Origin of the sequence: Dryocola clanedunensis (genome assembly GCF_038405435.1) — a bacterium.
GTDB classification, from domain to species: Bacteria; Pseudomonadota; Gammaproteobacteria; order Enterobacterales; family Enterobacteriaceae; genus Dryocola; species Dryocola clanedunensis_A.
Window position 1 is genome coordinate 268,758 of record NZ_JBBYHZ010000003.1, and the last position, 57,671, is coordinate 326,428.

General features: G+C 56.6%; 48 protein-coding genes (2 of these 48 cut by a window edge). 23 read left to right on the plus strand and 25 right to left on the minus strand.

Going from position 1 to position 57,671, the window contains the following annotated elements; genetic code table 11:
- The 6 genes from potF to rlmC form a co-directional block, all read left to right on the plus strand.
- Nucleotides 1-202, plus strand: the 3' portion of a protein-coding gene (gene potF, locus AAE045_RS08890) for a type 2 periplasmic-binding domain-containing protein (RefSeq protein ID WP_455427554.1). The gene continues 908 nt to the left of window position 1, outside the view; only the last 202 of its 1,110 coding nucleotides appear in the window; its start codon lies beyond the left edge, outside the window; its stop codon occupies nt 200-202.
- 154 nt (nt 203-356) lie between these two features.
- Nucleotides 357-1,490: a putrescine ABC transporter ATP-binding subunit PotG gene (potG, locus tag AAE045_RS08895; RefSeq protein WP_455547399.1), complete on the plus strand. Its 1,134-nt coding sequence runs from the start codon at nt 357-359 to the stop codon at nt 1,488-1,490.
- Between the two features lie 8 nt (nt 1,491-1,498).
- Nucleotides 1,499-2,452, plus strand: a complete 954-nt coding sequence (gene potH / locus AAE045_RS08900) for a putrescine ABC transporter permease PotH (RefSeq protein WP_455547400.1) — start codon at nt 1,499-1,501, stop codon at nt 2,450-2,452.
- A complete protein-coding gene (potI, locus tag AAE045_RS08905; protein ID WP_455547401.1) occupies nt 2,449-3,294 on the plus strand; it encodes a putrescine ABC transporter permease PotI in 846 nt (281 codons plus the stop codon). The genes potH and potI overlap by 4 nt, the downstream gene beginning before the upstream one ends.
- 61 nt (nt 3,295-3,355) lie before the next feature.
- Nucleotides 3,356-3,844, plus strand: coding sequence for a YbjO family protein (locus AAE045_RS08910; protein WP_455547402.1), 489 nt, complete (start codon nt 3,356-3,358; stop codon nt 3,842-3,844).
- Nucleotides 3,845-3,889: 45 nt separating this feature from the next.
- Nucleotides 3,890-5,020, plus strand: a complete 1,131-nt coding sequence (gene rlmC, locus AAE045_RS08915) for a 23S rRNA (uracil(747)-C(5))-methyltransferase RlmC (RefSeq protein ID WP_455547403.1) — start codon at nt 3,890-3,892, stop codon at nt 5,018-5,020.
- 89 nt (nt 5,021-5,109) lie between these two features.
- Here the strand turns inward: rlmC and artJ are convergent, their stop codons facing one another.
- The 6 genes from artJ to AAE045_RS08945 all read right to left on the minus strand — a co-directional run bounded on the left by artJ (nt 5,110) and on the right by AAE045_RS08945 (nt 9,621).
- Nucleotides 5,110-5,841: an arginine ABC transporter substrate-binding protein ArtJ gene (gene artJ / locus AAE045_RS08920; RefSeq protein WP_455547404.1), complete on the minus strand. Its 732-nt coding sequence runs from the start codon at nt 5,839-5,841 to the stop codon at nt 5,110-5,112.
- A 153-nt stretch (nt 5,842-5,994) separates the two neighbouring features.
- Nucleotides 5,995-6,663 (minus strand): arginine ABC transporter permease ArtM, encoded by a 669-nt coding sequence (gene artM, locus AAE045_RS08925; protein ID WP_455427561.1) that lies wholly within the window; start codon nt 6,661-6,663, stop codon nt 5,995-5,997.
- Nucleotides 6,663-7,379 carry an arginine ABC transporter permease ArtQ gene (artQ, locus tag AAE045_RS08930; RefSeq protein WP_455547405.1) on the minus strand — a complete coding sequence of 239 codons (717 nt, stop codon included), beginning with the start codon at nt 7,377-7,379 and terminating at the stop codon, nt 6,663-6,665. The genes artM and artQ overlap by 1 nt, the downstream gene beginning before the upstream one ends.
- A gap of 9 nt (nt 7,380-7,388) precedes the next feature.
- Nucleotides 7,389-8,120: an arginine ABC transporter substrate-binding protein ArtI gene (artI, locus tag AAE045_RS08935; protein WP_202302778.1), complete on the minus strand. Its 732-nt coding sequence runs from the start codon at nt 8,118-8,120 to the stop codon at nt 7,389-7,391.
- A 20-nt stretch (nt 8,121-8,140) separates the two neighbouring features.
- Entirely contained in the window at nt 8,141-8,869 is a 729-nt protein-coding gene (gene artP, locus AAE045_RS08940) for an arginine ABC transporter ATP-binding protein ArtP (RefSeq protein WP_455427564.1), read from the minus strand.
- 227 nt (nt 8,870-9,096) lie between these two features.
- Nucleotides 9,097-9,621: a lipoprotein gene (locus AAE045_RS08945; RefSeq protein ID WP_455547406.1), complete on the minus strand. Its 525-nt coding sequence runs from the start codon at nt 9,619-9,621 to the stop codon at nt 9,097-9,099.
- A gap of 108 nt (nt 9,622-9,729) precedes the next feature.
- Between AAE045_RS08945 and AAE045_RS08950 the strand changes: the two genes are divergently transcribed.
- Entirely contained in the window at nt 9,730-10,050 is a 321-nt protein-coding gene (locus tag AAE045_RS08950) for a heavy metal-binding domain-containing protein (RefSeq protein ID WP_455547407.1), read from the plus strand.
- Entirely contained in the window at nt 10,050-10,895 is an 846-nt protein-coding gene (locus AAE045_RS08955) for an N-acetylmuramoyl-L-alanine amidase (RefSeq protein ID WP_455547408.1), read from the plus strand. The genes AAE045_RS08950 and AAE045_RS08955 overlap by 1 nt, the downstream gene beginning before the upstream one ends.
- A gap of 2 nt (nt 10,896-10,897) precedes the next feature.
- Here the strand turns inward: AAE045_RS08955 and AAE045_RS08960 are convergent, their stop codons facing one another.
- The 8 genes from AAE045_RS08960 to aqpZ all read right to left on the minus strand — a co-directional run bounded on the left by AAE045_RS08960 (nt 10,898) and on the right by aqpZ (nt 20,974).
- On the minus strand, nt 10,898-11,914 hold the full coding sequence (locus tag AAE045_RS08960) for an NAD-dependent epimerase/dehydratase family protein (protein ID WP_455547409.1): 1,017 nt from the start codon (nt 11,912-11,914) through the stop codon (nt 10,898-10,900).
- 99 nt (nt 11,915-12,013) lie between these two features.
- A complete protein-coding gene (locus tag AAE045_RS08965; RefSeq protein ID WP_455547410.1) occupies nt 12,014-13,465 on the minus strand; it encodes a DUF2867 domain-containing protein in 1,452 nt (483 codons plus the stop codon).
- Nucleotides 13,466-13,482: 17 nt separating this feature from the next.
- The gene (gene ltaE / locus AAE045_RS08970; RefSeq protein WP_455547411.1) at nt 13,483-14,484 is read right to left on the minus strand and encodes a low-specificity L-threonine aldolase; all 1,002 of its coding nucleotides are present in this window, start codon (nt 14,482-14,484) and stop codon (nt 13,483-13,485) included.
- Between the two features lie 139 nt (nt 14,485-14,623).
- Nucleotides 14,624-16,345 carry a ubiquinone-dependent pyruvate dehydrogenase gene (gene poxB, locus AAE045_RS08975; RefSeq protein WP_455547412.1) on the minus strand — a complete coding sequence of 574 codons (1,722 nt, stop codon included), beginning with the start codon at nt 16,343-16,345 and terminating at the stop codon, nt 14,624-14,626.
- 102 nt (nt 16,346-16,447) lie between these two features.
- Nucleotides 16,448-17,416, minus strand: coding sequence for an NADH oxidoreductase (gene hcr, locus AAE045_RS08980; RefSeq protein ID WP_455547413.1), 969 nt, complete (start codon nt 17,414-17,416; stop codon nt 16,448-16,450).
- 9 nt (nt 17,417-17,425) lie between these two features.
- On the minus strand, nt 17,426-19,078 hold the full coding sequence (hcp, locus tag AAE045_RS08985; protein ID WP_455547414.1) for a hydroxylamine reductase: 1,653 nt from the start codon (nt 19,076-19,078) through the stop codon (nt 17,426-17,428).
- 143 nt (nt 19,079-19,221) lie between these two features.
- The gene (locus AAE045_RS08990; protein ID WP_455427573.1) at nt 19,222-20,121 is read right to left on the minus strand and encodes a lysine exporter LysO family protein; all 900 of its coding nucleotides are present in this window, start codon (nt 20,119-20,121) and stop codon (nt 19,222-19,224) included.
- 157 nt (nt 20,122-20,278) lie between these two features.
- On the minus strand, nt 20,279-20,974 hold the full coding sequence (gene aqpZ, locus AAE045_RS08995; protein ID WP_455547415.1) for an aquaporin Z: 696 nt from the start codon (nt 20,972-20,974) through the stop codon (nt 20,279-20,281).
- A gap of 425 nt (nt 20,975-21,399) precedes the next feature.
- On the opposite strand from aqpZ, the gene AAE045_RS09000 reads away from it, so the two are divergent.
- Nucleotides 21,400-23,055, plus strand: coding sequence for an ATP-dependent endonuclease (locus AAE045_RS09000; RefSeq protein WP_455547416.1), 1,656 nt, complete (start codon nt 21,400-21,402; stop codon nt 23,053-23,055).
- Here the strand turns inward: AAE045_RS09000 and AAE045_RS09005 are convergent.
- Nucleotides 23,052-23,999: a VirK/YbjX family protein gene (locus tag AAE045_RS09005; RefSeq protein WP_455547417.1), complete on the minus strand. Its 948-nt coding sequence runs from the start codon at nt 23,997-23,999 to the stop codon at nt 23,052-23,054. The genes AAE045_RS09000 and AAE045_RS09005 overlap by 4 nt on opposite strands.
- Nucleotides 24,000-24,138: 139 nt before the next feature.
- Here AAE045_RS09005 and macA point away from each other — a divergent pair, with 139 nt between their 5' ends.
- The gene (gene macA / locus AAE045_RS09010) at nt 24,139-25,254 is read left to right on the plus strand and encodes a macrolide transporter subunit MacA (protein WP_455547418.1); all 1,116 of its coding nucleotides are present in this window, start codon (nt 24,139-24,141) and stop codon (nt 25,252-25,254) included.
- Entirely contained in the window at nt 25,251-27,197 is a 1,947-nt protein-coding gene (gene macB / locus AAE045_RS09015; RefSeq protein ID WP_455547419.1) for a macrolide ABC transporter ATP-binding protein/permease MacB, read from the plus strand. The genes macA and macB overlap by 4 nt, the downstream gene beginning before the upstream one ends.
- An 82-nt stretch (nt 27,198-27,279) precedes the next feature.
- Here macB and cspD read toward each other — a convergent pair whose 3' ends face one another.
- Nucleotides 27,280-27,504, minus strand: a complete 225-nt coding sequence (gene cspD / locus AAE045_RS09020) for a cold shock-like protein CspD (protein ID WP_202302708.1) — start codon at nt 27,502-27,504, stop codon at nt 27,280-27,282.
- Between the two features lie 324 nt (nt 27,505-27,828).
- Between cspD and clpS the strand changes: the two genes are divergently transcribed.
- Together clpS and clpA are read left to right on the plus strand one after the other, a co-directional pair.
- The gene (clpS, locus tag AAE045_RS09025; protein WP_121267264.1) at nt 27,829-28,149 is read left to right on the plus strand and encodes an ATP-dependent Clp protease adapter ClpS; all 321 of its coding nucleotides are present in this window, start codon (nt 27,829-27,831) and stop codon (nt 28,147-28,149) included.
- A gap of 28 nt (nt 28,150-28,177) precedes the next feature.
- Nucleotides 28,178-30,445, plus strand: coding sequence for an ATP-dependent Clp protease ATP-binding subunit ClpA (clpA, locus tag AAE045_RS09030; protein ID WP_455547420.1), 2,268 nt, complete (start codon nt 28,178-28,180; stop codon nt 30,443-30,445).
- A 93-nt stretch (nt 30,446-30,538) separates the two neighbouring features.
- Here clpA and infA read toward each other — a convergent pair whose 3' ends face one another.
- The 5 genes from infA to trxB all read right to left on the minus strand — a co-directional run bounded on the left by infA (nt 30,539) and on the right by trxB (nt 36,435).
- Complete coding sequence (gene infA / locus AAE045_RS09035) at nt 30,539-30,757, minus strand: translation initiation factor IF-1 (RefSeq protein ID WP_002211347.1); 219 nt, start codon at nt 30,755-30,757, stop codon at nt 30,539-30,541.
- Nucleotides 30,758-31,044: 287 nt separating this feature from the next.
- Entirely contained in the window at nt 31,045-31,740 is a 696-nt protein-coding gene (gene aat, locus AAE045_RS09040) for a leucyl/phenylalanyl-tRNA--protein transferase (RefSeq protein ID WP_455547421.1), read from the minus strand.
- Nucleotides 31,741-31,797: 57 nt separating this feature from the next.
- Nucleotides 31,798-33,519 carry a heme ABC transporter ATP-binding protein/permease CydC gene (gene cydC, locus AAE045_RS09045; RefSeq protein WP_455547422.1) on the minus strand — a complete coding sequence of 574 codons (1,722 nt, stop codon included), beginning with the start codon at nt 33,517-33,519 and terminating at the stop codon, nt 31,798-31,800.
- Entirely contained in the window at nt 33,519-35,285 is a 1,767-nt protein-coding gene (gene cydD / locus AAE045_RS09050; protein WP_455547423.1) for a heme ABC transporter permease/ATP-binding protein CydD, read from the minus strand. Before cydD ends, cydC begins: the two co-directional genes overlap by 1 nt.
- A 184-nt stretch (nt 35,286-35,469) precedes the next feature.
- Complete coding sequence (trxB, locus tag AAE045_RS09055; protein ID WP_455547424.1) at nt 35,470-36,435, minus strand: thioredoxin-disulfide reductase; 966 nt, start codon at nt 36,433-36,435, stop codon at nt 35,470-35,472.
- A gap of 499 nt (nt 36,436-36,934) precedes the next feature.
- Between trxB and lrp the strand changes: the two genes are divergently transcribed.
- The 9 genes from lrp (at nt 36,935) to AAE045_RS09100 (ending at nt 50,529) form a co-directional block, all read left to right on the plus strand.
- Entirely contained in the window at nt 36,935-37,429 is a 495-nt protein-coding gene (lrp, locus tag AAE045_RS09060) for a leucine-responsive transcriptional regulator Lrp (RefSeq protein WP_002439523.1), read from the plus strand.
- Between the two features lie 122 nt (nt 37,430-37,551).
- Nucleotides 37,552-41,265, plus strand: coding sequence for a DNA translocase FtsK 4TM domain-containing protein (locus tag AAE045_RS09065; protein WP_455547425.1), 3,714 nt, complete (start codon nt 37,552-37,554; stop codon nt 41,263-41,265).
- 163 nt (nt 41,266-41,428) lie between these two features.
- Nucleotides 41,429-42,040: an outer membrane lipoprotein chaperone LolA gene (lolA, locus tag AAE045_RS09070; protein WP_455547426.1), complete on the plus strand. Its 612-nt coding sequence runs from the start codon at nt 41,429-41,431 to the stop codon at nt 42,038-42,040.
- Nucleotides 42,041-42,048: 8 nt separating this feature from the next.
- A complete protein-coding gene (locus AAE045_RS09075) occupies nt 42,049-43,395 on the plus strand; it encodes a replication-associated recombination protein A (RefSeq protein WP_455547427.1) in 1,347 nt (448 codons plus the stop codon).
- A 93-nt stretch (nt 43,396-43,488) separates the two neighbouring features.
- Complete coding sequence (serS, locus tag AAE045_RS09080; RefSeq protein ID WP_455427586.1) at nt 43,489-44,781, plus strand: serine--tRNA ligase; 1,293 nt, start codon at nt 43,489-43,491, stop codon at nt 44,779-44,781.
- Between the two features lie 355 nt (nt 44,782-45,136).
- Nucleotides 45,137-47,581: a dimethylsulfoxide reductase subunit A gene (gene dmsA / locus AAE045_RS09085; RefSeq protein ID WP_455547428.1), complete on the plus strand. Its 2,445-nt coding sequence runs from the start codon at nt 45,137-45,139 to the stop codon at nt 47,579-47,581.
- Nucleotides 47,582-47,591: 10 nt separating this feature from the next.
- Nucleotides 47,592-48,209, plus strand: coding sequence for a DMSO/selenate family reductase complex B subunit (locus AAE045_RS09090; protein WP_455547429.1), 618 nt, complete (start codon nt 47,592-47,594; stop codon nt 48,207-48,209).
- Between the two features lies 1 nt (nt 48,210).
- Nucleotides 48,211-49,071, plus strand: a complete 861-nt coding sequence (locus AAE045_RS09095; RefSeq protein ID WP_455547430.1) for a dimethyl sulfoxide reductase anchor subunit family protein — start codon at nt 48,211-48,213, stop codon at nt 49,069-49,071.
- A 309-nt stretch (nt 49,072-49,380) separates the two neighbouring features.
- Entirely contained in the window at nt 49,381-50,529 is a 1,149-nt protein-coding gene (locus tag AAE045_RS09100; RefSeq protein WP_455547431.1) for an MFS transporter, read from the plus strand.
- A 52-nt stretch (nt 50,530-50,581) separates the two neighbouring features.
- Here the strand turns inward: AAE045_RS09100 and pflA are convergent, their stop codons facing one another.
- From pflA to ycaO, 4 genes are all read right to left on the minus strand, one after another.
- On the minus strand, nt 50,582-51,322 hold the full coding sequence (pflA, locus tag AAE045_RS09105) for a pyruvate formate lyase 1-activating protein (protein ID WP_455547432.1): 741 nt from the start codon (nt 51,320-51,322) through the stop codon (nt 50,582-50,584).
- A gap of 326 nt (nt 51,323-51,648) precedes the next feature.
- Entirely contained in the window at nt 51,649-53,931 is a 2,283-nt protein-coding gene (gene pflB / locus AAE045_RS09110) for a formate C-acetyltransferase (protein WP_455547433.1), read from the minus strand.
- Between the two features lie 52 nt (nt 53,932-53,983).
- Nucleotides 53,984-54,841 (minus strand): formate transporter FocA, encoded by an 858-nt coding sequence (gene focA / locus AAE045_RS09115; protein ID WP_455547434.1) that lies wholly within the window; start codon nt 54,839-54,841, stop codon nt 53,984-53,986.
- Between the two features lie 398 nt (nt 54,842-55,239).
- The gene (gene ycaO, locus AAE045_RS09120) at nt 55,240-57,003 is read right to left on the minus strand and encodes a 30S ribosomal protein S12 methylthiotransferase accessory factor YcaO (protein ID WP_455547435.1); all 1,764 of its coding nucleotides are present in this window, start codon (nt 57,001-57,003) and stop codon (nt 55,240-55,242) included.
- Between the two features lie 139 nt (nt 57,004-57,142).
- On the opposite strand from ycaO, the gene AAE045_RS09125 reads away from it, so the two are divergent.
- Nucleotides 57,143-57,671, plus strand: partial view of a DUF421 domain-containing protein gene (locus tag AAE045_RS09125; RefSeq protein ID WP_455547436.1) — the 5' portion only. It continues 164 nt past the right edge of the window; 529 of the gene's 693 nt are visible here — the first part of the coding sequence; its start codon is at nt 57,143-57,145; its stop codon lies beyond the right edge, outside the window.

Below are 57,671 nucleotides of genomic sequence, written 5' to 3' on the forward strand. Positions count from 1 at the left end.
GGTGGCCAATATCAGCAACCACGTCTATTACGCGAACGCGAACAAAGAGGCCACGCCTTTGCTGAACGCGGAAGTGCGGGACAACCCGGGCATTTATCCTCCTGCGGACGTCCGTGCGAAGCTCTTCACACAATCCGTTCTTTCGCCGAAAGTCGACCGCGTGATCACCCGTTCGTGGACTAAAGTTAAGACCGGGAAATAAGTAAATCTGCTAACCACTTAGCGCGGTTTGCAACGGGGGGCTGCACCCTGATGGTGCGGCTGCCCCAATACGGGCGCGGGCTTCGGCTCGCGTCGCGTCATTAGTACGGCAACCGGGCCGTACCCTTATCTGCTTTTGCCGGAGAGCAACATAATTGAACGACGCAATTCCCCGCCCGCAGGCGAAGACGCGCAGGGCGCTCAAGCCGCTGCTGGAAATCCGCAACCTGACCAGGTCTTTCGACGGGCAGCACGCCGTGGACGACGTCAGCCTGACCATTTATAAAGGCGAAATTTTTGCGCTGCTCGGGCCATCCGGCTGCGGCAAGTCGACGCTGCTGCGCATGCTGGCGGGTTTCGAGCCGCCCAGCGCCGGGCAAATTATGCTGGACGGCGTGGATCTCTCCCACGTGCCGCCTTACCAGCGGCCAATCAATATGATGTTTCAGTCCTACGCGCTGTTCCCGCACATGACCGTTGAGCAGAACATTGCCTTTGGCCTGAAGCAGGACAAGCTGCCGAAGGCGGAAATCACCCAGCGCGTGCAGGAGATGCTTGCCCTGGTGCATATGCAGGAGTTTGCCAGACGTAAGCCCCACCAGCTTTCCGGCGGCCAGCGGCAGCGCGTGGCCCTGGCGCGAAGCCTGGCGAAGCGCCCGAAGCTTCTGCTGCTTGATGAGCCTATGGGCGCGCTGGATAAAAAATTGCGTGACCGCATGCAGCTGGAGGTGGTGGATATCCTCGAGCGCGTCGGGGCGACCTGCGTTATGGTGACGCACGATCAGGAAGAAGCGATGACCATGGCCGGCCGTATCGCCATTATGAACCGCGGCAAGTTCGTGCAAATCGGCGAGCCGGAAGAGATTTACGAGCACCCGTCGACCCGTTACAGCGCCGAGTTTATCGGCTCGGTAAACGTCTTTGAGGGGCTGCTGAAATCCCGTGAAGCAGACGGTCTGGTGATAGACAGCCCGGGGTTAATCCACCCGCTGAAAGTAGATCCGGATACGTCCGTGGTCGACAACGTGCCGGTGTACGTCGCGCTGCGCCCTGAGAAGGTCATGCTCTGCGACGAGCCGCCCGCGGACGGCTTCAACTTTGCGGTGGGCGAAGTGGTGCACATTGCCTACCTGGGCGATCTCTCGATTTATCACGTGCGCCTGAAAAGCGGGCAGATGATCAGCTCACAGATGCAGAACGATCGCCGCTTCCGCAAAGGCGCGCCGACCTGGGGCGATGAAGTCCGCCTGTGCTGGGACGCGGACAGCTGCGTGGTTCTGACGGTTTAGGGGGCACCATGAGTCTGATTACCGAACGTCCGGCCATGCCGCCCGCCAGCGGGTTTAAAGCCTGGCTTGCGCGCATGCAGATGAAGCATGGCCGCAAGCTGGTGATAGCCCTGCCGTACCTGTGGCTGATCCTGCTGTTTATGCTGCCGTTTCTCATCGTTTTTAAAATCAGCTTTGCCGAGATGGCGCGCGCCATACCGCCGTACACGGATTTGGCGACCTGGGCGGACGATCGGCTCGAGATAGCCCTGAACTTTGCCAACTACTTCCAGCTGACGGACGATCCGCTCTACGCGGAGGCGTATTTGCAGTCGCTTCAGGTTGCCGGTATCTCAACGCTTTGCTGCCTGGCGATGGGCTATCCGCTCGCCTGGGCGATAGCGCACAGCAAGCCCTCTACGCGGAATATCCTGCTGCTGCTGGTGATCCTGCCTTCGTGGACGTCGTTTCTGATCCGCGTTTACGCCTGGATGGGCATTCTGAAAAACAACGGTGTGCTGAACAACGTGCTGATATGGCTGGGGGTTATCGATCAGCCGCTGACCATTCTGCATACCAATCTCGCGGTGTATATCGGCATCGTCTATGCCTATCTGCCGTTTATGGTGCTGCCGATTTACACCGCGCTGACGCGCATCGACTATTCGCTGGTGGAGGCTTCTATGGATTTAGGGGCCCGCCCGCTTAAGACATTTTTCAGCGTCATCGTGCCGCTGACCAAAGGCGGAATTATCGCCGGGTCGATGCTGGTGTTTATTCCTGCGGTAGGGGAATTTGTCATCCCGGAGCTGCTCGGCGGGCCGGACAGCATTATGATTGGCCGCGTCCTGTGGCAGGAGTTCTTTAATAACCGCGACTGGCCGGTGGCTTCGGGCGTCGCCATTGTCATGCTGCTGCTGCTGATCGTGCCGATCATGTGGTTCCACAAGTACCAGAATAAAATGACGGGGGATCACGCATGAATAACCTGCCGGTTGTGCGCTCTCCGTGGCGCATTCTGATCCTGATTATCGGCTTTACCTTCCTGTATGCGCCGATGCTGATGCTGGTTGTCTATTCGTTCAACAGCTCAAAGCTGGTGACGGTCTGGGCAGGCTGGTCCACCCGCTGGTACGTGGCGCTGTTCCAGGACTCCGCAATGATGAACGCCGTGGGGCTAAGCCTGACGATAGCGGCGGCGGCGGCCACTATGGCCGTGGTGCTGGGGACCATAGCCGCCGTGGTGATGGTTCGCTTTGGTACTTTCCGGGGATCGACGGGCTTTGCTTTTATGCTTACCGCGCCGCTGGTTATGCCGGACGTCATCACCGGCCTGTCTTTGCTGCTGCTTTTTGTGGCGCTGGGGCACGCTATCGGCTGGCCGAGCGACCGCGGCATGCTGACTATCTGGCTTGCGCACGTGACGTTCTGTACCGCCTATGTTGCCGTGGTTATCAGCTCGCGCCTGAGAGAGCTCGATCGCTCAATCGAAGAGGCGGCCATGGATCTGGGGGCGACGCCGCTAAAAGTCTTCTTTGTCATCACCGTACCGATGATCGCCCCGGCGATTATCTCCGGCTGGCTGCTGGCCTTTACGCTCTCGCTGGACGATTTAGTGATTGCGAGTTTCGTCTCGGGGCCCGGCGCGACAACGCTGCCGATGCTGGTATTTTCCAGCGTGCGCATGGGCGTTAATCCAGAAATAAATGCTCTGGCCTCAATTATTCTTGGCGTTGTCGGTATAATAGGGCTAATAGCATGGTGGTTTATGGCGCGAGCAGAAAAGCAGCGGCTGCGCGATATCCAGCGTGCAAGGCGTAGCTGAAACGCTTAAAATCTGTAATCATTATTGCCTCCAGTGCCGCCGTTTTGCGGCACTGTGTCGTATGGAACGCGAGGTTAAGCAAATTTTCAGGAACCGACGTAATAACCAGGCCAAATTAAACGTCCCTACGCTTGTCGCAGTGGCGGCTATCGCTATTCTTTCGACCCGGCTGCTGGACCTGCTGATGCTGCTAAACCTGCTCGGCGTGCGGGGCATACTGGATTTTGTTCACCGCAGCGTGCAGACCTGGCCGCTGACGCTGATTTTCTTCGGCAGCCTGGTGATGCTGTGCGTCGAGGTGCGCTGCGCGTTCGTGATTCTGAAAGGCCGCAGCTGGGGACGCTGGCTGTTTCTGGCTACGCAGGTGATTTCGGTCGGCTACCTGTGGACCGCTTCCCTGGGCTGGGGCTATCCCGAACTGTTCAGTATTCCCGGTGAGTCAAAGCGCGAGATTTTTCGCTCCCTGATGACCCAGAAGCTGCCGGACCTGCTGGTGCTTTTCCTGCTTTTTGTTCCCTCTCGCAGCAGGCTTTTTTTCAAACTTCAGTAAGCGCGTGGTGGTACACTCTGCGCTCCTCCGTTTCAGGATTTCATTATGCATTGCGCGCTTTATCAGGCCGGTCGCTGCCGTTCCTGCCAGTGGATTGAACAGCCGGTCACCGATCAGCTCACCGCGAAGATGAACGATCTTCAGCTATTGCTGAAGGATACGGCGGTTAAAGGGTGGTGTGATCCGGTCAGCGGTCCTGAGCAAGCGTTTCGTAATAAAGCCAAAATGGTCGTCAGCGGCAGCGTGGAAAAACCGCTGCTGGGCATGCTGCATCGCGACGGCACGCCTGAAGACTTAACCGACTGTCCGCTTTATCCCGCCTCTTTCCAGGCCGTATTTACCGCGCTTAAACCTTTTATTGCCCGCGCCGGGCTGACGCCTTACAACGTCTCGCGCAAGCGCGGCGAGCTGAAGTATCTGCTGCTGACGGAAAGCCAGCTGGACGGCGGCCTGATGCTGCGCTTTGTCCTGCGCTCCGAAGCCAAGCTTGAGCAGCTGCGCGCCGCGCTGCCGTGGCTGCAACAGCAGCTTCCACAGCTGAAGGTTATCTCCGCGAATATCCAGCCGGTGCATATGGCAATTATGGAAGGAGAGCAGGAGATACCGTTAAGCGAACAGCGGGCGCTTGAAGAGCGCTTCAACGGCGTGCCGCTGTATATCCGTCCGCAAAGCTTCTTCCAGACCAACCCGACGGTAGCCGCCTCGCTGTATGCGACGGCCCGCGACTGGGTCAGTGCGCTGCCGGTAAAGCACATGTGGGATCTGTTCTGCGGCGTGGGCGGCTTTGGCCTGCACTGCGCAACGCCTGAGATGAAGCTGACGGGGATTGAAATTTCGCCGGAGGCTATCGCCAGCGCGCGCCAGTCGGCGGACAGGCTGGGGCTAAAAGACATTCATTTTCAGGCTCTGGACTCTACCCGGTTCGCGACAGAGCAGAGCGACATGCCAGACCTGGTGCTGGTGAATCCGCCGCGTCGCGGCATTGGTCAGGCGCTGTGCTACTTCCTCAACAATATGGCCCCCCAGCACATCATCTATTCAAGCTGTAATGCTCAGACCATGGCCCGGGATATCGCCTCGCTTTCCGGCTACCGGGTTGAGCGCGTGCAGCTCTTCGATATGTTCCCGCATACCGCGCACTACGAAGTATTGGTGCTGCTGGTGAAGGTAGCCTGAATGTTCTGCAGATGCCGGATGGCGCTACGCTTATCCGACTTATGTTTTGAAGGCGGATGAGCAGCGCGTCATCCGCCGTTAGCTAATTTTTACTGCGGGAACCACTGCTGGCTGATCTTCTGGTACGTTCCGTCGGCTTTAATGGCCGCCAGCGCGTCATTCAGTTTTTTCAACAGAGCCTTATTATCCGGACGCACCGCAATGCCCAGGCCGGTGCCGAAGTACTGCGGGTCGGTAACGTGCTCGCCCACCGTGCCCAGCTGCGGATTGGTTTTCAGCCACTCGTTGACCACGGCGGTATCGCCGAACACCCCGTCAAGACGGCCATTTTTCAGATCGATAATCGCGTTCTGGTAGCTGTCATAAGAGACGGTTTTAATCTCCGGGTGCTTATCCTGAAGGTATTTCTGGTGCGTGGTGCCGTTCTCCATCCCGATACGCTTGCCCTTCAGCTCATCCAGCGACTTAAACGCGCCTTTTTTGGCAATAACCACGGCGGAGTTGGCGTAATACGGATCGGTGAAGGCAACCTGCTTGCTGCGCTCGGGGGTAATGTCCATACCCGAAATAACGGCATCGTACTTGCGGAACTTCAGCGACGGGATGAGGCTGTCGAAGGCGTGGTTGGTAAAGGTACAGTCGGCCTGCATCTGTTTGCATAATGCTTTGGCGAGATCGATATCAAACCCGACGATCTGGCTGCTGGCGTCCAGCGATTCAAAAGGTGGATAGGTCGCCGAGGAACCGAAGCTGATTTTATCTGCGGCGGCGGCGCTGAATGCGGTTGTTGCGAACATGGCGGCCAAAAATAACTTCTTCATAGGTGCTGCTCCCGTCTGTCGTGTTGTTATGAAATCGTCGTTTCCCGACGTCAGATAACTTTGCCAGCATGTGAATTTATATGCAATAAAATTGTATATTTATATTCACCGGAATAATAAAAAGGCGGGGAAGCCCCCGCCTTATTTCACCGTTTAACTTCGCCGTTCAAACGCCAGCGCCCGGCGTTCTATCAGCCGCATCAGCAGCGTCAGAATACCGTTGACCACCAGATAGACCAGCCCCGCTGCGCCAAACACCATGACGTCGTAGGTACGGCCATACAGCAGCTGGCCGTAGCCCATCACTTCCATCAGCGTAATGGTGTAGGCCAGAGAGGTACTTTTGAACACCAGCACCACTTCGTTAGAGTAGGAAGAGAGGGCGCGCTTAAATGCATAAGGCAGCAAAATCGCCAGCGTGTCTTTCTTGCTCATCCCCAGCGCGCCGCAGGACTGCCACTGGCCTTCCGGGATGGCGCGAATCGCACCATAGAACAGCTGCGTGGTGTAGGCGGCGCTGTTCAGCGACAGGGCAATCAGCGCGCACAGCCACGGCTCGGAGAGCAGGTGCCACAGCGCCGGGTAGTTCTGAATCGAAGGGAACTGGCCCGGCCCGTAGTAAATCAGGAAGATCTGCACCAGCAGCGGCGTGCCGGTGAACAGTGTGATATACGCACGGACGATATACACCAGCACCGGCGTTTTCAGCGTCAGGATAATGGTGAAAATCAGCGCCAGAATCAGCGCCACCACGATGGAGGCAGCGGTCAGCGTCAGGCTGGTGTGCAGCCCTTTCATCAGCTCCGGTAAATACTCAAGCATCAGCCCGGTCTCCTTTCAAAGCGAGTGGCGCGCAGATCGATACGCTTAAGGATGTACTGGCTGAGCAGGGTAATCACCAGGTAGATAGCGGCGGCAATCACGTACCAGGTAAACGGCTCCTGGGTACGGGTCGCAATACTTTTGGTTTGCAGCATCAGGTCGTTCACGCTGATAAGTGACACCAGCGCGGTATCCTTCAGCAGCACCAGCCACTGGTTTCCCAGGCCGGGGAGCGCGTGACGCCACATCTGCGGCATCACCAGGCGGAAGAAGATAGCGACTTTCGACAGCCCCAGCGCCTGGCCGGATTCCCACTGCCCGACGGGCACCGCTTTTAACGCGCCGCGCAGCGTCTGCGAAGCGTAGGCGGAATAGAGCAGGGAGAGGGCGATAACGCCACACAGGAACGGGCTGACGTCGAAGTTCTCGATCTGCATCTGAACGGGAATTTCGGCAAACCCAAGGTTCAGGGTAAAGCCGTCCGACAGGGTCAGCAGCAGCTGAGAAGAGCCGAAGTAGATAAAGAGGACGACCAGAATTTCAGGCAGCCCGCGCAGCACGGTGACCAGCGCGGAGCCGACCCATGCTACGGGACGCCAGCTGGCGGACTCCCAGACGGCAAAGATCATCGCCAGCGCAAGGCCGATGATCAGTGCACAAACGGCAAGGCCGACGGTCATCCCGGCGGCGCTTGCTAATGGAAAAATTTCGTTCATTCAGGCGGCTTACTTCTGGAACCATTTTTTGTAGATGGTCTCGTAGGTCCCATCCTGCTTCACTTTGGCGAGGGCGGTGTTGAACTTCGCCTGCAGGTCAGTGTTGCCCTGACGAACCGCGATGCCCAGACCGGTGCCGAAGTAGCCCTTATCCGTCACTTTGTCACCAATAGGTGCCAGTTTCGGCTCGGCTTTCAGCCATTCGGTCACTACTGCCGTGTCGCCGAATACCGCATCAATACGCCCATTTTGCAGATCCAGCTTCGCGTTCTGGTAGCTGTCGTAAGGGACGGTGGTGATTTCCGGATGTTTATCCATGATGAACTTCTGATGCGTGGTGCCGTTCTGCACGCCAACTTTCTTGCCTTTCAGGGCGGCGATATCGGCAACTTTGCCTTTCTGGCCCACGAAGAGCGCGGAGTTGTCATAGTACGGGCTGCTGAACAGCACCTGCTTTTCACGCTCAGGCGTGATGTCCATACCGGCCATGACCGCGTCGATACGGCGGAATTTCAGGCTTGGGATCAGGCTGTCAAAAGACTGGTTAGAGAAGGTGCAGGTCGCCTCCATCTCTTTACACAGGGCGTTAGCCAGATCGACATCGAAACCAACGATTTTGTTGCTGGCGTCCATGGATTCAAACGGAGGGTAAGACGCTTCGGTGGCAAAACGAATGGTTTGTGCCGCCGTGGCGCTCAGGCTCAAACCGGCAAGCAATGTGGCAAGCAGAACTTTTTTCATTGTCATTTTCCCGTTCAACATCAGTGTGATAAATAGAATTTAAACGCATCGGTCTGTGGATTAGCAAAGCAGCTCGCGTCGCCCTGTTCCACGATATGGCCATTTTCCATATACACCACGCGGCTGGCGGTTTTACGCGCCACTTCCACTTCGTGCGTAACAATGACCTGAGTAATGTTGGTTTCTGCCAGTTCGCGAATGATGCTGACGATCTGCGCGGTGATCTCGGGATCGAGCGCGGCGGTTGGCTCATCAAACAGCAGGATCTGCGGCTCCATCATCAGCGCACGGGCAATCGCCACGCGCTGCTGTTGACCACCTGACAGGTGCAGCGGATAGCGATCCATGTACGGTTTCAGGCGCAGGCGTTCGAGAAGCTTATCGGCACGGGCGCGCGCCCGATCTTTGCTTAACCCCAGCACGCGGCAGGGCGCTTCGATCAGGTTCTGCACCACGGTCAGGTGCGGCCACAGGTTGTACTGCTGGAACACCATGCCGACGTTCTGACGCAGTTCGCGAATCGCCTTATCGCCGGGCGCTTTCACGAAGTCGAAATGATTACCCGCAATGTTGAGCTGGCCGGATTTCGGCATCTCAAGCAGGTTAAGTACGCGCAGCAGCGAGCTTTTGCCCGCTCCGCTTGGCCCAAGCAGCACCAGCGTTTCGCCATGCGGGCACTCAAGGGTGATATCGAACAGCGCCTGATGCGCGCCGTAAAAGCAGTTTATGCCGTTTAGTTGAATGCTCATTCGTTGCGGGTTACATAGCAATTGAGGCCGCAAAGATTACCTTTAACAGAATAGTTATGCAATCTTTGTGCGTGAAAACTTAAAAACAACCGGGATCTACACTTAAAAGTAGCACAAAATAGCGGGGCGCGATGGGGGTAAGAATAAATGTCGGCGTTATGCATAAACTCCAGACTATTTATAGGGGTTATGAATTTAACCCCTTTTCAGATGCGGCGGCGTGTCGATCAGTTGGTTTCAATGGCCTGGCGGAGGGTGCCGGAAGGCGCATGGCTGTTGTTGCCCAGATAACGCACGTCGTCCACGGCCCAGCACTGGCCTTCGCGGATCATCAGCACTTCATCCTGCCAGTTAACGCTACCTTTGCTCAGGTTCACGCGCAGCGGAATGTTGCGTGCATCGGTGTTCGGAATGGTGGAGGCAGAAGCGACGTCAGCCGTGTCAGCCCCGTCCGCGCTGCTGGAGAAGATATTGCCGCGCATAAAGGCATTTTGCGCATTCGGGGAGGCGCTGGCTTTCTGCAGGTCCTGAGCGAGGGCATCGCTGAGGTACGGACGCATCCCGGTCAGCGCGGCGGTACCCTGCGCTTTATGGGCAATCTGGTAGTCATAAAACTTCTGCGCCACGGTATCCGGGCCGCCCTCAATGCACGAGCCGCTGCGGGTGCCAATGTCTTTGTAAGCAGGAGTCACCGTCGTACAGGCCGAGAGAAGCATGGCGCACGGCAGAAGAACCAAAACGGAGCTGCGCATTTTTATTTCCTTATTTTTAGCTGGAGGTCTACCTTAGCATAGCGTATCGCTGTCAAAATGCGTGGCAGGCCGTGCGCTAAGATATTGATCCAAAGAGAGGAGAAGGTAATGCAATTTACGACAACCCCGACCCTGGAAGGGCAGAACATCACGGAATACTGCGGAGTGGTCACCGGGGAGGCTATTCTGGGGGCCAATATTTTCAGAGATTTCTTTGCGGGCGTGCGCGATATCGTGGGGGGCCGCTCTGGTGCCTACGAAAAAGAGCTGCGTAAAGCGCGTGAAATCGCGTTTCGCGAACTTCAGGAGCAGGCCGAAAGCCTGGGGGCCAATGCCGTCGTCGGTATAGATATCGATTACGAAACCGTGGGTAAAGACAGCAGCATGCTGATGGTCAGCATTACCGGCACCGCAGTGAAAACCCGCTGATGAAAAGCCGTATTGCCGCGCTGCTGGTCGCCCTGCTGCTGGCGGGCTGCGCCAGCAACAAGGAGAGCGTCGAAAAGGTCATCGTCGATAAGGGCAGCTATAAAATCGACGCCAGCCGTCGGGCGCAGGCGGCATATCCCCGCGTGAAAGCGTTGGTTATTCACTATACTGCCGATGATTTCCAGAGTTCGTTGAGCACGCTTACCGGTGCCAATGTCAGTTCGCACTATCTGATTCCCGACACGCCTCCGCTGTCCGGCGGCAAGCCGGTTATCTGGCAGCTGGTACCCGAAAGCGAGCTGGCCTGGCATGCAGGCGTCAGCTTCTGGCGGGGCGCTACGCGCATCAACGATACCTCTATTGGTATTGAGCTGGAAAACACGGGGTTTACGCGCCACGGCAGGGTAAAACAGTTTTACCCGTTTAACGCCCCGCAGGTCGAGGTGCTGGAAAAGCTGGCGAAAGACATTATCGCGCGCTATCACATCGCCCCGCAGAACGTGGTGGCGCATGGTGATATCGCTCCCCAGCGCAAGGTGGATCCGGGTCCTCTCTTCCCCTGGCAGCAGCTGGCGGAAAAGGGCATCGGCGCCTGGCCGGATGCAGCACGCGTAGCCTTTTATCTGAACGGGCGGGATCCGTACTCCCCGGTGGATACCGCAAGCCTGCTGGATTTACTGTCGCGCTATGGTTATCAGGTGAACAGGGGAATGACGAAGGCAGAGCAGCGTAGGGTGATTAGCGCCTTCCAGATGCATTTCCGCCCGGCGCTGTATAACGGCGTGGCGGATGCGCAAAGTCAGGCGATTGCCGAGGCGCTGCTGGAGAAATACGGGCAGGGCTGAGATCAGCCCTTATGACGGTGCAGCGTACCGTGGTCTTTCAGCCACAGCGCGGTACGGCGAATACCTTCATCCAGGGAGACGACGGGCTGGTAACCCAGCTCCGTTTCTGCCCTTGTCGTATCCAGCGTTAAATCGAAGTTCAGCTTAGAGACCCCGTAGTGCGTCAGCGCCGGTTCACGGGACTCTTTATTGCCAAATTTTTCCATGCCGCGAGCGATGATATCCAGCATCGGGTAGGGCACGGAGCGAATACGGCACTCAATATCCAGCTCATCAATCAGCTTCTGTACGATGGTGCGCAGCGGGCGCGCTTCCATGTTGGTGATGTTGTAGGCTCGCCCCGACGGCAGGTTATCCTGACCGGTTGCCAGCCACATCGCATGTACGGCATTTTCCAGATACGTCATATCTACCAGCGCGTCTCCCCCACGCGGCAGCAGTACGCTGCCATAGTGGCGCATCATCTGCACCAGGCGCGGGAAGAAAACTTTATCGTGCGGGCCGAACAGGCTTTGCGGACGCAAAATAGTGAAGCGCGTGTGCGGGTTGGCCTGCGACAGCAGCTGGATCACCTCTTCGCTGGCGGCTTTGCTGCGGGCGAATTCGTTGGCGAAGCGGACCGGGCGAAAATCCTCGCTGATGTTGCGGTGGTGGTGGTAATCAAAATAGAGCGACGGGGAGGAGATGTGAATGAAGTTGCGCACGCCCCAGGCCACGGCCCATTCGCCCAGGCGGCGCGTGGCGCGCACGTTAGCCAGGTCAAAGGCCTGCTGGGTTCCCCACGGCGAGGTAAAGCTCGAGCAGTGCCAGAGCGTGTCGACATCAGCCAGCATCACTTTCGCCTGCGAGGAGACGAGCTCCGTCAGGTCGGCATGGACAAACTCTGCGCCCATTTTTTGCAGCAGCTTGCCCATGGCCTCGTTGCGGCCCGTGGCCCGCACGCTGATGCCTTTGGCCCGCAGATATTCGACCGCGTTTCGGCCTAAACCGCTGGTGGCGCCCGTGACCAGTACCTTCATGTCGACCAACTCATTTTGATTGAGATTAACGCTGCGCATTTTTCCGTGAAACGGCAGCGCTTGCAATGAATAAAAGAGTAAGAGTAGTAAGAATAAGAACTAACGATGGCCTTTGTGCGAAGATTGTTCGGCTAATTTTACAATTCTCCGCGCCATTCCCTTAAAAATGAACAGGTGGGCGGGGATCATCACGAGCCAGTAGAACAGCCCGGCGGTGCCGTGCGGATGCCACCATGCCCTGACGTCCAGCGTTCGCTTATCGCCTTTATCATTCAGCGTGAAAGTCAGCCTGCCAAGCCCCGGCGCCTTCATGCCGAACAGCAGCGCCAGCTCCTTCTGCGGTTCGACAATAATGACTTTCCAGCTGTCCACCGTATCGCCGACCTCAAGCATCGGGTTAGCCGGGCGGCCCTTCGCCAGCCGGTGGCCAATCAGCAAATCCATAAACGCGCGGGTTTTCCAGAGCGCGTTGCCAAAGAAATAGCCCTCTTTGCCCCCCAGTTGGTTTACCACTTCCCAGACGGCCGCAAGGCTGGCGCTGGTTTCTTCGGTGCAGCCCGCCTGCTTCGGGAAGAAGCCGTACTCGGGACGCCAGCGGGCGTAGGCCTGGGCGTCGTATCCCCAGTCCTGGGAATTGGCTAATTTATGCTCGTCGGCAAGGGTTGCGCGCACCGCGTCGTCGAATGAGATGAGCCGCTGCGGGATCAGCTCTCGCAGCTCACGATCGTCCGCCAGCAGATCGTGCTTAAGCCCCTGGATCAGCGCCTTCGCGGTCGTTGGCGGCACGGAGGTGATCACATTCAGAAACCAGACGGAGATCCAGCTGGTGGGCAGCGGCACCGGGATCAAAGGGCGGCGGCGTCCGCCGATCGCCATGAACTTTTCAAACTGCTGCTGGTAGCTGAGCACCTCCGGCCCGGCGGCCTCAAACAGCCTGTTTTCCGGCGAAGGATGCTTTAACAGCGTTACCAGGTAATAAAGAAGATTTTCCAGCGCGATGGGGGTAGTTCGCGAGCGCACCCAGCGCGGCGGCGTCAGGACAGGCAGGTTATAGACCATGTCGCGCATCACTTCAAAGGCCGCTGAACCAGCGCCGATGATAATTCCGGCGCGCAGTTCGGTAAGCGGCACCCCGGAATCCCGCAGGATATCCGCTGTAAGCTGGCGGGCGCGCAGGTGGTCAGAGCTTTGATCGCCGTCGGGCGCCTGGAGCGAGCTTAAGAAGATAATCTGTTTTACGGGCTGCCCGGCGAGCGCGTCGCGTAGATTTAGCGCCGCCTGCCGTTCATGGGCCACGAAGTCCGGCCCGTCGCCCATGCTGTGCACCAGATAGTAGAGGGTATCCACGCCCGCGAGCAGCTCGGGGAGGTGGTGTGGCCACTGTAAATCCACGTGGCGGCACTCGACGCCCGGCCATCGCTGCTTCTTCAGCCACTCCACGCGGCGGGCAGCGGCCACAACCTGATGCCCTGCCTCAACCAGCTTCGGCACCAGATGTTGCCCAATGTACCCGCTTGCGCCAAGTACGAGAATTTTTTGCGGCTGCGTCATCTTCCCTGACTCCCTTTTCAGCGTTGTGCGAAGGCGCGCCAGTGGTTAACCACTTCGGCGAGCTGCTCGCGGCTGACATCAATGTGGGTGACAAGACGGGTCACGGGTCCCGCGCTCATCAGCACGCCGCGCTCGCGCATAAACTTGCCGAGGCTTTGGGCTTCTTCCGCCGGTACGCGCACGAAGACCATATTGGTATCCTGGCGGCTGACGTCGACGCCGATTTCACGCAGCTCACCTGCCAGCCAGTGGGCGTTGGCATGGTCTTCTTTCAGCCGCTGGACGTTATTCTCCAGTGCGTACAGCCCTGCCGCCGCCAGAATTCCCGCCTGGCGCATCCCGCCGCCAACCATTTTACGCCAGCGAATAGCGCGCTTTATGTAGTCGTGGCTGCCCACGAGCAGTGAACCCACCGGCGTTCCGAGGCCTTTTGACAGGCAAATGGTGAAGGAGTCGCAGTAGCGCACAACTTCTTCCAGCGTGCAGCCATACTCAACCACGGCGTTAAAAATACGCGCGCCATCGATGTGCAATGCCAGGTTGTGGTTGCGGGTGAATTCCCACGCCTGCTGGAAATATTCGCGTGGCAGCACCTTGCCGTTGTGGGTATTTTCAAGGCTAAGTAACTTTGTGCGGGCGAAGTGGATGTCGTCCGGTTTGATTTTTGCCGCGACTTTATCCAGCGGCAGCGTGCCGTCCTGATTGGCCTCGATGGGCTGAGGCTGGATGCTGCCCAGTACGGCGGCACCGCCAGCCTCGTAGAGATAATTATGCGCCAGCTGACCGACGATATACTCCTCGCCGCGCTCGCAGTGGCTGAGCAGGGCAACGAGGTTGGCCTGCGTGCCGGTTGGCAAAAACAGAGCGGCTTCTTTACCGCTGATTTTCGCGGCATACGCCTGCAGTTCGTTGACCGTCGGGTCATCACCGTAGACGTCATCGCCGGTTGGCGCGGCCATCATACGTTCGAGCATGGCACTGGAAGGGCGGGTTACGGTGTCGCTGCGCAGATCTATCACGGTAGATTCCTGAAAAAGTTAATAATATAGGGCGGATAGCTAAGTGTTATCCGCCGCAGGATTTTGTGTGGTATAGGTGGACGGCGCTTACGCTAATCCACCCTACAGCACTTATCTATATCCACAGTAACCCTATGTTTTACCGGAACCAGTTGGTTTTCGCCAGCTCCAGCACCTCATCTCCCCGTCCGCTGATGATGGCGCGCAGCATATAAAGGCTGAAACCTTTAGCCTGTTCGAGTTTGATCTGCGGTGGAATAGCGAGTTCGTCTTTGGCGACCACGACGTCTACCAGCACCGGGCCGTCAATGCTGAAGGCGCGCTGTAAGGCGCTATCCAGCTCGGCCGGATCTTCAACCCTGATGCCGGTGATGCCGCAGGCGTTGGCGATATTCGCGAAGTTGGTGCTGTGCAGATCGGTGCCGTCCGTCAGATAGCCACCGGCCTTCATTTCCATCGCCACAAAGCCAAGCACGCTGTTGTTAAAGACGACGATTTTGATCGGCAGCTTCATCTGCACCACGGAAAGAAAATCACCCATCAGCATGCTGAATCCGCCGTCGCCGCACATGGCGACTACCTGGCGGTCCGGCGCGGTGGCTTTCGCCCCAAGCGCCTGCGGCATCGCGTTCGCCATGGAGCCGTGGGTAAAGGAGCCGAGCAGACGGCGCCTGCCGTTCATTTTCAGATAGCGCGCGGCCCAGACGGTCGGCGTGCCCACGTCGCAGGTGAAAATCGCGTCCTCATCGGCGTACTTGCTGATTTGCTGGGCGACGTACTGGGGATGAATAAGTTTGCCATCGCCGGGTTTGGCCAGCTCGTCCAGCCCTTCGCGCGCTTCACGATAGTTATCCAGCGCCTTATCAAGGAAGCTGCGGTCGGTTTTCTCTTCCAGCAGCGGGAGGAGCGCCGCGAGCGTGGCTTTAATATCGCCAACCAGCGCCATATCCACCTTGCTGTGCGCCCCGATGCTGCCGGGGTTGATATCAATCTGAATAATTTTCGCATCCGTTGGGTAGAAGGCGCGATACGGGAACTGGGTGCCGAGCAGGATCAGCGTGTCGGCGTTCATCATGGTGTGGAAGCCGGAGGAGAAGCCGATCAGCCCGGTCATGCCGACATCATAAGGATTGTCATACTCGACGTGCTCTTTGCCGCGCAGGGCGTGAACGATCGGCGCTTTTAGCGTGGCGGCAAACTGGATTAACTCTTCGTGCGCGCCCGCGCAGCCGCTGCCGCACATCAGCGCAATATTGTCGTTATAGCGTAAGAGCTGGGCGAGCTTTTGCAGCTCCTGATGGGCAGGCACGGTCACCGGCTGCGGTGCAGGGTACCAGTGGGTGCTGGCGGTTTCAGGGGCGGGTTTTAACGCCACGTCGCCCGGAATAACCACTACGGAAACGCCACGGTTGAGCACGGCTTTACGCATGGCAATGGCCAGCACCTGCGGGATTTGTTCCGGGGATGACACCAGTTCGCAGTAGTGGCTGCATTCGCGGAACAGCTCTTCAGGGTGCGTTTCCTGGAAGTAGCCGCTGCCGATTTCGCTTGAGGGAATATGGGCGGCGATAGCCAGCACCGGCACGCGGTTGCGGTGGCAGTCGAAAAGGCCGTTAATTAAGTGCAGGTTGCCCGGGCCGCACGATCCGGCGCAGACCGCCAGTTCGCCCGTAATATGGGCTTCTGCGCCTGCGGCAAAGGCAGCAACTTCTTCATGACGCGTCGGCATCCATTCAATGGTGCCCATCTTGTTAAGGCTATCGCTGATGCCGTTGAGGGAATCCCCGGTGACGCCCCAGATGCGTTTCACACCCGCGCTTTCGAGTGTTTTTGTCAGATAGGTGGCTACGTTCTGTTTCATCGTTTCTCCTTGTCACGATTCAGTTACCGTTAACAAGCTTAGTCAATGAAAAGGAGGTGACCGTGCAGAAAGTGCCACCCGTGACGGGTGGCATGATGAAGATCAGGCGAGGACTAAATCACTTTGTGGATGGCAGGAGCAGGCCAGAACGTAGCCGCTGGCGATTTCGGCTTCGGTGAGCGTCATGGTGCTGCTGACCGTGTAATCGCCGGACTCGACCCTGGTTTTGCAGCTGCCGCATACGCCCGCGCGGCAGGCGGCATTTACCGGCACGCTGTTGCTTTCCAGCGCGGCCAGCAGCGTGGTGCCAGCCGGAGCGTAGAACTCACGCATCGGTTTAAGGGTGGTAAATTTCAGACCACTCTCAGCGGGTGCGGCCACGGGAGTGAAGAATTTCTCCTGATAAAACGCAGTCACGCCCAGCGCCTTCACCTCTTTTTCAACCAGATCCATATAAGGTGCAGGGCCGCAGGTCATGACCGTGCGGGAGGCGATATCGGGAACGGCGGCAAGAAGCTCACGCGTTAAGCGTCCGGCGATGAAGCCGTGTGCCGCATTATTTTCGGCCACTAGGGTAACCGGATAGTGACGCCACTCGTCGGCAAAGATGACGTCCTCCGGGGAACGCACGTTATAAATCACCTGCACGTCCGCCTGCGGGCGATGTTTTGCCAGCCAGCGGCGCATCGACATAACCGGCGTCACCCCGCAGCCTGCGGCCATCAGCAGATAGCGGTCGGTAGTTAGCGGCTCGCAGGTGAACTCCCCCTGGCCCTCCGACAGCCATAAGTAATCACCCACTTTCACTTCCTGAGTCAGCCAGCCTGAGCCTGCACCCCCTTCGATGCGGCGTACGGTCAGCGTCACAAACGGGCTGAGGCCCGGCGTCGAGGAAAGGGTATACGCGCGCACCGTTTCATCGCTGTTGCGAATACTTACTAACGCGTACTGCCCGGCCCGGTAAGGGTAGAAGTCGTGGTTGATTAACGACAGCGTCCAGACGTCCGGCGTTTCCTGATGAATGTGATGCACCTGCATGCGGTACGGGCACAGCGGCGTAGGCATAGTCATGGCGGCTCCTTATGCGCTCATCAGCTCTTTGATGTCCTGCTCAACGGTGGTGATGGCGCGCAGGCCAAACTTCTCGTTGAGAACCGCCAGCAGGTTTGGCGTCAGGAAGCCCGGCGCGGTCGGCCCGGTGACGATGTTGGTGACGCCCAGCGACAGCAGGGTCAGCAGAATAACAATCGCCTTTTGTTCGAACCAGGAGAGCACCAGGCTCAGCGGCAGGTCGTTAACGCCGCAGCCGAGCTTCTCTGCGAGGGTGACCGCCAGAATAATCGCCGAGTAGGCATCGTTGCACTGGCCCGCATCCACCAGGCGCGGCAGCCCTTCAATGTCGCCGAAGTCGAGCTTGTTGAAGCGGTATTTGCCGCAGGCAAGGGTCAGGATCAGGCAGTCTTTCGGCACGCTGGTGGCAAAATCCGTGAAGTAGCTGCGCTCGCCGCGTTCGCCGTCGCAGCCGCCAACCAGGAAGATGTGGCGCAGCTTTTCGCGGCTGACTAAATCAATCAGCGTGTCGGCCGCGCCCAGCAGAGTCTGGCGGCCAAAGCCGACGGTGATCAGATGTTCAATTTCGCTGTACGGGAAGCCCGCCATCTGCTGCGCCTGGGCAATCACCGGGGCGAAATCGTCCCCTTCGAGATGGCTGACGCCCGGCCAGCCGACGATGCTGCGCGTCCAGATGCGGTCGGTATAGGAGCCGACTTCCGGGTTAATAATGCAGTTTGAGGTCATCACTACCGGCCCGGGGAAGCGGGCGAATTCGCTCTGCTGATTCTGCCAGCCGCTGCCGTAGTTACCCACCAGGTGTTTGAATTTACGCAGTTCCGGGTAGCCATGGGCGGGCAGCATCTCACCGTGGGTGAAGACGTTAACGCCGGTGCCTTCGGTCTGCTCCAGCAGGTTGTAGAGATCTTTAAGATCGTGACCGGAAATCAGAATGCATTTGCCCGCCACCGGGCGAACGTTCACCTGGGACGGCGTCGGGTGGCCGTATTTAGTGGTTTCGCCCTGGTCGAGAATGCTCATCACCTGGAAGTTCATCTGGCCGATTTCCATGGAGCAGTCGAGCAGCGCGCCCATGTCCGCAGGCCAGGTGCCGAGCCACGCCATGATTTTGTGGTACTGGCCGTAGATATCGTTGTCATACTGGCCCAGCACGTGGGCGTGTTCCATATAGGCCGCCGCGCCTTTCAGACCGTACAGGCACAGCAGGCGCAGGCCAAGAATGTCTTCGCCGATTTCCGCTTTATCGCGGTTCGGCGCAAAGTCTGCCGCCTGGCGCTGGAGCTCGCCCAAATCGCTGCTGACCAGCTGCAGATCCGCCATCGGATTGTCGACCACAGCGTCCGGCTTAACCGCCAGCGTGCGCGCCTTGAGGCTGCCGCGCAGCGCGATGGCTTCGCGGGCGTAGCCAACGATGCGAGGGGAGTCGAAGTTGACGTTAGTAAGGGTCGAGAAAAAGGCGCGCGGCGCGAAGCTGTCAACCTCGTGGTCGATAATGCCCACGTTTCGTGCGGCAACGGCCCAGGCCGAGAGGCCCTGAAGGGCGGCAATCAGCAGATCCTGCAGGTCTGAAGTTTCGGCGGTTTTGCCACACATCCCCTGAGCGTAGGCGCAGCCGTTACCCGCCGGGGTGCGGATAGTTTGTTCACATTGCACACAAAACATGATCGTACCTTTTAAAGTTATATTTAATATACATGTTTAAGGTTATGCCTGCGGGGATCGGGAGAAAAGCGTTTTTTGCCGGAACCTGACGAGAGATTGATTTAGCGCAAAGTTGGCGGCAGGAGCCTGCCGCCAGCCGGGTATCAGGAGGCGAAGAAGGCCATGAGCAGCGGAGTGAGCAGGCTGAGGATAAACCCATGCACAATGGCGGCGGGCACAATTTCCAGGCCGCCGCTGCGCTGCAGTACCGGCAGGGTGAAGTCCATGGATGTTGCTCCGCACAGGCCAAGCGCGGTCGAACGGCTTTTTGCCACCAGCCCTGGGATCAGGACGATGGCCAGCAGCTCGCGGATCAGATCGTTGAAGAAGGTTGCGCTACCGATAACCGGCCCGTAGGACTCGGTCATCAGGATGCCGGACAGCGAATACCAGCCGAAGCCCGAGGCCATCGCCAGCCCGGTTTTGATCGGCAGGCCAAGGATCAGGGCGTTGATGACCCCAGCCACCATCGAACTCAGGACCACGACCACCGCGATGATCATCCCCCGGCGGTTAAGCACGATCTGCTTCAGCGTCATGCCGCTGTTGCGCAGCTGCACGCCGACCAGCAGCAGCAGGAATATTAAGGTGTACTCGCTGGCCTCGGTGGCGTGCTGCAGGAATGCCCAGCCGGTCAGCCCCAGTAAAAAGCCCGCTACCACAACAAAGCACAGCTTCAGGGATTCCAGCGCCATGGCAATGCGCGACGGCAGCTTTTCCTGCTGGTGGCTATGGTGCCAGGGCAGGGTGCGCTCGAGCCACAGCAGGCCTGCGGCGTTACACAGCAGAATGACGATGACGCTGACGGCGGAATAATGAAAAATATCCAGCAGGTTGCTGGCAAGGTTGTCCAGAAAGGCGAGGCTGACCCCCATCAGAAACAGGATGACGTAGACAATCCAGCTCAGCAGGCGGTTGATGAGCTTCAGGAGGCTGGTTTGCTTCAGGGGAATAAGGTACCCGACAATCAGCGGCACTAAGATGATTAACAATCCCGAAAACATGTGGTGGTGAGTCCTTGCGATAGGTATGACGGCGGGTTACACACTACCCAAAGAAGTTAAGTGAGTAAAGTCACACAATATCAGGATGTTTATGCATCATGAGGCAAATAAAAAAGGCCTGACCTGGGTCAGACCTTTTGCAGAGAATCAAACCAGATTAGCTGCGTTTTTCCAGCAGGTGGCGATAGATAAGGCCACCCAGGATACCGCCGATAATTGGCATCAGCCAGAACAGCCACAGCTGCTGCAGCGCCCAGCCACCCTGGAAGATAGCCACTGCGGTGCTGCGTGCAGGGTTAACAGAGGTGTTGGTGACCGGAATGCTGATCAGGTGAATCAGGGTCAGCGCAAGGCCGATGGCGATAGGTGCGAAACCAGCCGGAGCAAATTTGTCCGTTGCGCCGTGAATAACAATTAAGAAGCCGCAGGTTAATACGATTTCGATAATAATGGCGGACAGCATGTTGTAGCCATCAGGGGAGTGCTCACCGTAGCCGTTAGATGCAAAACCGCTTGCTACGACATCAAAACCAGCTTTGCCGCTGGCGATTAAATAGAGAATACCCGCCGCAACAATACCGCCGATAACCTGAGCAATAATATAACCAACCACTTCTTTCGCCGGGAAGCGACCGCCAGCCCACAGGCCCAGAGTTACCGCCGGGTTAAAATGACCGCCGGAAATATGGCCAACGGCATACGCCATTGTCAGCACGGTTAAACCGAATGCCAGCGCCACCCCAGCAAAACCAATCCCCAGTTCAGGATAGGCCGCTGCTAATACCGCGCTGCCGCAGCCACCGAATACCAGCCAGAATGTCCCAAAGAACTCTGCTGCTAATTTTCTAAACATAACCACCTCTGTGTTGAAAAAACAACAATAGCTAACCTGCGTTACTAAATTAACGCCTGCTTGTATTGCTGTTTTATTACCGTCATTAAGGATATGACGAAAAAAATGCCTGGAAATTTTAAAGAATTCGTCTATCCAGAGCCAGCGTAATATATCCAACTAGTTTGATTTAAGGCAATGAGGTGCGATTCCTTTTAAGAATTTACCAGTGAAAAGTATAGTCATATTCAGAATGGAGTAGGATTATTCTTGTGTCGTTTAAAAATAAATAATTTCTCCGTTATTTGCAGCAGGGTTAATCGATTTATTTTGTTTATTTCTGCACAAAGCAGGGGCGGTGTTAACGGCCACCGCTTTGCCGCTATACTCGACTACATGCCGCTTGGGGCGCCAGTTGGACTGGCCGTGCAGATCCTGGAGGGAGTATGTTTCTTGAACGCGTAGAGGTTGTCGGATTTCGCGGCATCAATCGTTTGTCGTTAATGCTTGAGCAGAACAACGTGCTGATCGGCGAGAATGCCTGGGGTAAGTCGAGCCTGCTGGATGCGCTGACGCTGCTGCTATCCCCGCAGGAGCAGCTTTACCACTTTTCTCGCGACGACTTCTATTTTCCACCCGGAGACATGCCGGGGCGCGAACGCCATCTCCACATCATTCTGACGTTTCGGGAAACCGCGCCGGGCCATCATCTTGGTCGTCGCTACCGCGATCTTGCGCCGCTGTGGGTCGAAGGCGCAGACGGTTTTCACCGCATTTTTTATCGTCTGGAAGGGGAGCTTGCCGAAGACGATACCGTGCTGACCCTGCGCAGCTTTCTGGACGACAAAAGCAGGGCAATAGAGCTTGTTGACATTGATGCACTGGCACAGCAGATCACCCGTCTGAATCCGGTTCTGCGCCTGCGGGACGCGCGCTTTATGCGTCGTTTACGCAACGGCAGCATTCCCGCGATGCCGGAAACCGAAATGACTGCCCGCCAGCTGGACTTTCTGGCTCGGGAGCTGGTTTCCCGGCCGCAGAATCTTACCGACGCCCAGCTGCGGCAGGGGCTTTCCGCCATGGTGCAGCTGCTGGAGCACTATTTTTCTGAACAGGGGGCCGTTGCCCACAAGCGGCTGATGCGCCGCCGCTCCCACGACGAGCAGCGCAGCTGGCGCTATCTGGACATCATTAACCGGATGATCGACAGGCCCAACAGCCGCACCCACCGGATGATTCTGCTGAGCATGTTCTCCACCCTGCTGCAGGCCAAGGGCTCCGTTACGCTCGATCGCGATGCGCGCCCGCTGCTGCTGGTGGAAGATCCGGAAACCCGGCTGCATCCCATTATGCTCTCCGTTGCCTGGCACCTGCTGAACCTGCTGCCGCTGCAAAAAATTACCACCACCAATTCCGGCGAGCTTCTGTCGCTGACCCCGGTTGAGCAGGTTTGTCGGCTGGTGCGTGAATCGTCCAGGGTCGCCGCCTGGCGGCTTGGCCCCGGCGGCATGAACGCGGAGGACAGCCGCCGAATCGCCTTCCACATCCGTTTTAACCGCGCCTCATCTCTGTTTGCCCGCTGCTGGCTTTTGGTTGAGGGGGAAACGGAGGTCTGGGTGATGAACGAACTGGCGCGCCAGTGCGGCCACCATTTTGATGCGGAAGGGGTGAAGGTGATTGAATTTGCCCAGTCCGGACTGAAGCCGCTGATCAAGTTTGCCCGCCGTATGGGCATTGAATGGCACGTGCTGGTGGACGGGGACGAAGCCGGGAAGAAGTATGCCGCCACGGTGCGCGGGCTGCTGGATAACGACAAAGACCAGGAGCGGGATCACCTGACGGCGCTCCCGGCGCTGGATATGGAACACTTTATGTACCGCCAGGGATTCGCGGACGTTTATCATCGCGTGTCGCAAATTCCTGAGAACGTGCATATGAATATGCGCCGCATCATCATCAAGGCAATTCATCGCTCCTCCAAGCCGGACCTGGCTATTGAAGTGGCGATGGAGGCGGGACGGCGCGGCGTGGACTCCATCCCTCCTGTCCTGCGGAAAATGTTCTCGCGGGTGCTGTGGCTGGCGCGAGGCAGAGCAGACTAAAGCTTGCCGGCAATGCTGTCGCTCATGGCATCCAGCAGCGTGTAGCGGCGGCGGTATTCCGCGCGCTTCTTGCTGGCAATCTCCTCCAGCGGCTTGCGGGCTACGCTTTCCGGCAGGCGGAAGAAGCCGCTGGTTTGCAGCTCGCCGCTCATCGACTGCCAGAAACTGTCGTAGTCCGCGTGCAGCTTGCCTTTTTTCTTCTTTTCATAGCGCCATGAGCGGTAGATATGCGCGCTGTTGCTGACGGCGAGGATCTGCTCAACGTTAAAGTGCCGGGCCAGCTGGCAGGTCGCCTCCAGCAGCAGGCGTTTCGGAAATAGACCGTGGCACGCTTTGGTCGCCTGCTGAATGGCTTCGTGCGGGACCCAGGATTTTGCCCCCTGCAGGCCACCAATAAACAGCGTTGATTTGCCGTTAATTTCACAAAGGGTAAAGGTCAGCCAGGCAAGCGCGTTTCCCTCTTCGTTGAGCATGACCAGCGTGGCTTCGCCTTCTTTATCCAGATTAGCAATTGCGCAGAAATCAATGAAATAGCGCGATTCGTCCTTGCCCACTATTTCGGCGAAACGCACGCCGCTGTCGGTGAAATGGCGGCGGATCAGGTTTTCCGGCAGCGCATTCACAAGCGTCCGGTAGTGGAAACACAATGCATTCAGGGTATCCTTGCGGTTAAAATTCGCCGTCAGATAGGGGCGATGCAGGCGACAGGGCAGTCCAGGCTGGGCGCTAAGCAGGACGTCAAGCATCGGCTGCTGCGCCAGCGCTGACAGCAGCTGGCCTGTTGTGAACGGCGTCAGCAAAGAGCGCAGCATGAATTTACGGCGATAGCCCGGGTTATGCCACGCAGGACCCGGCTGCTGCAAACCTTTCGCGAGGGAAAGAAACAGCTGCCAGCCGCTCTGAGGCGCTGTTGTTGTCAATTGGTTTACGGCTATCTGCGACATAATCATTACTCGGTTTGCGGTTGAGACGGCTATTTCAGCACCGTTAACCTCAACCAACGTTCAATCGGGCCGTGCGCCACGAGAGAGCTTTTACATTTGTTGACGCTCTGTTTAACTGAGCTTTACCTCCAGGATACCTATGAGATTCAAGGGAAAAATAAAAAAACGATACTGGCTACTTGCGCTGCTGGTGCTGATGCTGCTCATCTGGCTGTGGCAGTTTTTGAACGCGCCCACGCCCAGCTACCAGACCATGATTGTGCGCAAAGGCGCGCTCGAGCAGAGCGTGCTGGCAACGGGCAAGCTGGATGCGTTACGCAAGGTTGACGTCGGCGCGCAGGTGAGCGGCCAGTTAAAAACGCTGTCGGTGAATATCGGCGATAAAGTAAAAAAGGATCAGCTGCTGGGGGTTATCGACCCTGAACAGGCGCAGAACCAGATTAAAGAGGTAGAGGCCACGCTGATGGAGCTGCGCGCCCAGCGCCGACAGGCCCAGGCGCAGGCAAAACTCGCCCGGGTGACGCTGAGCCGCCAGCAGGCGCTGGCGAAAACCCAGGCCGTGTCGCGTCAGGATTTGGACACTGCGGCGACGGACCTCGACGTTAAAATCGCCCAGATAGGCACAATAGAGGCGCAAATCCAGCGCAATCAGGCTTCTCTGGATACCGCAAAAACCAACCTCGACTTTACGCGCATCGTTGCGCCAATGGCTGGCGAAGTCACCCAGATCACAACCCTGCAGGGCCAGACCGTGATTGCGGCGCAGCAGGCGCCAAACATTCTGACGCTGGCGGATCTCAGCACTATGCTGGTGAAGGCCCAGGTTTCCGAGGCGGATGTTATTCATCTTAAGCCAGGCCAGAAAGCGTGGTTTACGGTGCTGGGCGATCCGCTGACCCGCTATGAAGGCACGCTGAAAGATATCCTGCCTACCCCGGATAAAGTTAACGACGCGATTTTCTATAACGCGCGCTTTGAAGTGCCGAACCCGCAGGGCGTGCTGCGTCTGGAAATGACTGCCCAGGTGCACATCCAGCTCGGCGGCGTAAAAGACGTTCTGACCATTCCTCTGGCGGCGCTTGGCGAACCGGTGGGGGATAACCGCTACAAGGTCACCGTCCTGCGCAACGGCGAAACCCGCGAGCGTGAAATCACTATCGGCATGCGTAACGATACCCAGGTACAGGTTGCCACCGGGCTGACCGAAGGTGAAGAGGTTGTGACGGGCCGTTCGAACGCCGGGAGTGCGCCATGACGGCACTGCTTGAGCTCAGGGATATTCGCCGCAGCTACCCCTCCGGGGACGAGCAGGTTGAAGTGCTCAAAGGTGTCAGCATCACGATCGAAGCGGGTGAGATGGTGGCGATTGTCGGGGCCTCCGGCTCCGGCAAGTCCACGCTGATGAATATTCTCGGCTGCCTGGATAAGCCTTCCGGCGGGAGCTATAAAGTGGCGGGCGTGGACATCTCCGCGCTGAACAGCGACGAGCTGGCAACCCTGCGTCGGGAACATTTTGGTTTTATCTTCCAGCGCTATCATCTGCTGTCGCACCTCAACGCGACGCAAAACGTTGAGGTTCCCGCCGTGTATGCGGGGACGGCCCGGGTCTACCGCCAGCAGCGCGCCCGCGCTTTGCTGATGCGGCTGGGGCTGGCGGAGCGGGTGGACTATCTCCCCTCGCAGCTTTCAGGCGGCCAGCAGCAGCGCGTGAGTATCGCCCGCGCCCTGATGAACGGCGGGCAGGTTATTCTTGCCGATGAGCCGACCGGGGCGCTGGACAGCCATTCCGGCGAAGAGGTGATGGCCACGCTCAAGCAGCTGTGCGAGCAGGGGCACACGGTGATTATCGTTACCCACGATCCGACGGTTGCCGCCCAGGCGCAGCGCATCATCGAGATCCACGACGGCGAAATCATCAGCAATCCTCCTTCCGTCCCACGCGGCGTAAAGGCAAAAAGCGATGCGGCTACGCGCCCGACGGCTACCGGTTTAAAACAAACCATCAGCAGCTTCCGCGAGGCGTTTTCAATGGCCTGGCTGGCGCTGGCCGCCAATAAAATGCGCACCCTGCTGACCATGCTGGGGATTATTATCGGCATCGCATCGGTGGTGTCGATTGTCATCGTGGGCGATGCGGCGAAGCAGCTGGTGCTGGAAGATATCCGCGCTATCGGCACCAATACTATCGACGTCTATCCCGGCAAGGATTTTGGCGATGACGATCCGCAGTATCAGCAGGCGCTGAAGTACGCCGACCTGGCGGCCATTGAACAGCAACCATGGGTCACGTCCGCGACGCCGTCGATCTCCAGCAATCTGCGGTTACGCTACGGCAACGTGGATGCGGCCGCGAGCGTCAACGGCGTTAACGGCAAATATTTTGACGTCTACGGCATGACCATGAGCCAGGGCACCACTTTCAACAACGAGCAGCTGGCCGGGCGTGCCCAGGTCGTTGTGCTGGACAGCAACAGTAAGCGTCAGCTGTTCCCGAACAAGGCTAACGTGGTCGGCGAGGTGATTCTGGTGGGCAACATGCCCGCCACGGTCATTGGCGTGGCGGAAGAGAAGCAGTCGATGTTTGGCAGCAGCAAGGTGCTGCGCGTCTGGCTGCCCTACAACACCATGGCCGGGCGGGTGATGGGGCAGAGCTGGCTCAACACCATTACCGTTCGCGTGAAGGAGGGCTATGACAGCCATGAAGCGGAGCAGCAGCTGAACCGCATGCTCGAGCTGCGCCACGGTAAGAAAGATTTTTTCACCTACAATATGGACGGCCTGTTGAAAACGGCGGAAAAGACCACACGTACTCTACAGCTGTTCCTGACGCTGGTGGCGGTGATTTCTCTGCTGGTGGGCGGTATCGGGGTGATGAATATCATGCTGGTATCGGTGACCGAGCGTACGAAAGAGATTGGGATCCGCATGGCGGTAGGAGCCAGGGCAAGCGACGTTTTGCAGCAGTTTTTAATCGAAGCCGTGCTGGTTTGCCTGGTGGGCGGGGCGCTGGGGATTTCGCTTTCGCTGCTGATCGCCTTCACGCTGGGGCTGTTTTTACCCGGCTGGCAGATTGGCTTCTCGCCGATGGCGCTGCTCACCGCGTTTGCCTGCTCGACCGCGACTGGCGTGCTGTTCGGCTGGCTGCCCGCGCGTAACGCTGCAAGGCTGAACCCGATTGACGCGCTGGCGAGGGAATAGCCTGGTATTTTGCTGACAATAAAAATGCCAGCCGTCAGGGCTGGCATTTTGGCTTTGGGATGTACACAATAAAACCTGGGGTCTACGCGACCGCCGCTTCCACTTCGAGTGGAAGGATGAGACTGGCATGATTGCCCTTTGGCCCCTGATGTACATCAAACCTGACAACTTGCCCGGCTTTTAACGTTCTGTACCCATCCATCTGAATGGTGGAGTAATGTGCGAAGATATCTTCGCCGCCGCCTTCGGGGCAGATGAAGCCGAACCCTTTGGCGTTATTGAACCATTTAACTGTACCCGTCTCCATGCTTCGACATCCTTCGTAAATCTTATAAGTGAGATGGAATGAACCGGTGGGTAAGGGCGGGCTGTTCAAAACCTCGCCAACTCACGCCAGTACAATGTAGATATTTTAATCACTGCGTCAAGCGTTCAGCCGGGAAGAGGGGGGGACAATCAGTCAGAAATTTGAAGCAGTTAACGCTATTGCTAATATTGTGATCTGGCTCGCTAAGGCTTCCAGCCATCACTTTGCAACACAATTAGTTGCAGTAGCCAAAAGCGTATTACACTCAACCTAAGGGCTTCGTTCTGGTGAAGGCCGGACGATTTAATATGATGACGATGCGCAATGGGTAAGACGAACGACTGGTTAGACTTTGACCAATTAGTGGGCGATAAACTGCGCGAAGCGCTTAAACCACCCTCTATGTATAAAGTGATGTTAATGAACGATGACTACACGCCGATGGAATTTGTTATTGACGTGCTGCAAAAGTTCTTTTCTTATGATGTAGAGCGAGCCACACAGCTGATGCTCACGGTTCACTATCAGGGAAAGGCCATCTGCGGGGTATTTACTGCAGAAGTGGCGGAAACCAAAGTAGCGCTGGTGAACCAGTATGCCAGGGAGAACGAGCATCCGCTGCTGTGTACGCTAGAACAAGCCTGAAGAAGGCTACAATTTGGGGGAGGTGCCTATGCTCAATCAAGAACTGGAACTCAGTTTAAACATGGCTTTCGCCAGAGCGCGCGAGCACCGACATGAGTTTATGACCGTCGAGCATCTGTTACTGGCTTTGCTCAGTAACCCATCGGCACGGGAAGCGCTGGAAGCGTGCACCGTGGATCTGGTGGCGCTGCGTCAGGAACTCGAAGCCTTCATCGAACAAACCACTCCGGTGCTGCCTGCCAGTGAAGAAGAGCGCGATACGCAACCAACGCTCAGCTTCCAGCGTGTTCTGCAGCGCGCGGTTTTCCACGTTCAGTCTTCTGGCCGCAGTGAAGTAACCGGTGCCAACGTGCTGGTTGCCATCTTCAGCGAGCAGGAGTCCCAGGCAGCCTATCTGCTGCGCAAACACGAAGTCAGCCGTCTTGACGTGGTGAACTTCATCTCCCACGGCACGCGTAAAGACGAGCCAAACCAGGCGCCGGGTGCCGAAAATCCGGTCAATGAAGAGCAAGCAGGCGGGGAGGAACGTATGGAAAACTTCACCACCAATCTCAACCAGCTTGCGCGCGTGGGCGGTATCGATCCGCTGATTGGCCGCGACAAAGAGCTTGAGCGAGCCATTCAGGTGCTGTGCCGCCGTCGTAAGAACAACCCGCTGCTGGTGGGGGAGTCCGGCGTGGGTAAAACTGCCATTGCGGAAGGCCTGGCCTGGCGCATTGTGCAGGGCGACGTGCCGGAAGTGATGGCCGACTGCACGATTTACTCGCTGGATATCGGTTCGCTGCTGGCCGGGACTAAATATCGCGGTGATTTTGAGAAACGCTTTAAAGCGCTGCTCAAACAGCTCGAGCAGGATCAGAACAGCATCCTGTTTATCGATGAAATCCACACAATCATCGGTGCTGGTGCGGCTTCTGGCGGCCAGGTCGATGCGGCAAACTTAATCAAGCCGCTGCTTTCCGGCGGCAAGATCCGCGTTATCGGCTCAACGACCTATCAGGAATTCAGCAACATCTTCGAAAAAGACCGCGCGCTGGCGCGTCGCTTCCAGAAGATTGATATCACTGAGCCAAGCGTTGAGGAAACCGTACAGATCATCAACGGCCTGAAAACCAAGTACGAAGCGCACCACGACGTGCGCTATACCGCGAAAGCGATTCGTGCAGCGGTGGAGCTGGCGGTGAAGTACATCAACGACCGTCACCTGCCGGACAAAGCGATTGACGTTATCGACGAGGCCGGTGCCCGCAGCCGCCTGATGCCGGTAAGCAAGCGTAAGAAAACCGTTAACGTGGCGGATATTGAAACCGTGGTTGCCCGCATCGCGCGTATCCCGGAAAAAAGCGTCTCAGCGAGCGATCGCGATACGCTGAAAAATCTGGGCGACCGCCTGAAAATGCTGGTCTTTGGACAGGATAAAGCCATTGAGGCGTTAACCGAAGCCATCAAGATGAGCCGTGCGGGCCTGGGGCAGGATCATAAACCGGTAGGCTCCTTCCTGTTTGCTGGCCCAACGGGCGTAGGTAAAACGGAAGTGACCGTCCAGCTGGCGAAGTCGCTGGGCATTGAGCTGCTGCGTTTCGATATGTCCGAGTACATGGAGCGCCATACGGTGAGCCGCCTGATTGGTGCGCCTCCGGGTTACGTTGGTTTTGACCAGGGCGGCCTGCTGACGGATGCGGTGATCAAACATCCTCATGCGGTGCTGCTGCTTGATGAGATCGAAAAAGCGCACCCGGACGTCTTTAACCTGCTGCTGCAGGTAATGGATAACGGCACGCTGACCGATAACAACGGGCGCAAAGCGGACTTCCGCAACGTGATTCTGGTGATGACCACCAACGCCGGGGTGCGTGAAACCGAGCGTAAGTCTATTGGCCTGATCCGTCAGGACAACAGCACCGACGCCATGGAAGAGATCAAAAAGATCTTTACCCCGGAATTCCGCAACCGTCTGGATAACATCATCTGGTTCAACCACCTCTCCACCGAGGTGATTCATCAGGTGGTCGACAAGTTTATTGTCGAGCTTCAGGTGCAGCTGGATCAGAAAGGCGTCTCGCTGGAAGTCAGTCAGGAAGCCCGTGACTGGCTGGCGGAGAAAGGTTATGACCGTGCCATGGGCGCTCGCCCTATGACGCGCGTTATTCAGGACAACCTGAAAAAACCGCTCGCCAACGAGCTGCTGTTTGGTTCACTGGTAGACGGCGGACAGGTGACCGTGGCGCTGGAGAATAACCAGCTGACCTACAACTTTGTCAGCGCCCAGAAGCGCAAGCCGGAAGCGGCACACTAGCCGCTCTGAGCACAAAAAAAGGCCGCATATCAATGCGGCCTTTTTATTAGCGACTGCTCGGTCGCAGCGCCCGGCTACGACAGCAAAAAACTCTTAACGACTACGGAAGACAATGCGGCCTTTGCTCAGGTCGTACGGGGTCAGCTCTACAGTGACTTTGTCACCCGTCAGGATGCGGATATAGTTTTTACGCATTTTACCGGAGATATGAGCGGTTACCACGTGCCCGTTTTCCAGCTCAACGCGGAACATGGTGTTAGGTAACGTATCAAGAACGGTACCCTGCATTTCAATATTGTCTTCTTTGGCCATCTAATCCTCGGGGGTATCACTACCAATGTTTTGAACCGGCAAGATAATGCCGAAGTTCGCTTATCATGTAAAGAATTGTTGGTGAATTCACCAGCAAAGTGCATTTTGCACATTACCCATAAACCACGCGAAAGCTGCATCAAATGCGCTAACAACAAGGGGTGCGAAGAGATAAACGAGGGGCGTTCCCTTTAATTGCAGTTCCCATACGGCGGCGGGGTAATGGGCAGAGTTCACTCTGCGCGGCTAATTATAACACCCTCAACAAAAATGTGCCGTAAACATTATTAGTCCGGCAGGGTTTGTGGCACCCAACAGTGCGAAATTAAGTGCTCCGTACGTAAATCCGCCAGGTGACGGAGATAATCCCGGCGGGGGATCTCGATGGCGCCCAGAGACGCGGTATGGCTGTTCAGCACCTGGCAGTCAATCAACCTGCCGCCGTGGCGCAAAAAGTGCCGACAGAATACCAGCAGCGCTGTTTTAGAGGCATTCTCCCGGCGGCTGAACATGGACTCGCCGCAGAACAACGACCCCTGAATCACCCCGTACATGCCGCCGACCAGCTCTTCGCCTTCCCAGACCTCAATCGAGTGCGCGTAGCCCAGCTCATGCAGGCGCTGATAGGCCTCTACGATATCCTGGGTAATCCACGTACCCTCTTCACGATCCTGGGCGCAGCCGGTAATGACTTTTTCAAAGGCATGGTTGAGCGTCACCCGGAACGGCGAGCGGCTGTGGAAGCGCTTCATGCTGCGGCTGAGGTGAAATTGCTCCGGGTAGAGCACGGCCCTGGGGTCCGGGGACCACCACAGGATAGGATCACCCGGCGAGAACCACGGAAAAATCCCGCGCTGGTACGCCATCAGCAGTCTGGCCGGGCTGAGATCGCCCCCAAGTGCCAGTAACCCATTCGGTTCACGCAACGCGCCTTCCGGAGAGGGGAAGGCGATAGAGTCACGAGAAAGCTGTATCAGGCGCATGACTTCATCACTCCGACAACGCAGGAAATATTGATTGATAATAGCCTAATTGCCGCGTTACAAACGCTGGCGGAACTGGTAGTAGCGACCACCGGTAGCCATCAGTTCGGCGTGATTACCTTGCTCAATAATTTGTCCGTTGTCCATCACAATTATGCTGCCGAAACGGGCCAGTCCGCGCAGGCGGTGCGTGACCATCAGAACGGTTTTCCCCGCGGTCACTTCCGCAAGTAAATCAAGGATCTGTCGTTCAGTTTCCGCATCGAGACCTTCAGTTGGCTCATCCAGCAGCATCAGCGGCGCATCGTGCAGTAAGGCCCTGGCGATAGCCAGACGGCGAAGCTCACCGCCGGACAGCTGGCGGCCCCCTTCACCCAGCCAGCTGTTCAGCCCGGCTTCCGGCAGCAGTTTTTCAAGCCCCACGCGCTCAAGTATGGCGATGAGCTGTTCATCCGTTGCCTGAGGCGCGGCCAGCAGCAGGTTGTCGCGTAGCGTTGCGCTGAACAGATGCACGCGCTGTGGCACAACGCTGGTTGCGGCGCGCAGAGTCTCCTCACTCAGTTCGCCCAGCGGCTTGCCGTTGACGCTAATCACGCCCTGCTGAGGATCCCAGGCGCGGGTAAGCAGCTGCAGTAATGTTGATTTTCCACAGCCGGTACGCCCAAGAATGGCAATGTGCTGGCCTGCCGGAATAGTAAGCGTAATTTCTTTCAGCGCAGGCTGCTGCTGGCCCGGATAGGTGAAGCTCGCCTTATCCATTGCCAGTGAAACCTGAGCCAGCGCTTCCTGCGGGCCAGATTTAAAAGTGACCTCGGGCTGCTGGCTGGTAATCTGAGTTACGCGTAAGGCGGAAGCAATAACCTGTCCAAGATGCTGAAACGCCCCGGTGACCGGCGCCAGCGCTTCAAAAGCAGCCAGCGCACAAAAGACAAACAGCGCAATCAGCGCCCCCGGAGTGGTATTGCCCCCGACGTCATGTGCCGCCATCCACAGCATGACTACCACCGCCAGACCCCCGATAAGCAGCATCACCGCCTGGGAAAGTGCCGATAGTTCTGACTGGCGGCGCTGAGCTTCCTGCCAGTGAATCTCCGTGCTGTCGAGCTGTTCGCGGTAGCGGTTTGCCGCTCCGAAAATGGTCAGCTCCGCGTGGCCCTGTAGCCAGGAGGTGAGCTGCTGGCGATACTGCCCGCGTTGAACGGTCAGGGCTTCACCGGCCGATTTCCCGGCGTAGTAAAACAGCGGCGGCAGAATAATCAGCGTTGCCAGCAGAATCGCGCCCAGCGTCAGTGCGAGAGTTATATCAATAAAACTCAGGCCAAAGGTCACCACCAGGATAACGACGAACGCCCCTACCAGCGGTGAAATCACCCGCAGGTAGAGATGATCGAGCGTGTCGACGTCGGCAACCAGGCGGTTGAGCAACTCGCCCTGGCGAAAACGAGCAAGCCCGGCAGGGGAGAGAGGGAGCAGCTTGCTGAAGGTTGTGACGCGAAGATGCTGCAAAACGCGGAACGTTGCGTCGTGGCTGACCAGACGCTCGAAGTAGCGTCCGGCGGTTCGGGTAATGGCTGCGCCACGTACACCGGCAGCAGGCAGCATATAGTTAAAGCTGTAAAGACCGGCGACCCCGACGACGGCAGAGGCCGACAGGAACCAGCCGGAAAGCGTCAGCAGGCCAATGCTGGCAAGAAGCGTAACGATGGCGAGCACGATGCCCAGGAAAAGCAGCCAGAAATGGCGGCGATATAGTGCTAGATAGGGCAGTAAGGCGCGCATCAGATCTCCTCCTTGCGGTTGGCCAGCAGCTCGGCAAACGGACCGTCCTGAGCGGCCAGGGTAGCAAAATCGCCCTGCTGGACGATGGCGCCGTTGCGCATCACCCAGATGCTGTCCCATTCGGTGATGTAGTCGAGCTGGTGGGTGACCATAACGGTAGTCTGGTGCCGGGAGGCTTCGCCAAGCGCTTCCATGACGCGCTGCTCGCTGTGGGCATCAAGGCTTGCAGCCGGTTCATCCAGCAGCAGAAACCCGGTGGGAACCAGCAGTGCGCGGGCAACGGCTACACGCTGTGCCTGCCCAACCGACAGGCGGGCGGACTGATCCCCCAGCGGCGTATCAAGTCCCTGCGGCAACAAGGGCAAAAACTCGCTGACGGAGGCTTTCTCAAGCGCCTCATGCAGGGCTTCATCGCTCGCATCGGGGTTAGCCAGCAGGACGTTTTCGCGCAAAGTCCCGGCCGGAAGCTGGGGGTTTTGCCCCACCCAACTGAGCTGTTCGCGCCACCAGGATGGGTCCAGATGGGCAAGCTCGGTGCCATTAATTTTCAGCTCTCCCTCGTACGGCAGGAAGCCGGACAGGGCATTAAGCAGCGAGCTTTTTCCCGCGCCGCTTTGCCCGACCAGCACAACGCGTTCTCCTGCTGCCAGGGTAAAGTTCAGCGGCCCGGCAAGGGGATGGCCTTCGGCGGAAAGAATTTTCAGATTGCGCGCTTCAATCGTGTAAGGCGCACCAGCAGGAAGCTGAACGGTACCCTCTTCCTTACGCTGTAAAGGGGCTTCCATGAAGGTAATCAGGCTGTCAGCGGCACCCACGGCTTGAGCTTTGGCGTGGTAGAAGGTCCCTAAATCACGCAGCGGGAGGAAGAACTCCGGCGCGAGGATAAGCGTAAGGAACCCGGCAAAAAGCGTGACGCCAACGCCGTAATGACCAAAATTAAGCTCGCCCAGATAAGAGAAGCCAAAATAGACCGCGACCAGCGCTATAGATAAAGAGGCAAAGAACTCCAGCACGCCGGAAGAGAGAAACGCGAGGCGCAGCACTTCCATCGTGCGCTGGCGGAAGTCTTTGGAGGCGCTACGAATGCTTTCTGTTTCCGCGGCCCCGCGGTTAAACAGACGCAGGGTTTCCATACCGCGCAGTCGGTCGAGGAAATGGCCGCTCAGGCGAGCGAGCGCCAGGAAATTACGACGGTTTGCGTCTGCGGCCCCCATGCCGACCATCGCCATAAACAGCGGGATCAGCGGGGCGGTGCCAAGCAAAATCAGGGCGGCAGCCCAGTTAACGGGAAAAATAGTTATCAGAATGAGTACCGGGACCATCACCGCCAGCGACATTTGCGGCAGATAGCGGGCGTAGTAGTCATGCATATCTTCAATCTGTTCCAGCACAAGCGTAGCCCAGCTGCCGACCGGTTTACCCTGGATCCAGGCCGGGCCCGCGGTGTGCAGGCGATCCAGCACCTTACGGCGGATCTCATGGCGAATATGCTGCCCCGCATGGAACCCTACTTTTTCGCGCAGCCAGACAATCCACGCCCGCAGAATAAAGATCAGTACCAGCATGATAAACGGCAGCAGCAGCGCCTCGCGGGGAATATTTTCCATGATCATATGATCGAGCAGGCGCGCAAGTATCCAGGCCTGGGCCACGATCAGCAGACCACTTACCAGCCCTAAAATACGTGAGAGGCCAAGCCAGCGGCGGGAAATGATGCTTTGCTGTTTCAGCCAGCGATTAAGTTCTTGTTGACGGGTTTTATTCATGGCGGCCAGTACAGGTAGATAAAGGAATTATCAGGCAAATTTTGCTGGCATGTTACAACGCAAAGAGAAGAAAGGCGAGGATCGGGGACGCAGAGAACTGTCAGGAAACGTAGGGGCAGGCAGAGTGCCGCTCGTCGGCGGGGCAGGCGGTGGACGACCCGGAGATCGTCCACCGTAATACTCACTACTTCTGTTCGGCCAGGCCGTCCAGATAACGCTCGGCGTCCAGCGCGGCCATACAGCCCGTGCCGGCAGAGGTAATTGCCTGACGGTAGATGTGGTCCATGACGTCACCGGCTGCGAAGACGCCGGGGATGCTGGTCTGCGTCGCGTTGCCGTGAATGCCGGACTGCACTTTAATGTAGCCGTTTTCCAGCTCCAGCTGACCGGCAAAAATCGCCGTATTCGGGCTGTGGCCGATAGCAACAAACAGGCCGGCTACTTCCAGCTCTTCAGTCTGGTCGGTGTTATGCGCACCGCGCAGGCGCAGGCCGCTAACGCCCATCTGGTCACCGGTCACTTCATCAAGCGTTTTGTTGGTGTGCAGAACGATATTGCCGTTCTTCACTTTCTCCATCAGACGATTGATCAGGATTTTTTCCGCACGGAATGTATCGCGGCGGTGGATAAGGTGCACTTCAGAGGCGATGTTCGCCAGGTAAAGCGCTTCTTCCACTGCGGTGTTGCCTCCGCCAATGACCGCCACTTTCTGGTTGCGGTAGAAGAAGCCGTCGCAGGTGGCGCAGGCTGAAACGCCGCGGCCTTTAAAAGCTTCTTCTGATGGCAGACCCAGGTAGCGAGCGGAAGCACCAGTTGCGATGATTAACGCATCACAGGTGTACTCGCCGCTGTCGCCGGTCAGGCGGAACGGACGGGTCTGTAAATCGACCTTATTAATGTGGTCGATGAGGATTTCGGTCTCGAATTTCGCCGCGTGCTCATGCATGCGCTCCATCAACAGCGGACCCGTCAGGTCGTGCGGGTCGCCCGGCCAGTTTTCCACTTCGGTCGTGGTGGTGAGCTGCCCACCTTTTTCCATGCCGGTGATCAGAACCGGATTAAGGTTAGCGCGAGCCGCGTAGACCGCTGCGGTATAGCCCGCAGGGCCGGAGCCCAGAATAAGCAACTTACTGTGTTTAGCCGTGCTCATGAGTTCCTCATTGAACGTTTGCTGACAATCGGGGGATTGTAGGGAATTTGGCGCGTTAAAAAAAGGTGCAGCGGCCCTGCGGGTGAATAGTGTTAACGATATGTGTAATAGTCAGGGGCAATCAACCCGCTGAAATGGCGCTAAAACCGCATAAATACTCACTTTCTTGCGGAGGGTAGTCACGGAGGTAAAGTGATGAATAATCGTCAAGTAGCGGTAATAACTGGCACGTTCCACTAAATTTAGATGTTTTGCTTTGACAATCCGCTAAGCATTTGCGAAAACATTCGAGGAAGGAAAACATTTGGTGTGATGACGCAATATCATCACGCATACCTGATGCATTAACCGGGCAATTGAAATCTACGCATGGTGTGGACAGACGCCATGCGTGATGTCGATAGCAGCCAGCTGGCACCGGTCTTCTCACGTACTCCCGGAACAGTGACGTTACCAGGGTTATGGCAGGTGATGGAAGGAATAGAGAGAGACAATAATAATGGTAGATAGCAAGAAGCGCCCTGGCAAAGATCTCGACCGCATCGATCGCAATATTCTCAACGAGCTGCAAAAAGACGGGCGAATTTCGAACGTCGAGCTTTCTAAGCGTGTTGGGCTTTCACCGACCCCGTGCCTTGAGCGCGTGCGTCGTCTGGAACGACAGGGTTTTATTCAGGGCTATACGGCGCTGTTAAATCCGCATTATCTGGATGCATCACTTCTGGTATTTGTTGAGATTACTCTGAATCGTGGCGCACCGGACGTCTTCGAGCAATTTAACTCCGCCGTGCAGAAACTCGAAGAAATTCAAGAGTGTCACCTGGTATCCGGCGATTTCGACTACCTGTTGAAGACCCGCGTACCGGATATGTCGGCCTATCGCAAATTATTAGGCGAAACCCTGTTGCGACTGCCGGGTGTTAATGACACCCGTACCTATGTGGTCATGGAAGAGGTCAAACAGAGTAATCGTCTGGTTATTAAGACCCGTTAATACGGGCCAGGTGCAAAATCCGCGTATTTTGGTTACACTCCTGGTAATCCATACAGCTTCAGTGCCGGGATTGTCCCGGCACTGTTGTTTTCCATGAAAGTTAAGGACCTGGAGAGTCTTACTTGAGCCAGGAATATACTGAAGATAAAGAAGTTACATTGAGGAAGCTCAGCAGCGGGCGCCGTTTACTCGAGGCGTTGCTGATCCTTGTCGCCATTTTTGCCGTCTACCTGATGGCCGCCTTACTGAGTTTTAACCCGTCCGATCCGAGCTGGTCCCAGACGGCGTGGCATGAACCTATCCATAATTTGGGTGGGGCGCCAGGCGCGTGGCTTGCGGATACCCTGCTGTTCATCTTTGGCGTCATGGCCTACACCATCCCGGTGATCATTATCGGCGGCTGTTGGTTTACGTGGCAGCAAAGGGGCAGCGAAGATTACATCGACTACTTTGCCGTTTCGCTGCGCCTGATTGGCGTGCTGGCCATGGTGCTGACCTCCTGCGGTCTTGCCTCTATTAATGCCGATGATATCTGGTACTTCGCCTCCGGCGGCGTGATTGGCAGCCTGCTGAGCACGGCGATGATGCCACTGCTTAACAGCAGCGGCGGCACCATTGCGCTGCTGTGCGTCTGGGCCGCTGGTCTGACGCTGTTCACCGGCTGGTCGTGGGTAGGCATCGCTGAAAAAATCGGTAGCGCCGTGCTTGCCGTACTGACCTTTGCCAGCAATCGTACCCGTCGGGACAATACCTGGCAGGACGAGGAGTACGACTACGACGAAGAACAAGCAGAGCCTGACGAAGAACACGAGCCAGCAATGGAGAAACGTGAGTCTCGTCGTGCCCGTATCCTGCGTGGCGCTTTAGCCCGCAAGCAGCGTATATCAGAAAAGTTTGCCAATCCTAACGCGCGTAAAACAGATGCTGCGCTGTTCTCCGGCAAACGTATGGATGACGAAGACGACGTGTTGTTCAGCGCCCGTGGCGTTGAAGCAGACGCGAATGACGTCCTGTTCTCCGGTAATAAAGCGACGCTGCCGGAAGACGAAGAGTACGATCCGTTATTGAGCGGCTACTCCATTGCCGAGCCGGTGGCCGCCGCTGCCGCCGCGACAATGGCTAACCAGGCCTATGCTGGCCCGGCAGTGCCTACGGCGCCAATGCCTGCGGTACAGACGCCTTCTCCGGAGACGGAGACCTCTCCGGCCATTGCCTGGGAGCCAGCGCCAACAACGGTGACTCCGGAGCCCGTTATCGCACCGGCACCGGAAAGCTATACCGCGCCGCGTCAGGCGGAACAGCAGCTCCCGCAGGAGGTGACCAGCCACTGGTCAGCCCCTGCTGCGCCAGAAGCCGAGCCGCAGTATCAGCCTGAACAGGTAGAAGAGGCTAAACCTTCGCGCCCGCCGCTTTACCATTTCGAAGAAGTGGAGGCCCAGCGCGCTCGCGAACGCGAACAGCTTGCGGCATGGTATCAGCCGGTTCATGAACCTAAGCCCGATCCGTACGAGCGCCCGGCGGCGCAGGCAGTAACATCGTCCGCCCCTTCTGTTAGCCCGGCAGTACCGCAGGGCACCCCTGCAATCCCGACGCCGGATGTCACCTCTGCTGCGCCTGTTGTCCAGGAAGCGGCGAAGGTTGCGGCCACGGCTGCTGCATTTACGCCGGTATTCGGTATCGCCAGCGATGCACCGCGTACGCAGGTAAAAGAGGGGATAGGCCCGCAGCTTCCGCGTCCTAATCGTGTCCGTGTCCCAACGCGTCGTGAGCTGGCCTCTTATGGCATAAAGCTCCCGTCCCAGCGTATGGCAGAAGAGCAGGCCGCGCGGGAAGAAGAGCGTCGCCAGAACGGTGGCTACGACGACTACGAAGATGATAACGCCGCCGAGCAGGAGCAGCATGAGCTGGCCCGCCAGTTCTCCGCCCAGCAGCAGCAGCGTTACGGTCAGGAATACGAAGCGGAGCAGCCTTCTCAGGAAGACGAAGATGCGGCTGAGCAGGCAGAGCTGGCGCGCCAGTTCGCAGCTCAGCAACAGCAGCGCTACGAGCAGGCACCTGCGCCTGCAAATGCACCGTTCTCGCTGGATGATTTCGACTTCTCGCCAATGAAAGCCCTGGTGGACGATGGCCCAAGCGAGCCGCTGTTTACCCCGAGCGTGATTGAAGAGCCGACCCCGGTTCAGCCAGCCGCTCCACAGGGATATGGTCAGCAGCCGGCCCAGCAGCAGTATCAGGCCGCCCCTGCGCAGCCTGCTTACCAGCCGCAGCAGCCCGCAGCGCCACAGCCGCAGGAAAGTTTGATTCACCCGTTCCTGATGCGTAACGGCGACGACCGTCCGCTGCAGAAGCCGACCACGCCGCTGCCGTCGCTGGATCTGCTTACGTCACCTCCTGCGGAGGTTGAGCCAATTGATACCTTCGCGCTTGAGCAAATGGCGCGCCTGGTGGAAGCCCGCCTGGCGGATTACCGCATTAAAGCGGACGTCGTGGACTACTCTCCGGGCCCGGTTATCACCCGTTTCGAACTGGATTTAGCCCCTGGCGTCAAGGCCGCGCGTATCTCTAACCTGTCACGTGACCTTGCCCGTTCGCTCTCGACCGTTGCCGTGCGCGTAGTGGAAGTTATTCCGGGCAAGCCGTACGTTGGCCTGGAATTACCGAATAAAAAGCGCCAGACGGTTTATCTGCGTGAAGTGCTGGACTGCGCGAAGTTCCGCGAAAGCACTTCTCCGCTGACCGTTGTGCTGGGTAAAGACATCGGCGGGGAATCCGTTGTCGCCGACCTGGCGAAAATGCCTCACCTGCTGGTGGCGGGTACAACCGGCTCCGGTAAGTCCGTGGGCGTGAATGCGATGATCCTCAGCATTCTCTACAAGGCGACGCCGGAAGAAGTTAAGTTCATCATGATCGACCCGAAAATGCTCGAGCTGTCGGTCTATGAAGGCATTCCTCACCTGTTGACCGAAGTGGTCACCGACATGAAAGACGCCGCCAACGCCCTGCGCTGGAGCGTCAACGAGATGGAACGCCGCTACAAGTTAATGTCCGCGCTCGGCGTGCGTAACCTTGCAGGTTATAACGAACGCGTGCTGGAAGCCGAACGCATGGGTCGTCCAATTCCTGATCCGTTCTGGAAACCGGGCGACAGCATGGACGTTACGCATCCAATGCTTGAAAAACTGCCGTATATCGTGGTGCTGGTGGATGAATTCGCCGACCTGATGATGACCGTGGGTAAAAAAGTAGAAGAGCTGATTGCTCGCCTGGCGCAGAAGGCGCGTGCGGCGGGGATCCACCTTGTGCTTGCTACCCAGCGCCCATCCGTTGACGTTATCACCGGCCTGATAAAAGCGAACATCCCGACGCGTATCGCCTTTACCGTATCGAGCAAGATCGACTCCCGTACCATCCTGGATCAGGGCGGCGCGGAATCACTGCTCGGCATGGGTGATATGCTTTACTCCGGCCCTAACTCCACCACGCCTGTACGTGTGCACGGCGCTTTTGTGCGCGATCAGGAAGTTCACGCGGTGGTACAGGACTGGAAAGCGCGGGGTCGTCCGCAATATATTTCCGGCATCACCTCCGATAGCGAGGGTGAAGGCGGAGCGGGCGGCGGTCTCGACGGCGATGAAGAGCTGGATCCGCTATTTGACCAGGCCGTGGCTTTTGTCGTTGAAAAACGCAAAGCGTCAATTTCCGGCGTTCAGCGCCAGTTCCGTATCGGCTATAACCGCGCGGCGCGCATCGTTGAACAAATGGAAGCGCAGGGTATCGTGAGTCCGCAGGGGCATAACGGTAACCGCGAGGTGCTGGCACCGCCGCCGTTCGAGTGATGACCAGCATAAAAGCCGCCGCCGCGGCTTTTATGCAAAGAAGGGTAAATTGCCGAAAAATCAGCTTTTTCTTCTGTTGTTTCGCTTTCGCTCTGCACTAAAGTGGACAACAGAAGCGCCGCCGCGCCGTCGCGCGGAGGCAACTGAATACAGAGGAATAATAATGAAAAAGATCGCCATTGCCTGTGCTTTGTTAACCACTTTTGCCGCAACCAGCGTTTGGGCGGATGCCGCAGGCGACCTGAAAGGGCGCCTGGATAAAGTCAGCAGCTTCCACGCCAGCTTCACCCAGAAAGTCACCGACGGCAGCGGTGCTGCGGTGCAGGAAGGCCAGGGCGACCTGTGGGTTAAGCGTCCAAATCTGTTCAACTGGCATATGACCCAGCCGGACGAAAGCATCCTGGTGTCCGACGGTAAAACCTTATGGTTCTACAACCCGTTCGTTGAGCAGGTCAGCGCGACCTGGCTGAAAGACGCCACCAGCAACACGCCGTTTATGCTGATCGCGCGTAACCAGACCAGCGACTGGCAGCAGTACAACATCAAACAAAACGGTGATGACTTTGTGCTGACGCCGAAAACCAGCGCCGGTAACCTTAAGCAGTTCACCATTAACGTAGGGCGCGACGGGATCATCCACCAGTTCAGCGCGGTAGAGCAGGACGAGCAGCGCAGCAGCTACGCGCTCAAAACCCAGCAGAACGGCGCGGTGGACATGAGCAAGTTTACTTTCACCCCGCCAAAAGGCGTGACGGTGGACGACCAGCGTAAGTAGAGGTCTGAGTGGGCAATCTGTCGCTCGATTTTTCTGATAACACCTTCCAGCCTCTGGCCGCCCGTATGCGGCCAGAGAACCTGGCGCAGTACATCGGCCAGCAGCACCTGCTGGCACCCGGCAAACCCCTGCCGCGGGCGATTGAAGCAAGGCATCTGCATTCAATGATCCTGTGGGGGCCGCCCGGCACCGGTAAAACCACCCTCGCCGAAGTGATTGGTCGCTATGCGAATGCCGACATAGAAAGGATTTCAGCGGTCACTTCGGGCGTAAAAGAGATCCGCGAAGCCATAGAACGTGCCCGCCAGAACCGCAACGCAGGCCGCCGCACTATTCTGTTTGTGGATGAAGTCCACCGCTTCAATAAAAGCCAGCAGGATGCATTTCTGCCGCACATTGAAGATGGCACCATCACCTTCATCGGTGCCACCACCGAAAACCCCTCTTTCGAGCTGAACTCGGCGCTGCTGTCCCGCGCCCGTGTGTATCTGCTGAAATCCCTCACCGTGGACGATATCGAACAGGTGCTGGATCAGGCAATGAACGACAAAGAGCGTGGCTACGGCAACCAGGCCGATTTGGTTCTGCCGGATGAAACACGCAAAGCTATTGCCGAACTGGTCAACGGCGACGCCCGCCGGGCGCTCAACACGCTGGAAATGATGGCGGACATGGCGGAGGCGGACGCCAAAGGCAAACGAGTTTTGCAGACGACGCTGCTCACTGAAATTGCCGGTGAACGCAGCGCCCGTTTTGATAATAAAGGCGACCGCTTTTACGACCTGATTTCCGCGCTGCATAAATCCGTGCGCGGTTCAGCTCCGGATGCTGCGCTCTATTGGTATGCGAGGATTATCACCGCTGGTGGCGATCCGCTGTATGTCGCGCGTCGTTTGCTCGCCATTGCTTCGGAAGATGTGGGCAATGCCGATCCGCGCGGCATGCAGGTAGCCATATCAGCCTGGGATTGCTTTACCCGCGTTGGCCCGGCAGAAGGGGAACGCGCCATTGCCCAGGCTATCGTTTACCTGGCCTGCGCGCCGAAAAGTAACGCCGTTTATACCGCCTTCAAAGCCGCAATGGCAGACGCCCGCGAGCGCCCGGATTACGACGTGCCGGTTCATCTGCGCAATGCACCAACCAAACTGATGAAAGAGATGGGTTACGGGCAGGAGTATCGCTACGCCCATGACGAGCCCAACGCCTACGCCGCCGGTGAAGTCTTCTTCCCGGAGGAAATGGCACAAACACGCTATTATTCTCCGACAAACAGAGGTCTTGAGGGCAAGATAGGTGAAAAGCTCGCCTGGCTTGCTGAACAGGATCAGAAAAGCCCCACAAAACGCTACCGCTAATGCAGGCGTTGCGGTAAGGTTAGCAAGACTATCAATGCGGTTGCAGGCTGTGACCGCATCCCCTTCATTTAATTCGATAAGCACAGGATAAGCATGCTCGATCCCAATCTGCTGCGTACAGAGCCAGACGCAGTCGCTGAAAAACTGGCACGCCGAGGCTTCAAGCTGGATGTAGAAACGCTGCGCTCCTTAGAAGAGCGTCGTAAAGTGCTGCAGGTCAATACAGAAAACCTGCAGGCTGAACGTAACTCGCGATCGAAATCCATCGGCCAGGCGAAAGCGCGTGGGGAAGACATCGAGCCGCTGCGTCTGGAAGTGAACAAGCTGGGTGAAGAGCTGGACGCGGCGAAAGCCGAGCTCGACGAGCTGCTGGCTGAGATCCGCAATATTGCGCTGACGCTGCCAAACATTCCGGACGACTGCGTACCGCTGGGCAAAGACGACAGTGAAAACGTTGAAATCAGCCGCTGGGGCGAGCCGCGTAAATTCGATTTCGAAGTGCGCGACCACGTGACGCTGGGCGAGATGGCTAAAGGCCTGGATTTCGCTGCTGCCGTTAAGCTGACCGGCTCTCGCTTTGTTGTGATGCAAGGGCAAATTGCCCGTATGCACCGTGCCCTGAGCCAGTTCATGCTCGACCTGCACACCGAACAGCACGGCTATATTGAAAACTACGTACCGTACCTGGTAAACCAGGACACCCTGTACGGCACAGGCCAGCTGCCGAAGTTCGGCGGCGATCTGTTCCATACCCGTCCGCTGGAAGAAGAAGCTGACGCCAGCAACTATGCGCTGATCCCAACCGCAGAAGTTCCGCTGACCAACCTGATGCGCGACGAAATCATCGACGAAGATTCTCTGCCGATGAAGCTAACCGCGCATACGCCGTGTTTCCGCTCCGAGGCGGGTTCTTACGGTCGTGACACCCGAGGTTTGATCCGTCAGCACCAGTTCGACAAAGTCGAAATGGTACAGATCGTTCGTCCGGAAGATTCTATGGACGCGCTGGAAGAGATGACCGGTCACGCTGAGAAAGTGCTGCAGCTGCTGGGTCTGCCTTATCGTAAAGTCCTGCTGTGCAGCGGCGATATCGGTTTTGGCGCTCGCAAAACTTACGATCTGGAAGTCTGGCTTCCGGCGCAGGACACCTACCGCGAAATCTCCTCTATCTCTAACTGCTGGGATTTCCAGGCACGCCGCCTGCAGGCACGCTGCCGCAGCAAGGCCGACAAGAAAACCCGCCTGGTGCACACCCTGAACGGTTCCGGCCTGGCCGTAGGCCGTACGCTGGTTGCCGTGCTGGAAAACTACCAGCAGGCAGATGGCCGCATCGAAGTACCGGCAGCGCTGCGTCCGTACATGAACGGGCTCGACTATATCGGTTAATTATTCAACTCAGCTATGGGTTGAATGTAAAAAGCGCCTCAGGGCGCTTTTTTTATGCGCGAAACAATCTCAAACCAGCAGATTATCCGCCTTCTTTGATGCCAGACAATAACGCCTACCCCTAAGGAAGTATCATTGCCGCCAGAAAGTGGGTGATGATTTCATAATTATTTATTCAAGAAACTTATCATTTGGCCGCCGTGATTTATATGACGTGACTCGACAGGCTAATCAGCATAACTCTAATTTCACCGACGCTTACTTTCTCTCTTTGGCTGCAATGGAGCCGCGGGCCGTTGATCCTGCGGTTGTGCTGACAGCTTATTTTAAACGTGAGCAAACAAAGTAGGTCATCATGACTGATAAAACCCCTAACGCGATCCTCGCGGCAGAGGTAAGCCGCCGTAAGCTGGTGACAACCACGGCTATCGGTGGGCTGGCTGCGGCGAGTAGCGCCTTCTCATTACCGTTCTCCCGTATGGCTTTCGCACAGACTCCTGCTGGCACCGTTAGCGGCAGCGAGAAAGTAGTGTGGAGCGCCTGTACGGTCAACTGCGGCAGCCGCTGCCCGCTGCGCATGCACGTGGTAGACGGTGAAATCAAATATGTGGAAACCGACAACACCGGCGATGACGACTACGAAGGGCTGCACCAGGTGCGCGCCTGTCTGCGTGGCCGCTCCATGCGCCGTCGCGTCTATAATGCTGACCGTCTTAAGTATCCGATGAAGCGTGTAGGCGCTCGCGGGGAAGGGAAGTTCGAGCGCATCAGTTGGGAAGAAGCCTTTGATACTATCGCCGCCAGCATGAAGGGCATTATCAAAGAGTACGGCAACGAAGCCATTTACCTGAATTACGGCACCGGCACGCTGGGTGGCACAATGACCCGCTCCTGGCCGCCAGGCTCCTCGCTTATCGCCCGCATGATGAATTGCGTGGGCGGCTATCTCAACCACTACGGCGACTACTCTACCGCGCAGATTGCCGCAGGCCTGAACTATACCTACGGCGGCTGGGCGGACGGCAACAGCCCTTCAGACATTGAGAACAGCAAGCTGGTAGTGCTCTTTGGTAATAACCCCGGCGAAACGCGCATGAGCGGCGGCGGGGTGACTTATTATCTCGAGCAGGCTCGCGAAAAATCTAACGCCCGTATGATCATCATCGATCCGCGCTATACCGATACCGGCGCAGGCCGTGAAGATGAGTGGATCCCGATTCGTCCGGGCACCGATGCGGCGCTGATCTCAGCGCTGGCGTGGGTGATGATTACTGAGAATCTGGTCGATCGGCCGTTCCTGGATAAATACTGCGTTGGCTATGACGAAAAGACTATGCCAGCGGGTGCGCCTGCTAACGGGCATTATAAAGCTTACATCCTGGGCCAGGGCGAAGATGGCATTGCGAAAACGCCGGAATGGGCTTCGCAGATCACCGGTATTCCGGTCGATCGCATCATTAAGCTAGCCCGCGAAATTGGCGGTACGAAACCTGCGTTTATCAGCCAGGGCTGGGGCCCGCAGCGTCACTCAAACGGCGAGCTGGTTTCCCGTGCTATCGCCATGCTGTCCATTCTGACCGGTAACGTGGGGATTAACGGCGGCAACAGCGGCGCGCGTGAAGGCTCTTACGATCTACCGTTCGTGCGCATGCCAACCCTTGAAAACCCGGTGCAGACCAGCATCTCAATGTTCATGTGGACGGATGCTATTGAGCGCGGCCCGGAAATGACCGCTACCCGCGACGGCGTGCGCGGCAAGGACAAACTCGATGTGCCAATTAAGATGGTCTGGAACTACGCCAGCAACTGCCTGATTAACCAGCACTCCGAAATCAACCGCACCCACGATATCCTGCAGGACGACAAGAAGTGCGAGATGATTGTGGTTATCGATAACCACATGACCTCCTCGGCTAAGTACGCCGATATCCTGCTGCCGGACTGCACCGCGTCTGAGCAGATGGACTTCTGTCTGGATGCCTCCTGCGGCAACATGTCCTACGTGATTTTTGCCGGGCAGGCCATTAAGCCCCGCTTCGAATGCAAAACCATCTACGAGATGACCACCGAGCTTGCTAAACGCATGGGCGTTGAGCAGCAGTTCACCGAAGGCCGTACTCAGGAAGGCTGGATGCGCCACCTGTACAAGCAGTCTCAGGAAGCGATTCCAGACCTGCCGAGCTTCGAAGAATTCCAGCAGCAGGGCATCTTCAAGCAGCGCGATCCGGAAGGGCATCACGTGGCGTACAAAGCGTTCCGTGAAGACCCGGCGGCCAACCCGCTGACAACCCCGTCGGGTAAAATCGAAATCTACTCGGCCCAGCTTGCAGAAATCGCCGCGACCTGGCAGCTGCCGGAAGGCGACGTTATCGATCCGCTGCCGGTTTACAGCCCTGGATTCGAAAACTACGGCGATCCGCTTACCGAGAAATGGCCGCTGCAGCTGACGGGCTTCCACTACAAAGCGCGTGCTCACTCCACCTATGGCAACGTTGAGGTGCTGAAGGCCGCGTGCCGTCAGGAAATGTGGATTAACCCAATCGACGCGCAGAAGCGCGGCATCGCCAACGGCGATGTTGTGCGTATTTTTAATGGCCGCGGCGAAGTACGCATTAATGCTAAAGTCACTCCTCGTATCATTCCTGGCGTTGTCGCGCTGGGGGAAGGGGCCTGGTACAACCCGGATGCAAACAAAATTGACCATGCGGGCAGTATCAACGTGTTAACCACCCAACGTCCGTCTCCGCTGGCGAAAGGTAACCCATCCCACAGCAACCTGGTTCAGGTCGAAAAGGCGTAAGGAGTAGCTGATGACAACCCAGTACGGATTTTATATTGACTCGAGTCGCTGCACCGGCTGCAAAACCTGCGAGCTGGCCTGCAAGGACTACAAAAACTTAGGCCCGGACGTCAGCTTCCGCCGCATTTATGAATACGCGGGCGGCGACTGGCAGGAGGATAACGGTGTTTATCATCAGAACGTCTTCGCCTATTACCTGTCGATAGCCTGTAACCACTGCGAAGACCCGGCCTGCACCAAGGTTTGCCCGAGCGGTGCAATGCACAAGCGTGAAGACGGTTTTGTCGTCGTTAACGAAGAAGTGTGCATCGGCTGCCGCTACTGCCACATGGCCTGTCCTTACGGCGCGCCGCAGTACAACGCCGAGAAAGGCCACATGACCAAGTGCGACGGCTGCTATGACCGCATCGCAGACGGCAAAAAGCCGATCTGCGTCGAGTCTTGCCCGCTGCGCGCGCTGGATATGGCGCCAATCGACGAGCTGCGCAAAAAATATGGCGAGCAGGCTGCCATTGCGCCGCTGCCTTCTGCGCACTTCACCAAACCAAATATCGTCATTAAACCTAACGCCAACGGCCGCCCCTGCGGGGATAAAACCGGCTATCTGGCCAACCCGAAGGAGGTCTGAAATGGGTAACGGATGGCATGAATGGCCGCTGATGATTTTTACCGTGCTCGGCCAGTGCGTAGCGGGTGGGTTTATCGTCATGGCGCTTGCACTGCTGAACGGCGTTGACGACCGCGCTCAGCAAAAGCGGGTGCAGTGGGCAATGATCGTGCTCTGGGTGCTGATGGGAATTGGGTTCATCGCTTCCATTCTCCACCTTGGCTCACCGCTGCGCGCCTTTAACTCCCTTAACCGCATTGGCGCCTCTGCGCTTAGCAACGAGATTGCCAGCGGCTCGGTGTTCTTCGCCGTCGGCGGATTCTGGTGGCTTATCACCGTGATGGGCAAAATGCCCGCGGCGTTAGGGAAGCTATGGATGATCCTCACAATGGTGCTGGGCGTCTTCTTCGTCTGGATGATGTGCCGCGTGTACCTCATTGACACAGTGCCAACGTGGTACAGCGTTTATACGCCGCTGAGTTTCTTCCTGACGATGTTTATCGGCGGCCCGCTGCTGGGCTATCTGCTGCTCCGTGCGGCGGGCGTAACGGGCTGGGGGATGCGTTTGCTGCCGGTAATCACGCTAGCTGGAGTGATCGTCAGCACCGTTGTCGTGCTTTTGCAGGGTATGGAGCTGGCAACGATTCAAAGCTCGATTCAGCAGGCCTCTGCGCTGATCCCTCAGTACGGCACGCTGATGTCCTGGCGCCTCGCTCTGCTGGTGGTAGCGCTGGTTTGCTGGATAGTGCCGCAGCTTAAAGGACGTCAGCCCAACGTGGGTCTGCTGACACTAGCCTTTGTGCTGGTGGTGGCGGGCGAGCTGATTGGTCGCGGCGTGTTCTACGGTCTGCATATGACGGTAGGCATGGCTATTGCGAGTTAATTCTCGACTTAATTAATTAGCGCGCCTGCGGGCGCGTTTTTTATTTCCGGCACCTGCTAAGCCTTTCGAATAAGAAAATATCATGTCGTTTACCATGAAATTTTTCATCCGATCCGCTGCGTTTTATTTTGCATGATCCCATCAAAAACAGCGGGATAGCAATTTAGCTTAGCGGCAGGGTCGTCGGGAGGATTAGTTTTACAAATCGACAGGCCTGATTTCGCCACAGGCCCCGTCAGCACTGGATTGACAATAGTTTTGCCGGTGGCATTATGCGCACAAATTTCTTCTCTTCCTCGCGGTTTTTACATGTCCACCTATACCCGGCCAGTGATGCTTTTGCTCTGTGGCCTGATGCTGTTGACCCTGGCCATAGCGGTTTTAAATACGCTGGTGCCGCTATGGCTTGCCCACGAACACCTGCCAACCTGGCAGGTGGGTATGGTTGGCTCGTCCTATTTTACCGGCAATCTGCTGGGTACGCTGGTCACCGGCTGGTTAATTAAGCGCTACGGCTTTAACCGCAGCTATTATCTGGCCTCGCTGATTTTTGCCGTTGGCTGCGTCGGGCTGGGCCTGATGGTCGGCTTCTGGAGCTGGATGATGTGGCGCTTCGTTGCCGGGGTTGGCTGCGCGATGATTTGGGTTGTGGTGGAAAGCGCGCTGATGTGCAGCGGGACTTCGCGCAACCGTGGTCGCCTGCTTGCCGCTTACATGATGGTTTATTATGTGGGTACCGTGCTGGGCCAGCTGATGGTCAGCAAGATGCCAACGGATATCGTCAGCGTGCTGCCGTGGGTCACCGGCATGATTCTGGCCGCCATTCTTCCTCTGCTGTTCACGCGCATCGTAAATGACCGCAGTGAGAATCAGGAGTCAACTCCCGTGTGGCCAATGCTGCGCCTGCGTCACGCACGCCTTGGGGTCAACGGCTGCATTATTTCCGGTATCGTTCTGGGCTCGCTGTATGGCCTGATGCCGCTCTACCTTAACCACCAGGGCGTCAGCGATTCCGGCATCGGCTTCTGGATGGCGGTGATGGTCAGCGCGGGAATTGTCGGGCAATGGCCGGTAGGGCGCCTGGCCGATCGCTATGGTCGCCTGCTTGTTTTACGCGTGCAGGTGTTCGTTATTATTCTTGGCTGCCTGGCAATGCTCACCGGCGCTGCGATGGGGCCGGTGCTGTTTGTCCTCGGCGCGGCTGGCTTCACGCTTTATCCTGTGGCCATGGCCTGGGCATGTGAGAAGGTAGAGCATCATCAGCTGGTGGCGATGAACCAGGCGCTGCTGCTGAGCTACACCATTGGCAGCCTGCTGGGGCCAACGCTTACTGCGATGCTGATGCAGAGCTACTCAGACGACCTGCTGTTTGTGATGATTGCGGGCGTCGCGTTCGTTTATTTGCTGATGCTGCTGCGCAAGGCGGGGCATCATCCAACGCCCGTGGCGCACGCCTGAATGGCTTAATGCAGATGTGAAAATGGCCCTCATTGCATTGAGGGCCATTTTTTTAATACATAACTTTGTGACCGTATTGTTCGAGAATGCCTTTCACACGCTCCATGGTCTCTTTCTTCGGCGGATGAACGCCATCCAGCTTGTACTCTTCGCCCATTGCCACCCACTTGTGCTTGCCCAGCTCGTGGTACGGCAGCAGTTCGATTTTCTCTACGTTGCCCATATCGCGGGTGAATTCGCCCAGGCGGTGCGCGGAATCGTCATCGTCTGACCAGCCCGGCACGACCACGTAGCGGATCCAGACGTTGATGTTTTTCTTCGACAGATACTTAGCAAATTCCAGGGTGCGGTGGTTAGAGACGCCAACCAGGTTCTGGTGGATTTCATCGTTCATCTGTTTCAGATCGAGCATCACAAGATCGGTCACTTCCAGCAGTTCATCAATTACCGGATCGTAGCGGCGAACAAAACCGTTGGTGTCGAGGCAGGTATGAATACCTTCTTTGTGGCAGGCGCGGAACCAGTCGCGCACAAACTCGGCCTGCAAAATGGCTTCGCCGCCGGAGGCGGTCACGCCGCCGCCGGAAGCATTCATAAAGTGGCGATAGGTCACCACCTCTTTCATGAGCTCTTCCACGGTGATTTCGTTGCCGCCGTGCGTATCCCATGTATCACGGTTATGGCAGTACAGGCAGCGCATCAGGCAGCCCTGGAAGAAGGTGATAAAACGAATACCGGGGCCATCCACGGTACCGCATGATTCAAAGGAATGAATTCGGCCAATTACTGACATTGCGGTGTTTTCTCCAGTATTGGCGGATGTATTTACATCTGCCAGGTTGAGCGCGGTCTATGTCCAGAATGCCGCGTCGAATCAGTTTTGCAGGATACCCGTCATACTTCAACCTGCAGGGGTGGTGGCTGCACTCCCTCACCCCACTCACTTACTTTAGTAAGCACCTGGGGATTTACTCCCTTGCCGTCTACCTGCAAATTGAATTATTTAGGGTACAAAATTTAACGTTATATAGCAGTTATCCTGCAAAACTGGCTCTGACATAAGAAAAGGCCCCACCGAAGTGGAGCCTTTATTCTACGCCTTTTCAGACAAACCGGGTATTACATGGTTTGGGTGAAGGTACGGGTAATAACGTCCTGCTGCTGTTCTTTAGTCAGGGAGTTAAAACGTACGGCGTAACCGGAAACGCGGATGGTCAGCTGAGGATATTTCTCAGGGTGTTCCATCGCATCCAGCAGCATTTCACGGTTCATCACGTTCACGTTCAGGTGCTGACCACCTTCGATGGACGCTTCGTGGTGGAAGTAACCATCCATCAGACCCGCGAGGTTAGTTTTACGCACTTCGTCGTCTTTACCCAGCGCGTTTGGCACGATGGAGAAGGTATAAGAGATACCATCTTTCGCGTAGGCAAACGGCAGTTTTGCAACGGAGGTCAGAGAGGCAACGGCACCTTTCTGGTCACGACCATGCATTGGGTTAGCACCTGGACCGAACGGAGTACCTGCGCGACGGCCGTCTGGGGTGTTACCGGTTTTCTTACCATAAACCACGTTAGAGGTGATGGTCAGAACAGACTGAGTCGGGATAGCGTTACGGTAAGTAGTCAGCTTCTGAATTTTCTTCATGAAACGTTCTACCAGGTCAACCGCGATGTCATCTACGCGAGGATCGTTGTTACCGAACATTGGGTATTCGCCTTCGATTTCGAAGTCGGTCGCCAGACCATCTTCGTCACGAATTGGTTTAACTTTCGCGTATTTGATTGCGGACAGGGAGTCAGCAGCAACGGAAAGACCCGCGATACCACAAGCCATGGTGCGAACAACGTCACGGTCATGCAGAGCCATCAGAGACGCTTCGTAGCTGTACTTATCATGCATGTAGTGAATGATGTTCAGCGCGGTGACGTACTGCTTAGCCAGCCAGTCCATGAAGTGGTCCAGGCGATCCAGCACGTTATCGTAGTCCAGAACGTCTGCGGTGATTGGCGCTTCTTTAGGACCAACCTGCATTTTCAGTTTTTCATCAACGCCGCCGTTGATGGCATACAGCATGGTTTTCGCCAGGTTAGCACGAGCACCGAAGAACTGCATTTGCTTACCAACAACCATTGGGCTTACGCAGCAAGCGATAGCGTAGTCGTCGTTGTTGAAGTCAGGACGCATCAGATCGTCATTCTCATACTGCAGAGAAGAGGTATCGATGGAGACTTTAGCCGCGTATTTTTTGAAGTTCAGCGGCAGCTTTTCTGACCACAGGATGGTGATGTTCGGCTCCGGAGACGGCCCCATGGTGTACAGGGTGTTCAGGAAGCGGAAGCTGGATTTGGTGACCAGAGTACGGCCATCAACGCCCATCCCGGCGATAGATTCAGTTGCCCAGATTGGGTCACCGGAGAACAGCTCATCGTACTCAGGGGTACGCAGGAAGCGAACCATACGCAGTTTCATGACCAGGTGGTCAATCATTTCCTGTGCGTCAGTTTCGGTGATTTTGCCTGCTTTCAGGTCACGTTCGATGAAGGCATCCAGGAAGGTGGATACGCGACCGAAGGACATTGCAGCGCCGTTCTGAGATTTAACCGCAGCCAGGTAGCCGAAGTAAGTCCACTGAATAGCTTCCTGAGCGTTGGTTGCAGGACCAGAGATATCGCAGCCATATTTAGCAGCCATTTCTTTGATCTGACCCAGCGCACGGTGCTGTTCGGAGATCTCTTCACGCAGACGGATAGTCGCTTCCAGATCTTCACCGTTTTCCAGCTTGGTCTGCAGTGAGTTGAACTGAGCGAACTTGTCTTTCATCAGGAAGTCGATGCCGTACAGCGCTACGCGACGGTAGTCACCGATGATACGACCACGGCCATACGCATCTGGCAGACCGGTGATAACACCTGATTTACGGCAGTTCAGGATGTCTTTGGTGTAAACATCAAATACGCCCTGGTTGTGCGTTTTGCGGTATTCGGTGAAGATCTTCTTAAGCATTGGGTCGAGTTCACGACCGTATACTTTACAAGAACCTTCAACCATTTTGATGCCGCCAAACGGAATGATGGCACGTTTCAGAGGCGCATCAGTCTGCAGGCCCACGATGGTTTCGAGGGACTTGTTGATGTAACCAGCATCATGGGAAGTGATGGTGGAAGCGAGGTCGGTATCGAAGTCAACAGGCGCGTGAGTGCGGTTTTCCTGTTTAACGCCTTCCATAACGTTGTCCCACAGCTTGGTAGTTGCGTCAGTCGCACCTGCCAGGAAGGACTCGTCGCCCTCGTAAGGGGTGTAGTTTTTCTGAATGAAGTCACGTACGTTTACTTCATTCTGCCAGTCGCCTTTGGCAAAACCTTCCCAGGCTGTGGCTAACTTTTCATTAAGCTCGGACATTTAACACCTACCTTCTAATGTGGATTTCTTATTCCCTGCTGATGGACGGCACTTAGTGCTTGTCGCCACCGCGCAGATAAATTACCCAGTATGTCAACCCAACCAACAAACCACCGCCGATGATGTTCCCGATAGTGACCGGAATCAGGTTATCGGTGATGAAGTTCATAATGGTCAGATGAGAGAAATTGTCCGGAGACGACCCGACTGCGGTCCAGAATTCCGGGCTTGCGAAGTTACGTACTACGATACCCATAGGGATCATGAACATGTTTGCGATACTGTGCTCAAAGCCGCTGGCAACAAACATGGCGACCGGCAGTATCATAGCAAACATCTTGTCCATTAAACTGCGACCGGAGTAGCTCATCCAGACCGCCAGACAAACCATCAGGTTCGCAAGAATACCGAGGCACACGGCTTCGATAAACGTGTGGTGCATTTTATGGTCGGCGGTCTGCAGCACGTTCATGCCCCAGGCCCCGTTGTCGGTCATATACATACCTGACAGCCAGATAAGCAGCACAAACAGCAGTGCGCCAACCAGGTTACCGATATAAACGTTTACCCAGTTACGGGCCAGCTGTCCCCACGTGATACGACCGCTCGCCTTAGCGACGACAATCAGTACGGTGGAGGTGAAGAGGTCAGCCCCGCAGATAACGCAAAGAATCAAACCTAAAGAGAAGCATGTCCCGCCAATCAGCTTAGCGATACCAAAGGGGACGCCCGCGGTACCGGTAGTGGCGGTGATGTAGAAAACGAAGGCAATCGAGATGAATACGCCAGCGGTGATCGCTAAATAAAACGTAGTCAGCGGATGTTTTGTTGCTTTATAGACGCCAGCGTCTTCGGCAACTTTTGCCATGGCTGGAGGAAGTAATACTTCAAAAGGGTTGTCAGTTTTCACACTAACTCTCTCTTATTTATTCGGCGACGAGATACTAACAAAGCATTATAGAGTAAAATTTGACATGGATCATATCTCGCCAAGCTTATAGGCCTGTGAAAAGCAGGTGATTAGCCGACTTTTAACGTAAGTTTTTGATTATCCCAATAAAAATAAATTTTAATAATTATACGGTAATTTGAATTTTGCGAGCCACGCTCCTTTTCAAGGTTAATTAAAACGGAGTATTTCAAAATAATCGCAACATAATTTATAGATTAATCTTTAAATATGTCACCATTATTTAACTCGCGGATTACATATGAAATTATTTTCGCCGCAATAAAAACAAGGGGCAATTAAATTGCCCCGTAATATAGCGTAGAGAGGGCGATCGAATCACCCGAAACAGCTGATTGTTAGCTGGCCTGCCAGAAACGCGCCTTGGCACGCTGCAGCTTTTCATAGGCCGCTAACAGCGCCTGATGGGCAGGGAAGGCTTGCAGATCGTCGTCCACGGCCTGCAGACCGTAGAAGGCTGCTTCGCCGGAAAGCGCAGCGCTTGCCGCTTCAACGGTTTCTGCGCCGTACATACGAACGAAGGCGTTCAGATACTGTAGCGGTTCACGTTCCTCTTCCATAGCCAGCAGCAGAAGCGTTTGCAGGCAGCGGTAGTAATTAGCCCGTTCTGCGCTAAAGAGGGAGGCATTGAACTCCATCGTCCACTCGGTCCAGATTAGCGCCTGCTCGGTGTCACCGCCGGCCAGCGCCAGCATCGCCTTCAGTTCGCCGATGCGCAGCGTATACCAGCCGTTATCTTTACCGGTTGCCAGACCCAGCAGCTCGCGCACGCGGGTAAAGTCATCGTGGCCTTCTTCATCCAGCTGAGAAATCAGATTGAGATAGTCCTGCTGCTCCCACTCGCTGCCCGGCAGGGCGAGAATAGTTTCACGCAGGTGATAGCCCATATTGTTGTTGGCTAACAGCAGGTCTTCAGCCGGATAGATATCCGACATGCCCGGCACGATGATACGGCAGGCGTAAACATCCAGATGCTGATAATCCGCGATATAAACTTCCTGGTCTTCCGCATCAAAGATGGCCATCAGCGTGGCAAACTCTTCTTCCGTGGTGCCGGAGAAGCTCCAGTCAGCGAACGGATAATCTGCATCCTGCTTGAACATATCCCAGGAAATCAGGCCGCTTGAGTCGATAAAGTGGGTTTCAAGGTTGGCGTGCTCCGCAACTTCTTCGTCATCGAAGGTCGGCGGGGTAAACACATCCAGATCTTTCAGGCCACGGCCCTGCAGCAGCTCGGTCACCGTACGCTCCAGCGCAACGCCGAAGTCCGGGTGCGCGCCGAAAGAGGCGAAGCAGGTGCCGTTAGCCGGGTTGAACAACACGACGCAAATAACCGGGTATTTACCGCCGAGCGAGCCATCGTAGGCAAAGATCGGGAAGCCTTCCGCTTCAAGCGTGGCGATAGACTCGACAACGCCTGGGTAGCGAGCAAGCACTTCCTGCGGGATTTCCGGCAGGCTGATGCTTTCGGCGATAATTTTGTTCTTGATGTGACGCTCAAACACCTCTGACAGGCCCTGAACGCGCGCCTCGTTGGCGGTGTTACCAGCGGACATGCCGTTGGAGACGTACAAATTGCCGATAATATTCATAGGAATATAGACAGTTTGCTGATCCGACTGACGAGTGAACGGCAGGGCGCAGATACCACGCTCTTCGTTGCCCGACTGAAGGTCAATCAGCATACCAGCGGTCAGTTCGTTTTCAGGATCGTAAAACGCGCGCAGGCGATCGTCGAGAATTCCTGCCGGCAGCTGCTCATCTTCCGGGATCGCAAACCATTTTTCGTTCGGGTAGTGCACGAATGGACCGTTAGCGATGGTTTTACCCAGCCAGAAGTCTGCGAAGAAATAGTTAGTGGACAGACGCTCGAAGTATTCGCCAAGCGCGGAAGCCAGAGCGGCTTTTTTAGTCGCACCCTTGCCGTTGGTAAAGCACAGCGCGCTGTCTTTATCACGAATATGCACGGACCAGACGTTGGGCACCGGATTCAGCCAGGAGGCCTCTTCAATATTAAAGCCGAGGTCGGCAAGCTGCTTCTGGAAGCGAGCGATGGAATCTTCCAGTGCGGCATCTTTGCCAGGAATAAAGGTTTGGGTCATCAGGGGTTCACTTTTGTCGTACGCAAAGCGCGCAATGATACGGGTTTTAGCGGGCTGAGGCTATCCCAGGCCGCTTGCAGGCGAAGCTAGCATAACAGGCTATGCTTATGGTCAGTAACTGACTGTAATGGCGAAGAAAATGAAGACATTTGATTTACAGCGTATGGCGTTTGATGAAATGCCCCCGGACTTCTTATGGGAAGTCGCCGTGCGCAGCGTTTATACCTTTATTCTTGTATTCCTGTTTTTAAAAATCACGGGCCGCCGCGGCGTGCGGCAGATGTCGCTTTTTGAAGTGCTGATTATCCTGACGCTGGGCTCGGCGGCGGGCGACGTAGCGTTTTATCATGATGTGCCGATGCTGCCGGTCTTTGTGGTCTTTATCACGCTAGCCTGCCTCTATCGTCTGGTTATGTGGCTGATGAGCCACAGTGAAAGACTTGAACATCTCTTTGAAGGTAAGCCTGCCGTTATCATCGAAGAGGGGGAGCTTGCCTGGGAAAAAATGGAATCCCAGAATATGACGGAGTTTGAATTCTTTATGGAGCTGCGTCTGCACGGCGTGGAACATCTGGGCCAGGTGCGTCTGGCGATACTGGAAACTAACGGGCAGATAAGCGTCTATTTCTTCCCCGACCATCTCGTCAGACCCGGCTTGTCCATCCTTC

Coding starts and splice junctions, on each gene's coding strand:
- rlmC (WP_455547403.1), top strand. CDS start 3,890: ATGCATTGCGCGCTTTATCAGGCCGGTCGCTGCCGTTCCTGCCAGTGG.
- artM (WP_455427561.1), bottom strand. CDS start 6,663: ATGCTTGAGTATTTACCGGAGCTGATGAAAGGGCTGCACACCAGCCTG.
- artJ (WP_455547404.1), bottom strand. CDS start 5,841: ATGAAGAAGTTATTTTTGGCCGCCATGTTCGCAACAACCGCATTCAGC.
- artP (WP_455427564.1), bottom strand. CDS start 8,869: ATGAGCATTCAACTAAACGGCATAAACTGCTTTTACGGCGCGCATCAG.
- ycaO (WP_455547435.1), bottom strand. CDS start 57,003: ATGACCCAAACCTTTATTCCTGGCAAAGATGCCGCACTGGAAGATTCC.
- serS (WP_455427586.1), top strand. CDS start 43,489: ATGCTCGATCCCAATCTGCTGCGTACAGAGCCAGACGCAGTCGCTGAA.
- macA (WP_455547418.1), top strand. CDS start 24,139: ATGAGATTCAAGGGAAAAATAAAAAAACGATACTGGCTACTTGCGCTG.
- lrp (WP_002439523.1), top strand. CDS start 36,935: ATGGTAGATAGCAAGAAGCGCCCTGGCAAAGATCTCGACCGCATCGAT.
- AAE045_RS09005 (WP_455547417.1), bottom strand. CDS start 23,999: ATGTCGCAGATAGCCGTAAACCAATTGACAACAACAGCGCCTCAGAGC.
- hcr (WP_455547413.1), bottom strand. CDS start 17,416: ATGACTATGCCTACGCCGCTGTGCCCGTACCGCATGCAGGTGCATCAC.
- hcp (WP_455547414.1), bottom strand. CDS start 19,078: ATGTTTTGTGTGCAATGTGAACAAACTATCCGCACCCCGGCGGGTAAC.
- AAE045_RS08950 (WP_455547407.1), top strand. CDS start 9,730: ATGCAATTTACGACAACCCCGACCCTGGAAGGGCAGAACATCACGGAA.
- AAE045_RS08990 (WP_455427573.1), bottom strand. CDS start 20,121: ATGTTTTCGGGATTGTTAATCATCTTAGTGCCGCTGATTGTCGGGTAC.
- macB (WP_455547419.1), top strand. CDS start 25,251: ATGACGGCACTGCTTGAGCTCAGGGATATTCGCCGCAGCTACCCCTCC.
- cydD (WP_455547423.1), bottom strand. CDS start 35,285: ATGAATAAAACCCGTCAACAAGAACTTAATCGCTGGCTGAAACAGCAA.
- artI (WP_202302778.1), bottom strand. CDS start 8,120: ATGAAAAAAGTTCTGCTTGCCACATTGCTTGCCGGTTTGAGCCTGAGC.
- potH (WP_455547400.1), top strand. CDS start 1,499: ATGAGTCTGATTACCGAACGTCCGGCCATGCCGCCCGCCAGCGGGTTT.
- poxB (WP_455547412.1), bottom strand. CDS start 16,345: ATGAAACAGAACGTAGCCACCTATCTGACAAAAACACTCGAAAGCGCG.
- AAE045_RS09100 (WP_455547431.1), top strand. CDS start 49,381: ATGTCCACCTATACCCGGCCAGTGATGCTTTTGCTCTGTGGCCTGATG.
- pflB (WP_455547433.1), bottom strand. CDS start 53,931: ATGTCCGAGCTTAATGAAAAGTTAGCCACAGCCTGGGAAGGTTTTGCC.
- AAE045_RS09095 (WP_455547430.1), top strand. CDS start 48,211: ATGGGTAACGGATGGCATGAATGGCCGCTGATGATTTTTACCGTGCTC.
- aqpZ (WP_455547415.1), bottom strand. CDS start 20,974: ATGTTTAGAAAATTAGCAGCAGAGTTCTTTGGGACATTCTGGCTGGTA.
- AAE045_RS09090 (WP_455547429.1), top strand. CDS start 47,592: ATGACAACCCAGTACGGATTTTATATTGACTCGAGTCGCTGCACCGGC.
- AAE045_RS08910 (WP_455547402.1), top strand. CDS start 3,356: ATGGAACGCGAGGTTAAGCAAATTTTCAGGAACCGACGTAATAACCAG.
- AAE045_RS08965 (WP_455547410.1), bottom strand. CDS start 13,465: ATGACGCAGCCGCAAAAAATTCTCGTACTTGGCGCAAGCGGGTACATT.
- cydC (WP_455547422.1), bottom strand. CDS start 33,519: ATGCGCGCCTTACTGCCCTATCTAGCACTATATCGCCGCCATTTCTGG.
- aat (WP_455547421.1), bottom strand. CDS start 31,740: ATGCGCCTGATACAGCTTTCTCGTGACTCTATCGCCTTCCCCTCTCCG.
- clpS (WP_121267264.1), top strand. CDS start 27,829: ATGGGTAAGACGAACGACTGGTTAGACTTTGACCAATTAGTGGGCGAT.
- pflA (WP_455547432.1), bottom strand. CDS start 51,322: ATGTCAGTAATTGGCCGAATTCATTCCTTTGAATCATGCGGTACCGTG.
- dmsA (WP_455547428.1), top strand. CDS start 45,137: ATGACTGATAAAACCCCTAACGCGATCCTCGCGGCAGAGGTAAGCCGC.
- potI (WP_455547401.1), top strand. CDS start 2,449: ATGAATAACCTGCCGGTTGTGCGCTCTCCGTGGCGCATTCTGATCCTG.
- AAE045_RS09000 (WP_455547416.1), top strand. CDS start 21,400: ATGTTTCTTGAACGCGTAGAGGTTGTCGGATTTCGCGGCATCAATCGT.
- lolA (WP_455547426.1), top strand. CDS start 41,429: ATGAAAAAGATCGCCATTGCCTGTGCTTTGTTAACCACTTTTGCCGCA.
- infA (WP_002211347.1), bottom strand. CDS start 30,757: ATGGCCAAAGAAGACAATATTGAAATGCAGGGTACCGTTCTTGATACG.
- cspD (WP_202302708.1), bottom strand. CDS start 27,504: ATGGAGACGGGTACAGTTAAATGGTTCAATAACGCCAAAGGGTTCGGC.
- AAE045_RS08945 (WP_455547406.1), bottom strand. CDS start 9,621: ATGCGCAGCTCCGTTTTGGTTCTTCTGCCGTGCGCCATGCTTCTCTCG.
- AAE045_RS08955 (WP_455547408.1), top strand. CDS start 10,050: ATGAAAAGCCGTATTGCCGCGCTGCTGGTCGCCCTGCTGCTGGCGGGC.
- AAE045_RS08960 (WP_455547409.1), bottom strand. CDS start 11,914: ATGAAGGTACTGGTCACGGGCGCCACCAGCGGTTTAGGCCGAAACGCG.
- trxB (WP_455547424.1), bottom strand. CDS start 36,435: ATGAGCACGGCTAAACACAGTAAGTTGCTTATTCTGGGCTCCGGCCCT.
- clpA (WP_455547420.1), top strand. CDS start 28,178: ATGCTCAATCAAGAACTGGAACTCAGTTTAAACATGGCTTTCGCCAGA.
- artQ (WP_455547405.1), bottom strand. CDS start 7,379: ATGAACGAAATTTTTCCATTAGCAAGCGCCGCCGGGATGACCGTCGGC.